Origin of the sequence: Rheinheimera sp. SA_1, from assembly GCF_001669775.1 — a bacterium.
Taxonomy (GTDB): Bacteria; Pseudomonadota; Gammaproteobacteria; order Enterobacterales; family Alteromonadaceae; genus Pararheinheimera.
Genome location: NZ_LXWK01000003.1, coordinates 1 through 54,464, shown reverse-complemented (window position 1 = coordinate 54,464; position 54,464 = coordinate 1). Strand labels below are relative to the sequence as shown.

General features: G+C 47.7%; 55 protein-coding genes and 5 tRNA genes. 5 read left to right on the top strand and 55 right to left on the bottom strand.

The window, feature by feature from the left end; translation table 11 throughout:
- The first annotated feature begins 1,217 nt into the window (after positions 1-1,217).
- Complete coding sequence (locus tag A5320_RS01180; RefSeq protein WP_068059874.1) at positions 1,218-4,196, top strand: TonB-dependent receptor; 2,979 nt, start codon at positions 1,218-1,220, stop codon at positions 4,194-4,196.
- A gap of 109 nt (positions 4,197-4,305) precedes the next feature.
- Complete coding sequence (locus A5320_RS01175; protein ID WP_068059873.1) at positions 4,306-5,850, top strand: tryptophan halogenase family protein; 1,545 nt, start codon at positions 4,306-4,308, stop codon at positions 5,848-5,850.
- Here A5320_RS01175 and A5320_RS01170 read toward each other — a convergent pair.
- Complete coding sequence (locus A5320_RS01170) at positions 5,827-6,726, bottom strand: helix-turn-helix domain-containing protein (protein ID WP_068059867.1); 900 nt, start codon at positions 6,724-6,726, stop codon at positions 5,827-5,829. The two genes, A5320_RS01175 and A5320_RS01170, sit on opposite strands and share 24 nt — an antisense overlap.
- Before the next feature lie 275 nt (positions 6,727-7,001).
- Here A5320_RS01170 and A5320_RS01165 point away from each other — a divergent pair, with 275 nt between their 5' ends.
- The 3 genes from A5320_RS01165 to A5320_RS01155 are packed head-to-tail and all read left to right on the top strand — an operon-like array spanning position 7,002 to position 12,062.
- Complete coding sequence (locus tag A5320_RS01165; RefSeq protein WP_068059866.1) at positions 7,002-8,285, top strand: MFS transporter; 1,284 nt, start codon at positions 7,002-7,004, stop codon at positions 8,283-8,285.
- Entirely contained in the window at positions 8,282-10,903 is a 2,622-nt protein-coding gene (locus A5320_RS01160; RefSeq protein WP_068059861.1) for a family 20 glycosylhydrolase, read from the top strand. The genes A5320_RS01165 and A5320_RS01160 overlap by 4 nt, the downstream gene beginning before the upstream one ends.
- Positions 10,904-10,940: 37 nt before the next feature.
- On the top strand, positions 10,941-12,062 hold the full coding sequence (locus tag A5320_RS01155) for a carbohydrate-binding protein (RefSeq protein WP_068059860.1): 1,122 nt from the start codon (positions 10,941-10,943) through the stop codon (positions 12,060-12,062).
- Between the two features lie 871 nt (positions 12,063-12,933).
- Here the strand turns inward: A5320_RS01155 and rplQ are convergent.
- The 54 genes from rplQ to A5320_RS00890 form a co-directional block, all read right to left on the bottom strand.
- Positions 12,934-13,332, bottom strand: coding sequence for a 50S ribosomal protein L17 (gene rplQ / locus A5320_RS01150; RefSeq protein WP_068059859.1), 399 nt, complete (start codon positions 13,330-13,332; stop codon positions 12,934-12,936).
- 39 nt (positions 13,333-13,371) lie between these two features.
- On the bottom strand, positions 13,372-14,361 hold the full coding sequence (locus tag A5320_RS01145; RefSeq protein ID WP_031568298.1) for a DNA-directed RNA polymerase subunit alpha: 990 nt from the start codon (positions 14,359-14,361) through the stop codon (positions 13,372-13,374).
- Between the two features lie 27 nt (positions 14,362-14,388).
- Entirely contained in the window at positions 14,389-15,009 is a 621-nt protein-coding gene (rpsD, locus tag A5320_RS01140; protein WP_068059858.1) for a 30S ribosomal protein S4, read from the bottom strand.
- A 31-nt stretch (positions 15,010-15,040) separates the two neighbouring features.
- On the bottom strand, positions 15,041-15,430 hold the full coding sequence (gene rpsK, locus A5320_RS01135) for a 30S ribosomal protein S11 (protein WP_008899098.1): 390 nt from the start codon (positions 15,428-15,430) through the stop codon (positions 15,041-15,043).
- Positions 15,431-15,441: 11 nt separating this feature from the next.
- The gene (gene rpsM / locus A5320_RS01130; protein WP_068059855.1) at positions 15,442-15,798 is read right to left on the bottom strand and encodes a 30S ribosomal protein S13; all 357 of its coding nucleotides are present in this window, start codon (positions 15,796-15,798) and stop codon (positions 15,442-15,444) included.
- Between the two features lie 135 nt (positions 15,799-15,933).
- Positions 15,934-16,047, bottom strand: a complete 114-nt coding sequence (gene rpmJ / locus A5320_RS21590) for a 50S ribosomal protein L36 (protein ID WP_082335860.1) — start codon at positions 16,045-16,047, stop codon at positions 15,934-15,936.
- A 22-nt stretch (positions 16,048-16,069) separates the two neighbouring features.
- Positions 16,070-17,398 carry a preprotein translocase subunit SecY gene (gene secY, locus A5320_RS01125; protein WP_068059852.1) on the bottom strand — a complete coding sequence of 443 codons (1,329 nt, stop codon included), beginning with the start codon at positions 17,396-17,398 and terminating at the stop codon, positions 16,070-16,072.
- A 15-nt stretch (positions 17,399-17,413) separates the two neighbouring features.
- Entirely contained in the window at positions 17,414-17,848 is a 435-nt protein-coding gene (gene rplO / locus A5320_RS01120; protein ID WP_068059850.1) for a 50S ribosomal protein L15, read from the bottom strand.
- 3 nt (positions 17,849-17,851) lie between these two features.
- Entirely contained in the window at positions 17,852-18,034 is a 183-nt protein-coding gene (gene rpmD, locus A5320_RS01115) for a 50S ribosomal protein L30 (RefSeq protein ID WP_068059849.1), read from the bottom strand.
- 6 nt (positions 18,035-18,040) lie between these two features.
- Entirely contained in the window at positions 18,041-18,547 is a 507-nt protein-coding gene (gene rpsE, locus A5320_RS01110; protein WP_442966039.1) for a 30S ribosomal protein S5, read from the bottom strand.
- Positions 18,548-18,553: 6 nt separating this feature from the next.
- Positions 18,554-18,904 carry a 50S ribosomal protein L18 gene (gene rplR, locus A5320_RS01105; protein WP_068059846.1) on the bottom strand — a complete coding sequence of 117 codons (351 nt, stop codon included), beginning with the start codon at positions 18,902-18,904 and terminating at the stop codon, positions 18,554-18,556.
- A 9-nt stretch (positions 18,905-18,913) separates the two neighbouring features.
- Positions 18,914-19,447, bottom strand: coding sequence for a 50S ribosomal protein L6 (gene rplF, locus A5320_RS01100; protein ID WP_068059843.1), 534 nt, complete (start codon positions 19,445-19,447; stop codon positions 18,914-18,916).
- A gap of 15 nt (positions 19,448-19,462) precedes the next feature.
- Entirely contained in the window at positions 19,463-19,855 is a 393-nt protein-coding gene (gene rpsH, locus A5320_RS01095; RefSeq protein ID WP_068059841.1) for a 30S ribosomal protein S8, read from the bottom strand.
- A gap of 20 nt (positions 19,856-19,875) precedes the next feature.
- Positions 19,876-20,181 (bottom strand): 30S ribosomal protein S14, encoded by a 306-nt coding sequence (gene rpsN, locus A5320_RS01090; protein WP_068059838.1) that lies wholly within the window; start codon positions 20,179-20,181, stop codon positions 19,876-19,878.
- 11 nt (positions 20,182-20,192) lie between these two features.
- Positions 20,193-20,732, bottom strand: coding sequence for a 50S ribosomal protein L5 (gene rplE / locus A5320_RS01085; protein ID WP_068059836.1), 540 nt, complete (start codon positions 20,730-20,732; stop codon positions 20,193-20,195).
- Positions 20,733-20,752: 20 nt separating this feature from the next.
- Positions 20,753-21,067, bottom strand: a complete 315-nt coding sequence (rplX, locus tag A5320_RS01080) for a 50S ribosomal protein L24 (protein ID WP_068059835.1) — start codon at positions 21,065-21,067, stop codon at positions 20,753-20,755.
- A 9-nt stretch (positions 21,068-21,076) separates the two neighbouring features.
- Positions 21,077-21,445, bottom strand: a complete 369-nt coding sequence (gene rplN, locus A5320_RS01075; protein ID WP_031568313.1) for a 50S ribosomal protein L14 — start codon at positions 21,443-21,445, stop codon at positions 21,077-21,079.
- Positions 21,446-21,618: 173 nt separating this feature from the next.
- Positions 21,619-21,873, bottom strand: coding sequence for a 30S ribosomal protein S17 (gene rpsQ / locus A5320_RS01070; protein WP_068059834.1), 255 nt, complete (start codon positions 21,871-21,873; stop codon positions 21,619-21,621).
- Positions 21,873-22,064: a 50S ribosomal protein L29 gene (rpmC, locus tag A5320_RS01065; RefSeq protein ID WP_068059832.1), complete on the bottom strand. Its 192-nt coding sequence runs from the start codon at positions 22,062-22,064 to the stop codon at positions 21,873-21,875. The genes rpsQ and rpmC overlap by 1 nt, the downstream gene beginning before the upstream one ends.
- Positions 22,064-22,477: a 50S ribosomal protein L16 gene (rplP, locus tag A5320_RS01060; protein WP_068059829.1), complete on the bottom strand. Its 414-nt coding sequence runs from the start codon at positions 22,475-22,477 to the stop codon at positions 22,064-22,066. The genes rpmC and rplP overlap by 1 nt, the downstream gene beginning before the upstream one ends.
- Before the next feature lie 12 nt (positions 22,478-22,489).
- Entirely contained in the window at positions 22,490-23,203 is a 714-nt protein-coding gene (rpsC, locus tag A5320_RS01055; RefSeq protein WP_068059826.1) for a 30S ribosomal protein S3, read from the bottom strand.
- A gap of 9 nt (positions 23,204-23,212) precedes the next feature.
- Complete coding sequence (gene rplV / locus A5320_RS01050; protein WP_068059823.1) at positions 23,213-23,545, bottom strand: 50S ribosomal protein L22; 333 nt, start codon at positions 23,543-23,545, stop codon at positions 23,213-23,215.
- An 11-nt stretch (positions 23,546-23,556) separates the two neighbouring features.
- Positions 23,557-23,835 carry a 30S ribosomal protein S19 gene (gene rpsS, locus A5320_RS01045; RefSeq protein WP_053426061.1) on the bottom strand — a complete coding sequence of 93 codons (279 nt, stop codon included), beginning with the start codon at positions 23,833-23,835 and terminating at the stop codon, positions 23,557-23,559.
- A gap of 19 nt (positions 23,836-23,854) precedes the next feature.
- On the bottom strand, positions 23,855-24,679 hold the full coding sequence (gene rplB, locus A5320_RS01040; RefSeq protein WP_068059820.1) for a 50S ribosomal protein L2: 825 nt from the start codon (positions 24,677-24,679) through the stop codon (positions 23,855-23,857).
- Positions 24,680-24,695: 16 nt separating this feature from the next.
- Complete coding sequence (gene rplW, locus A5320_RS01035) at positions 24,696-24,998, bottom strand: 50S ribosomal protein L23 (protein WP_068059819.1); 303 nt, start codon at positions 24,996-24,998, stop codon at positions 24,696-24,698.
- A complete protein-coding gene (gene rplD / locus A5320_RS01030; RefSeq protein WP_068059816.1) occupies positions 24,995-25,600 on the bottom strand; it encodes a 50S ribosomal protein L4 in 606 nt (201 codons plus the stop codon). The genes rplW and rplD overlap by 4 nt, the downstream gene beginning before the upstream one ends.
- 19 nt (positions 25,601-25,619) lie before the next feature.
- The gene (gene rplC / locus A5320_RS01025) at positions 25,620-26,258 is read right to left on the bottom strand and encodes a 50S ribosomal protein L3 (protein ID WP_068059813.1); all 639 of its coding nucleotides are present in this window, start codon (positions 26,256-26,258) and stop codon (positions 25,620-25,622) included.
- Between the two features lie 29 nt (positions 26,259-26,287).
- Positions 26,288-26,599, bottom strand: a complete 312-nt coding sequence (rpsJ, locus tag A5320_RS01020; RefSeq protein WP_008899121.1) for a 30S ribosomal protein S10 — start codon at positions 26,597-26,599, stop codon at positions 26,288-26,290.
- A 273-nt stretch (positions 26,600-26,872) separates the two neighbouring features.
- A complete protein-coding gene (locus A5320_RS01015) occupies positions 26,873-28,612 on the bottom strand; it encodes an acyl-CoA dehydrogenase family protein (protein ID WP_068059811.1) in 1,740 nt (579 codons plus the stop codon).
- Between the two features lie 218 nt (positions 28,613-28,830).
- Entirely contained in the window at positions 28,831-30,015 is a 1,185-nt protein-coding gene (gene tuf / locus A5320_RS01010) for an elongation factor Tu (RefSeq protein ID WP_068059781.1), read from the bottom strand.
- Between the two features lie 52 nt (positions 30,016-30,067).
- A complete protein-coding gene (gene fusA, locus A5320_RS01005) occupies positions 30,068-32,173 on the bottom strand; it encodes an elongation factor G (RefSeq protein ID WP_068059808.1) in 2,106 nt (701 codons plus the stop codon).
- A 27-nt stretch (positions 32,174-32,200) separates the two neighbouring features.
- Positions 32,201-32,671, bottom strand: a complete 471-nt coding sequence (gene rpsG, locus A5320_RS01000; protein WP_068059805.1) for a 30S ribosomal protein S7 — start codon at positions 32,669-32,671, stop codon at positions 32,201-32,203.
- Between the two features lie 82 nt (positions 32,672-32,753).
- The gene (gene rpsL / locus A5320_RS00995; RefSeq protein ID WP_031564163.1) at positions 32,754-33,131 is read right to left on the bottom strand and encodes a 30S ribosomal protein S12; all 378 of its coding nucleotides are present in this window, start codon (positions 33,129-33,131) and stop codon (positions 32,754-32,756) included.
- A 152-nt stretch (positions 33,132-33,283) separates the two neighbouring features.
- Positions 33,284-37,465 (bottom strand): DNA-directed RNA polymerase subunit beta', encoded by a 4,182-nt coding sequence (gene rpoC / locus A5320_RS00990; protein ID WP_068059802.1) that lies wholly within the window; start codon positions 37,463-37,465, stop codon positions 33,284-33,286.
- 95 nt (positions 37,466-37,560) lie between these two features.
- The gene (rpoB, locus tag A5320_RS00985) at positions 37,561-41,586 is read right to left on the bottom strand and encodes a DNA-directed RNA polymerase subunit beta (RefSeq protein ID WP_068059800.1); all 4,026 of its coding nucleotides are present in this window, start codon (positions 41,584-41,586) and stop codon (positions 37,561-37,563) included.
- Between the two features lie 179 nt (positions 41,587-41,765).
- Positions 41,766-42,131: a 50S ribosomal protein L7/L12 gene (rplL, locus tag A5320_RS00980; RefSeq protein ID WP_068059796.1), complete on the bottom strand. Its 366-nt coding sequence runs from the start codon at positions 42,129-42,131 to the stop codon at positions 41,766-41,768.
- A 68-nt stretch (positions 42,132-42,199) separates the two neighbouring features.
- Entirely contained in the window at positions 42,200-42,694 is a 495-nt protein-coding gene (gene rplJ / locus A5320_RS00975; RefSeq protein WP_068059794.1) for a 50S ribosomal protein L10, read from the bottom strand.
- 306 nt (positions 42,695-43,000) lie between these two features.
- On the bottom strand, positions 43,001-43,702 hold the full coding sequence (gene rplA, locus A5320_RS00970) for a 50S ribosomal protein L1 (protein ID WP_068059792.1): 702 nt from the start codon (positions 43,700-43,702) through the stop codon (positions 43,001-43,003).
- Between the two features lie 3 nt (positions 43,703-43,705).
- Positions 43,706-44,134: a 50S ribosomal protein L11 gene (gene rplK, locus A5320_RS00965; RefSeq protein ID WP_068059789.1), complete on the bottom strand. Its 429-nt coding sequence runs from the start codon at positions 44,132-44,134 to the stop codon at positions 43,706-43,708.
- Positions 44,135-44,272: 138 nt separating this feature from the next.
- Positions 44,273-44,812, bottom strand: a complete 540-nt coding sequence (gene nusG, locus A5320_RS00960) for a transcription termination/antitermination protein NusG (protein WP_068059786.1) — start codon at positions 44,810-44,812, stop codon at positions 44,273-44,275.
- Between the two features lie 3 nt (positions 44,813-44,815).
- Positions 44,816-45,190, bottom strand: coding sequence for a preprotein translocase subunit SecE (gene secE, locus A5320_RS00955; RefSeq protein ID WP_068059783.1), 375 nt, complete (start codon positions 45,188-45,190; stop codon positions 44,816-44,818).
- 85 nt (positions 45,191-45,275) lie between these two features.
- A tRNA-Trp gene (locus A5320_RS00950) sits at positions 45,276-45,352 on the bottom strand.
- Between the two features lie 284 nt (positions 45,353-45,636).
- Positions 45,637-46,821 carry an elongation factor Tu gene (gene tuf / locus A5320_RS00945; protein WP_068059781.1) on the bottom strand — a complete coding sequence of 395 codons (1,185 nt, stop codon included), beginning with the start codon at positions 46,819-46,821 and terminating at the stop codon, positions 45,637-45,639.
- Positions 46,822-46,902: 81 nt separating this feature from the next.
- Positions 46,903-46,978, bottom strand: a tRNA-Thr gene (locus A5320_RS00940).
- 15 nt (positions 46,979-46,993) lie between these two features.
- Positions 46,994-47,068 (bottom strand) — tRNA-Gly (locus tag A5320_RS00935).
- Between the two features lie 32 nt (positions 47,069-47,100).
- Positions 47,101-47,185, bottom strand: a tRNA-Tyr gene (locus A5320_RS00930).
- 5 nt (positions 47,186-47,190) lie between these two features.
- Positions 47,191-47,266, bottom strand: a tRNA-Thr gene (locus A5320_RS00925).
- A 113-nt stretch (positions 47,267-47,379) separates the two neighbouring features.
- Positions 47,380-48,072 carry a type III pantothenate kinase gene (locus A5320_RS00920; protein WP_231916635.1) on the bottom strand — a complete coding sequence of 231 codons (693 nt, stop codon included), beginning with the start codon at positions 48,070-48,072 and terminating at the stop codon, positions 47,380-47,382.
- Positions 48,065-49,066 carry a bifunctional biotin--[acetyl-CoA-carboxylase] ligase/biotin operon repressor BirA gene (gene birA, locus A5320_RS00915; RefSeq protein ID WP_068059779.1) on the bottom strand — a complete coding sequence of 334 codons (1,002 nt, stop codon included), beginning with the start codon at positions 49,064-49,066 and terminating at the stop codon, positions 48,065-48,067. The genes A5320_RS00920 and birA overlap by 8 nt, the downstream gene beginning before the upstream one ends.
- Positions 49,059-50,054 carry a UDP-N-acetylmuramate dehydrogenase gene (murB, locus tag A5320_RS00910; protein ID WP_068059776.1) on the bottom strand — a complete coding sequence of 332 codons (996 nt, stop codon included), beginning with the start codon at positions 50,052-50,054 and terminating at the stop codon, positions 49,059-49,061. Before murB ends, birA begins: the two co-directional genes overlap by 8 nt.
- Before the next feature lie 79 nt (positions 50,055-50,133).
- The gene (locus A5320_RS00905; protein WP_068059774.1) at positions 50,134-51,048 is read right to left on the bottom strand and encodes a histone deacetylase family protein; all 915 of its coding nucleotides are present in this window, start codon (positions 51,046-51,048) and stop codon (positions 50,134-50,136) included.
- On the bottom strand, positions 51,048-52,934 hold the full coding sequence (locus A5320_RS00900; protein ID WP_068059770.1) for a bifunctional acetyl-CoA hydrolase/transferase family protein/GNAT family N-acetyltransferase: 1,887 nt from the start codon (positions 52,932-52,934) through the stop codon (positions 51,048-51,050). The genes A5320_RS00905 and A5320_RS00900 overlap by 1 nt, the downstream gene beginning before the upstream one ends.
- A gap of 159 nt (positions 52,935-53,093) precedes the next feature.
- On the bottom strand, positions 53,094-53,888 hold the full coding sequence (locus A5320_RS00895) for a thioesterase family protein (protein WP_068059766.1): 795 nt from the start codon (positions 53,886-53,888) through the stop codon (positions 53,094-53,096).
- A gap of 258 nt (positions 53,889-54,146) precedes the next feature.
- Entirely contained in the window at positions 54,147-54,341 is a 195-nt protein-coding gene (locus A5320_RS00890) for a hypothetical protein (RefSeq protein WP_068059763.1), read from the bottom strand.
- Positions 54,342-54,464 lie beyond the last annotated feature (123 nt).

The window sequence follows — 54,464 nt, the reverse complement described above, 5'->3', positions numbered from 1 at the left end:
TGACATGCTCAGTATTACTGACTAAATATTTTACTATCTGGTCACTCATACTCAGTTAATTCGTTTTGCGAATCTTCTTTCACGAGTGCCCACACAGATGATTGATTGCTAATTGTTAAAGAGCGTGGCGTTTTACTTAACGCCGAAAGCCGTTGTTTATCAACCACTTTCAGAATCTTTGGCGTTTGACTTATTCGTTTTCGAATCCGTCGTCGCTGTCGATGAGGCGCATTATAGAGAGATCCAAACAGCTCGCAAGATCTTTTTTACAGAATGATGACTGACCGCCTATATTTTCAGCAGATCGCTGCTTTATGTTGTTTTTATGTGCAATAACTGGCTAAAAACTGGATCGTCAGCCGGATCCGGACGATCCGCCCCACACCAAACCGATCTGAGACTGTATTAAAAGAGTCAGCTGCTCCTGATTTGTGCTCATCAGCCAGGTATAAGCAAGCGATAGCACTTACGGCTTCGCTGCCACTTATATAGCTATAAAGTGTAGTGCTCAAGATGAAGGTAGATCGTCGCCAAACAACCAGCCACATGTCTTATTGCTTGAAGACCGATGCGCAGGTTTGGGGTTCTCTCATTTATATACTTAAAATTCGATACAGACTCATCAATAGCCGAGTGCAACCAGGATATTAGATCCAGAGCATTATTAATAATGAAGAACCCCCAATTGGCGGCGACGACCGAATTGCCGATGATGACATTAAAGCAAACAGAACTCAGGCTTTTCCGACACAGGCTGTGTATAACAGATGGGTCGTCATTTCAACGACAGTAAAGATGACAGCTACGGCCCTCAAGCAAGCCGCGATCCACCTCTGAGAACTTCTGTCGTTCCATCAGACCGCCAATAATCCCCACTCACTATGACTGAAAACAATCTTTGCTGAAAAACTGACAACGTTGACAATAAAAATTCATCTTTATCGATCATTTCAGCAGCCAACACGGGGAATACCTTCAAATATTAATACTTTTAATACAATTTTATTCGCTAATCCATCAATTATGGCCCTGTCATCTTTAGCTATTGACGACAACTGTGTAACGTCTGATTTGAAATGACAGCGATGTCATTTCCCAGTTTGAAGCACCACAGAGTTGCTGAGCGCTGGTCATATAACATGCATCCGGATTGGAAGTCCTGCCAAGCTGCAGCAGAGCAATCCCCAAGGTGCCAGATCACTTCAACAGGGATAATCATGAACCAGAAACATTTCGCCGTGTCACGCCTGGCGTCACAAATTACATTGCTGCTCGCTGCCAGCATCAGCTTGCCCGTTATTGCACAAACCACTGCTGCTGCCAGCCCAGCTAAACCACAGGAAGAAATTGAGGTTATCAGTGTGCGGGGTCTGCGCGCTTCACAGGCGAAAAACCTGAATAACAAACGTCTGGCGGAAAGCACTATTGATTCCATCACGGCAGAAGATATCGGTAAATTACCTGATACCACGATTGCCGACTCACTACAGCGCGTACCCGGTATCCAGATCCGCCGTTCAGCTGGCGAAGGTTCCACCGTCAACGTGCGCGGTATGCCACAGGTCACCACTTTACTGAATGGCGAACAATTTTTAAGCGCAGGTTCGATCAGTGACGTGCAACCGGATTTTACCGACATTCCTTCTGCTCTGATTGCGGGGATGGATGTATTAAAATCGCCGATGGCCACTACATTAGCAGGTGGGATTTCTGGTACTGTCGATTTAAAAACTGCCAGGCCATTCTCACTGGAAGAAGGCCTGACCCTTTCAGGTTCTGCAGAAGCTTCCACCGGCTCTTATTCTGATGAAAACGATGGTAAATACACTGCTTTTGTCGGTTATAACGCCGACAAAGTGGCTGGTATTTTTACCGCTTCTTATGACAAAAGTAATCTGGCCAACTACCGCTTTGGTGCACCACATGAAGGTTGGGCTTCCGCCTTTGGTGAAGGCAAAGATTGTTTTCCTTGCGCTGGCGGTAATGGCCGTGATTTAAACGGCGACGGCGATTTAAACGACAGTTATTTTGGTTTTATTGACTATGGCAATATGAACCGCTTTAACGAACGCGAGCGCACCGGTTTAAGTGCTTCGGTTCAAGCGGATCTCGGCCTGGGTTTTGAGCTCAGCGGTGATGCCTTTTACACCAAAATGGAAGACGCCGAACGCAGTCAGGGTCTGGTTGCTGACAACGCCTGGTCCGATTATGGCTGGGTTCGGCCGGAAAATCTGGAAGATCGGGGTAAAAACGAAGCCGGTGGTACTTTTTACACCTCCAAGAAAGTCACCCTGAACGCACCAAGGGTAAATGCATATTCCGAAAGTCAGACCAATGATCGGGATTCTCTAAACCTGAATCTGAAACTGGCATACAACAACGGTGACGCTTTGAGCGGCAGTGTGCGGGTACTGCATGGCCAGGCCGATCGCGCCCATACTGAAAACGTCGCCCAGGGCTACCTGACCAGCGGAGCCCAGCATGGTTTGATGCGCCGTGATACTAATGGCATTGAACCGGTGAATCCAAGAGGTTATGGCCCGGCACGACCACAAGTTGTGTTTGATACTTCAGGCAAACATCCACAACTAACCTTCCCGAATGTTGGGACTGAAGTGTTTGGCTCTGATATTAAACGTTACAACATCGTCTCGACGTATTCAGAAAACAACTTTGATGAAGAAGGCACGCTGGATGTCGTCAGAGCCGATGGTAATTACAAGTTCGATACCGAACATCTGCAATCTGTCGATTTTGGTTTGCGTCATGGCGCCCGTGATGTCACCCGCGATACCTGGATCATGACAGCCCCATTCACCTTAGGTGGGGTGACCAGAGACGTGATGTGGAAAGATTCAGGGGCGACTTTTGCCGACACCAATGGGGATGGCACTATTGATGTTGGTAAAGGCGATCTAACTCTGGGTAAACCCTGGTTCTTTACTGATTTACCCGCAGGCTGGGTGACACAAGTCAAAGACTTCGGACCTGTTTCCGGCAACAGCATTTATTTTGTTGACCCCAAAGTAATGGACGATCCATGGGCTTTCCAGAACGCTTTGTACCCAAATAACAAAAAAATTGCCAACCCGAATGATTCGTACAAAGTAGATGAACGCACTCAGTCGGCTTATTTTAAGGCCAATTTCAGCAGTTCGGCCGGTGCTATGAGTTACAACGCCAATATCGGTTTGCAATATGTCCGCACCGAACTGGATATCTATCAAAATGAGCTGGGTGATGACGCCTGTGTGTTATGTACAGCCCGTGTTGACAGTGGCGATATCAATACCCAACGTACTTTTAATGATCTGCTACCTTCTGCCAATCTAGCCGTCAATCTGTCAGAAAACCTGATTTTCCGCAGCGGTTACGGTAAAACGATGACGCGGCTGGATCTCGGCCGTTTAGGTCGTGGTTTATCTGTAGGGCGCACCCGCGCTGGTGAACGAGCTGCTGATTTGGGCGTTTCGCCAGACACGATGGTTGCAGTGGATGCGACTCAAAATGGTAACCCACAGTTAAACCCATGGTATTCCGACAACATTGATTTAGGTCTGGAATATTATTTTGGTAGTGCCGGTATGGTCAGCGCCTCGATATTTAATATGAATATCGACTCATTTATTGAAACCGGCAGCTCCACTATCAGAGTCAAAGATGGTGACGGTGTCGAGCGGCGGTCAGTGCCGGTCAAAGGTGACGTCAATGGCAAAGGCGGCACTATCAAAGGGGTTGAAGTTGCTTATCAGCAAAGTTTTGATTTCCTGCCAGATTTCTGGAGTGGTTTAGGTGCGGGTTTGAATATGACCTACGCACCAAGCGAAAGTGGTGCTGTTGATTTTTACAAAGCGACATTACCAATCGCTGACAACTCTGAACGTTCAGGTAACGCTGTGTTGTGGTACGAACGCAGTGGCGTGCAACTGCGGATAGCCGCCAACTACCGCAGTGAACGCTTGGCGAGTAATGGCACTGTATTTGGTGTTTCAAGCCGATTACCTATCTGGACAGAACCAACCACTTATATCGATTTATCAGGTAGTTACGATTTCACCGAAAATTTCACCGCTTATGCTTCGGTCAGCAACCTGACTGAAGAGTATGAAAACAACTACCTTCAGTGGGAAGGTAATGTCATTTCGCAAAATATCTACGAGCGTCGGATCACACTGGGTGTCCGTGCCCGCTTCTGATGTAGCTAAGCAGGCCGACTTTTTCGGTTACTGCTAGATCCTCACCGCCGCAACGCGATTGCGGCGGTGTTTTTGTTGCGTAAACCCACTGAATACGCCAGAGGCTCGGATGCAAAATTTTGCAACACACCACACAACCCCATTCAAACTGCTGATTGTAGGTGGCGGCACCGCTGGCTGGCTGACTGCTCTGATGCTGGCATGGCATTTCCGTCAACAACCTTGGGTACAAATTGAGCTGGTGGAAGCTCCGGATATTGCCACTATAGGTGTAGGTGAAGGCTCGACGCCGGCATTAACCCGGTTGTTCCGCCAGCTGGAGATCGCTGAAGCCGATTGGATGCCCGCCTGTCAGGCTACTTATAAAAATGGCATTCAGTTCAGCCACTGGTCCACAATCCCAGGCTACCAGCATTATTTCCATCCTTTCCCAAGTAGTGAAGACAATGCGGTATTACCTGAATTTTTTCGCCAGGTCCGCGCGGCACAGCAAGCTCAGCCCAGTGATGCCCATCCGGACAGCTTTTTTTTACAAAGCCAGCTGGCTAAAGCAGGCAAAGCGCCTTTTTGTGCTGACCATTATATTCAGCTGCAATATGGTTATCATTTTGACGCCGGTTTGCTTGGCCAATGCCTGAAAAAAATTGCTATCAAACGGGGTATTGCTTACCGGCCATTTAAGGTGACCGATGTGCAGTGTTTTTCCGATGGAGCCATAGCGCAACTGCATACCGCTGAAGGTGAAACACTAACGGCCGATTTTTACCTTGATTGTACCGGTTTTGCTAGTAAGTTGATGCGCCAGACACTCGGCAGCAAGTTCCATAGTTATCAGCAGATGTTGCCGAATAACGCCGCCGTGACAATCGCCACCCAAGCCAAATCGCAGCCACTTTCTCAAACAACCGCCACCGCATTGCGCCATGGCTGGAGCTGGCAAATTCCGCTGCAACATCGCACCGGCAACGGTTATGTGTTCAGTCAGGATTTTATTTCCGCCGATATCGCCGAAACTGAATTGCGCCAACATCTTGGTTTGTCAGAGCAGCAAGGCAGCAGCAGATTATTGAAATTTGAGTCAGGCCGGTTACAGCGACACTGGCAGCACAACTGTGTGGCGGTTGGCTTATCTCAGGGTTTTATTGAGCCGCTTGAAGCAACGGCACTTTACCTGGTACAACAGACGGTCAGTCATTTTTTATTATACTGGCAACAAAGCCAGTATCAGTGCCGCGGTGAACTGGCAGCCAGATCTGAATATAACCTTCTGATCAATAACTATTTTGATCGCATCGCCGATTATATAGTACTGCATTACAAAACCAATTCCCGCACAGATTCTGCTTACTGGCAGCACAACAGAAAGCTGGAGTTTATTTCGCCAGAGCTGCGTCAGTTATTACAATGCTGGCAATCAGGTGGCGATCTACCTGCGCTGTTGGCCAGAAAGCGACTGGAAAAATATTACCATGCCGTTTCCTGGTATTGTCTTTTAGCAGGCACCGGCTATTTACCTGAGCGCAGCCAGCAACAATGCCGCGTTGAACAGCAACAATTACGACTGCAACGCTGGCAACAACTGGTAACTTTGTGTCCGGACCAGCTGGAATATCTGCATCAGCTCGCCCCATCAGACCGTCTGGTTACCCCGTAAAGCCAATTGATGTAAATGCCGTAAATCAGATTGCCGGTACTGGCGTGGTGTCATTTTTTTCAGTTTTAAAAATTGACGGTTAAAATTCGCCATGCTGAAAAAACCACACTTACCGGCAATCATTTCCACCGACCAGCTGGTTTTCAGCAAGTGATCACAAGCCCTTTCGATCCGTAGTTGAATAACATACTGAGTAATGGTCATTTCTGTCTTTTGTCGGAAAAACCGATGCAGATGATTGGTACTCATATGGACAATGCCCGCCAGCTTGGCTGCGCTGAGATCATCCATCAAATTCTGATGGATGTAATTGATAATTTTATCAATTTTACGCTGGCTGCTGATTTTATCCGGTTCAATGTTGTCAGGAACGGTCAATAGCTGCACTTGTTCATCCTGACTGAGCAACACCAGGATTTGCAGCAAACGGATTTGTCGGATCATCACATCATCCTGCTCCAACTGCACGACCAGTGGTTTAACCTGCGCTGTCGTTTCAGCGCTGAAACAGGCACCGGCTTTGGCCAGCGTTAACAACTTCTGTAACCGTTGCAACGCGGGATTCAGCTGCAACCATTGCTCCAGCCAAAGCGCCGGCAACTGCAATACATAAGCATGGTGCGCTTCCGCCGCATCATCGCTTGCGGGCTTACTTTGCCAACCGTGGGGCAAATAAGGCCCCAGCAAAACCAAGTCATTATCCTGATAGGACTCAGTGCTGGTGCCAACAAACCGGTTACCCTGACTGTTGCAAGTCAAAACCAGCTCATACTCCGGATGACAATGCCAGTTCAGCTCAATTGCTGGCCAGCAATAATGATAAAAACGCCAGGATTGACCCGGTTCGGTGATAATTTTCTCAAATTGCAGTTTCATATTTTCATCCTGAAAACAGATTTCCTTGCCTCTGGTCATTGTTGCGACCTTGTAACTACAGCCGAAAGATTACACTCCGTACATCAACATCAAGATGGATTAAAACAATCACAAAAAAATTATACTTTTCATATAGATAATTAATTTAACCCTTCATAAATCAGACTGCACCACTATGCCAAACCGCGCAAGGAAAGTACAGATTTCAGGTAGAAATCTATTACAACCCACTAACAGAATGCTCCAGAATTGAAAAAAACAACCAAGGATCATTCATGCGTTCGCAACATCCGGTGTTGATTTTGCTGGTGCTGACCGGCTTTATCACAGTGTCATTTATCACCAATTTACTTGGGCCGATTTTCCCTGAACTGATCAGCGATTTTGGTATCGGTTTGATGCTGGCTGGCTTTTTCCCCTTTGCATTTTTTATCGCCTACGGCGTGATGTCGGTCCCGGCGGGGTTGTTGATTGAACGTTTTGGTGAGCGGAGCATGATGTTGTTTGCCTATGGCTTAAGCGCGCTGAGTTGTGGTCTCTTTGTGCTGTTTCCACACTTTGCTGTCGCAATGCTGTCGTTATTCTGCCTTGGCCTTGCCATGAGTGTGCTACAAGTGGTGATGAATCCGTTGCTGCGTTTTGCCGCAGGCAGCGAACATTATTCTTTTATGGCCGTACTCGGCCAGCTGTTATTTGGTCTGACGGCCGCCACCACCCCCGTTATTTATCAACAACTTACAGCACTTACAACTGACGCTTGGCTTTATCCTTTGTTGTTGTGGTTACCCGCCACTATGCCTTGGCTCAGTTTGTATCTGCTGTTTGCCGTGATTTGTCTGTTGATGTTGGTGTGGTTGTGGTTTTTACCTTTCCCGGCCTGCACGGTAACTGTGGCAGCGACCCCGTCGGATTCCGCCCACAAAATGCTGCAAAGCCAATGGTTGTTATTAAAAAACCGCACAGTACAGAAGTTTTTTATCGCCATATTTTGTTATGTCGCCCTGGAACAAGGAATTGCCAACAGTATGGCCGTTTATTTGCAGCAAATGCATCAGGTCGATGCCGCCAGCACAGGCGCCAGTGCAGTTGGCCAGTTTTGGTTGAATATGACCATCGGCTGCGTATTAGGGCTTTTGTTATTAAAGCTGTTTGATTGCCGTTTTATTCTGCTGATCTTTGGCGCCGCCAGCCTGCTGTTGTTGTTACTGGGCCTGTCCGGCGACAAACAGCTGACGCTTTGGTGTTTACCATTACTTGGCGGCAGTTTATCGGTGATGTGGTCCATTATTTTTGCCCTGGCACTAAACTCCATGCCCGGACAACATGGCGCAGTTGCCGGCATCTTGTGTAGCGGCATTATCGGCGGTGCTTTTGCCTCTCCCCTGCTTGGCCTGCTAGCCGAACGACTGGACAGTATCCAGCTGGCCATGTTGTTGCTATTCGTGCCGCTGGCTTACATTATTTCAGTGGCGTTCTGGGCCAGGCCTCTGGTGAATAACCAGAACTGGTGGGCCAATCGTCAACGCCAGTCACCCGCAGGATTGGAGGATTTGGCATGAACGCACTTTTTCTCCCCAAGCAAGCGCAGTTATGCAGCTTCCTGATGTTGCCACCGGCATTGTTGTTGGCTGCCGGGCTGCAAGCTGATCCAAGACCGACAACTGAATTGGCGGCAGCACTCAAAGTGCAATACCAGTTGTTGCAACCGGCGTATGCCGAATGTCCGGTCAATAAACTACGCAAAGAACCGGGATGTTATTTATCACGACTGAGCCTGACTTTGCCTTTCGCCCATCAGGCAACAGACTGGCGGATTTATTTTAGTCAACTGACGCCGGTGATCGCCAGCCTGCACCCACAACTGCAAATCCGTCATATCAATGGCGATTTACATGAGCTGAGTGCCAAAGCGGGCTTTAGCGGTTTTCAGGCCCAGCGGCAGATCGATATTGATTTCATCAGCGCCTCCGGCATTTTCAGCCAGTCGATGATACCGGGCAATTATCTGCTGAAAGATAAAAACGACGACGTTTACCTGATTGCCAGCACCACCGCCAACAATGATGTAAGCGGCACACCGGCATTTATCCAGCCATTTACCGCCAGCAACCCGGATTTTAAACAAAATCCGGCTGACAAACTGGGTGTTGCCAGTGGTGAAAGTCTTTATCTGCACTATCAACGTGCTCAGGCGGCGCCATTGCCAGCAGCATCCATTCGCAACAGGCTGATCCCAAAACCAGCTTTGCTCCAGGAACTGAGCAACACGGCAGTCAACACAGCCGCCGGTTTTGTGTTGCAACTGAAAGACCCACAGTTAAAACACCAGCTACAGGCTGCACTGCAACAGTTGCAACAACAGCAGCTGTTAAAGCCACAGAGTAAAATGCCGCTGCACATCAGTGTGAACACCGGATTTGCGTCCATCGAACATTACCGGTTACGTATCCATGCAACAGGCATTCAAATTGAAGCTGGCGGCACTCCGGGTGCTTTTTATGCGTTGCAATCTTTGCTCGGCTTGTATGATGTAGCAAACAAACAACTGCCGGCAGTGCTGATTGAAGACGGCCCAGCTTTCCCCTACCGGGGCCAGCATGTTGATATCGCAAGAAACTTCCTTGGCAAAGATTTTATATTGCAGCTGATCAGCCAAATGGCGCGTTACAAAATGAATCAGTTGCATCTGCACCTGGCCGACGACGAAGGCTGGCGTATTGCAATCGCAGCCTTGCCGGAACTAACAGAACTAGGCGCCAGACGATGTCTGGACCTCACAGAAAAAACCTGTTTATTGCCACAGTTGGGGGCTGGCCATCAGCCAGATGCGCTTCCCAATGGTTACCTTAGCCAGCAGGATTATCTCGACATTCTGGCACATGCCAAAGCACATCAGGTGCGGGTGATCCCAAGCCTGGATATGCCGGGTCACAGCAGAGCGGCGGTTAAAGCCATGGCACTGCGCTCAGAAAAGTTAAAACAACAACAATCACCAGACTGGGACCAGTATCTGCTGACTGAAGCGGCCGATCGCAGCGACTATTTGTCGATTCAGTATTACCACGACAATACTCTGAATGTGTGTCTCGACAGCAGTTACCGTTTTATCGACACTGTGCTGGATGAATTGGTTCGCTTGCATCTACAGGCTGGTATGCCACTGGCGCTGTATCATATTGGCGCGGATGAAACCGCTGGCGCCTGGCAACAATCGCCCGCTTGTCAAAAGCTGAAAGATGCCGGTGAAACCGATTTAATGCGGTATTTTTTAAAGCGCACCGCCAACCTACTACACGCCAAGGACGTACAACTGGCCGCATGGAGTGATGGCCTGAAACATCTGTACTCCGACGAGAATAGCCAAACGCTACCATCATCCGTCACTTCATATGTCTGGCAAAACAGCTACGACGGCGCAGCCCTCACTGCCCATCAACATGCCAACGCTGGCTGGGAAGTAGTGCTGGCGCTACCGGATGCCAGTTATTTTGACGTGCCTTATTTAAATACCCCTTATGCCCGCGGAAATCATTGGGCCAGTCGCATATTAAGCACCGAAAAAGTCTTTAGTTTCCAGCCACAAAATCTACCGTCATTGGCTGCAATTTGGCAGGACCTGAATGGTGAAAATTATCAGATCGACGACAAAGTTCCGCTGCAACAACCAAAGAAAATCATAGGTTTACAGGGCAATTTATGGACAGAAGTGATTCCGGACGCCAACAGTGCATGGCAGATGTTACTACCGCGGCTGTTGGCATTTGCCGAGCGCAGCTGGTATTTGGCCGACTGGCAGCCGTCGTATCAGCCAGGCCACTCTTATCAGCACAACTGTCCTTTGTTAGACCAAAAGGCCAGTCGGGATTATCAGGCTGACTGGCATAGTTTTCAGCAGCGCTTGTGGTTTAAAGAAGTGCCAGCGCTGCAGGCCGCCGGTTTGCCGGTGCAACTGCCCTGGGTTGGCGTCAAGCTGAGAGATAGCAAGCTGCACGCCCTGACCGAGCCCGGGCTGCTGATTGAATATCAACAAGGTAATCAGCCATGGCAGCTTTATCAACAACCGTTGCCAGCGGCAAACAACATTCGTTTTCGCAGCAAAATAGTCAACGCATCACCCCTGGCAGCAAAGGCGCTGTCACAACATGGATTAAGCAGTACCGCCGGTACTGCATGGTAACAGGGCACATCGCCCTGAATTAAAGGAGAGGAAAGTGATGAAAAAGACCCTTCTGGCAGCTTTATTCAGCTGCACAGTATTATCCGCTCAGGCCGCAGAGAAAGGCGTGATTTATCTGACCTTTGACGACGGTCCAATTAACGCGTCCAATCAGTTAGTGAATGAGCTGGACGCCGCCGGGATCCGCGCAACTTTTTTCATCAATGCTTTTCACATGTTTGGTGAAGGTGACGAAAACGAATCGTACGCCACAACTTCGCTGCAAAAAATGTTTAATTCTGGCCATATCATTGCCAACCACAGTGATGACCATATGCTACACAATTGCACTGATGGCATTGAATCTGGTGCTTTTTATTGCAACAGAGTTGGTTTATGGCCGGTGAAGTCTTATCGTGCCGTGGATATCGATTTAACTTATTTTGACAAAAACAGCCAAAGGGTGGAACAGGAAATCCCTGGCGCCTATTTGTATACCAATTATAAAATGGACAAACTGGCACGCCTGCCTTATACCAACGGTTGGCGTGTGACCAGTAAAATGAAAGGCGATGGACGTTGTGCTACCTCAGACACAGTGCCGCCATGGGATCCGGCATTCAGCTGTGACGCTGCAACTTCAACCCAAAGCAGCAAAACTGCGGCGCAAATTGCCGACCAATTGGCCAGCCGCGGTTACAAACTTTATGGCTGGGATTTAGACTGGGGCCCGGAAAACTGGGGGGTGGCTTTCCCGGCTGAAACGTTATTAGATGGTGATGCTTTGTTAGCGCGTGTCAATGCAGTGGTCAATACCTGTGCACCACGTACGATGAACCCGCTGAATAGCAGGACACCGGATCTGGATTGTTCCGATGGCATCGCCCGTAACAAAGTGGTGATCCTGGCGCACGATTTCCTGTTTGAAGATGGTAAACGCGGTCAGGGCGCTACAATTAACCTGCCAAAAATCAAACGTTTTGTGGAAGCAGCCAAGCGTGAAGGTTACCGTTTTGACACCCTGGATAACTACGCTCCACAGTGGCAGCCATATGTAGCGTATAAAGCAGGTGATTTTGTCAGTTATGAAGACAAAATTTACAGCATAATTCAGCCACACACTTCACAGATCAACTGGAATCCGACGGCAACGCCTGCACTTTGGCGTAATGAGATTTAACGGATAACGGCACTTTAACAGTACCGGTACACTTAAACTCCCATTCCGTTACCGGTACTTTTTTATTTCGCCAGCAGTTCACTGCTGGCTTTTCATTGCGCTATGAGCAAAAAAACTGCTGATGTGCCTGCCAGAATCGACGAAATTTCACCTAAACAGTGGGGCAAAGTGCAAGCTGGTTCAAAGAGCCTACGGCTAAACCACTCTCAATTATTTCACGAAAGTGACGCCGCCTGCATAACGACGGTACTGAAACTGTACTGGTGTTTATAGTCAATCATTCAAGAATCAACGGGTGCAGCTAATTGACCGAACTGGATACCTTCGGTTTGTCATTTGTGGCATTTTTCGAATGTGCTGCGGTGTTGGCTATATATTTCATGATCAGCCGAATGTTTAATTACTGATAATAGGCTGGCACGTATGCTGCAAAACACAGGAATACAAACACCGGCCTTGTTTCTACATATGGTCGTGGCCTGCTCGCTTTAGCACATGTACTCGCAGATTATCCCTGCAACATTTAAAAAATCGGTTTATTAAAAATAATCTCAGTGGCCGACAACAGCAAAAGATCCGGCCTTCGATCAATCTTGTTGTGTGGTAAACAACGATTGGATCCTAAGTGCGACTTAGATCGATTTTCGGCTTAAACCACCGTAGGCTAGCAGAACATCCGGTTATTAGACCGCGACAGCAACGTGTTATGAGTTCAGGGTTTGTTTGAATGACTCGTATCAACATACGGCCGGATGAGACTGTATTTTTGTATTGTACAACCCAATAGAAAACGAAAAGTGCCGCAGGCGCTATGAAACTTTAGAGTAAAAAAAAAGCCGGCTGATGCCGGCTTTTTCAAATATTGATTTAGTTACTCAGCAGCAGTTTCTTCAACTGGCAGAGCGCCCACTTCTGGACGGTCAACTAACTCAATATATGCCATTGGTGCGTTGTCACCGGCACGGAAGCCACACTTCAGAATACGAGTGTAACCACCTGGACGCACGTTATAACGCGGGCCCAGCACGTTGAACAATAAACCAACGACTTCTTTATCACGAGTACGGGCAAAAGCTAAACGGCGGTTTGCAACGCTATCAATCTTAGCCAGTGTAATCAGAGGTTCGATTACACGACGTAACTCTTTTGCTTTTGGCAAAGTCGTTTTGATGATTTCGTGCTTCACCAATGAGCTTGCCATATTGCGGAACATCGCCTGACGGTGGCTGCTGTTCCGGTTTAACTGACGACCACTCTTACGATGGCGCATGATCTATTCCTTCTCACTAAACCAGGAACTGGTGTCTGGTTAGTCTTTGTTTACCAAACTAGCTGGCGGCCAGTTTTCCAGGCGCATGCCTAAGGACAAACCGCGTGACGCCAACACGTCTTTAATTTCGGTAAGTGACTTTTTACCCAGGTTTGGCGTCTTAAGAAGCTCAACCTCGGTACGTTGCACCAGATCACCGATATACTGAATCTGCTCTGCTTTCAAACAGTTGGCAGAACGAACTGTTAATTCCAGGTCATCAACCGGACGCAACAGAATCGGATCAAACTCCGGCTTCTCTTCGCGTTTTTCTGGCTCACTCTTGTCACGCAGTTCAACAAAGAATTCCAGCTGTTCGGCTAAAATCGTTGCGGCGCGACGAATGGCTTCCTCGGGCTCAACAGTGCCGTTGGTTTCCATGTCAATAACCAGTTTGTCCAGGTCAGTACGTTGTTCTACCCGCGCGGCTTCAACTGAATAAGCAATACGCTCAACAGGACTGAAAGACGCATCAAGTAACAAACGACCAATTGGACGTTCGTCATCTTCAGAGGAGACACGGGCTGATGCAGGAACATAACCACGACCACGTTGCACTTTCAGACGCATACTGAATTCAGTTTCGCCAGTCAGGTTGCAAATTACGTGCTCAGGATTAACGATGACTACACCGTCGCCACGCTGGATATCACCAGCAGTTACAGGGCCAGCACCTTTTTTCGTTAAAGTCAGTGTGACTTCATCTTTGTCTTCCAAACGAACGGCTAAGCCTTTCAGGTTCAAAAGGATATCGATGATATCTTCTTGCACGCCTTCTTTGGCGCTGTACTCATGAAGCACGCCGTCGATTTCCACTTCCGTCACTGCACAACCTGGCATTGACGATAAAAGGATCCGACGTAACGCGTTGCCCAAGGTATGCCCGAAACCGCGCTCAAGTGGTTCCAAAGTAACTTTGGCACGAGTTGGGTTGATTTTTTCGATACCAACTAATCTCGGCTTAAGGAATTCGGTGACAGAACCCTGCATTGTATCCTCTCTTAAGAAAATGCCTTACTACTTAGAGTAAAGTTCGACGATTAACTGTTCGTTGATGTCAGCTGACAAATCTGAACGCTCTGGATGACGTTTGAAAACACCTTCCATTTTCTTCGTGTCAACTTCAATCCAAGTTGGCTTTTCGCGTTGTTCAGCGACTTCCAAAGCAGCAACGATACGCGCTTGCTTCTTAGCTTTCTCACGAACTGCGATAACTTGTTCTGGAGCAACAGCATAAGAAGGAATGTTCACAACTTTACCGTCAAGCAGAATAGCTTTGTGGCTTACTAACTGACGCGCTTCTGCACGTGTGCTAGCAAGACCCATGCGATAAACCACGTTATCTAAACGTGACTCCAGTAACTGGAGCAGGTTTTCGCCAGTGTTACCTTTTAAACGAGCAGCTTCTTTATATAAATTGCGGAACTGCTTTTCAAGCACGCCATAAATACGACGAACTTTTTGTTTTTCGCGTAATTGCAAACCGTAATCTGATAAACGACCGCGACGAGCGCCGTGCTGACCAGGAGCAGTTGCTAAATTACACTTTGAATCAATTGCTCGGACGCCGCTTTTCAGGAACAAATCTGTACCTTCGCGACGACTCAGTTTGAGCTTAGGACCCAAATATCTTGCCATCTTCTTTCTCCAATAATCTTAGAAGCGCTAATTACACGCGACGTTTTTTCGGTGGACGACAACCATTGTGTGGAATTGGCGTCACGTCGGTGATGTTTGTGATGCGGTAACCAGCAGCGTTCAGCGCACGAATGGCTGATTCACGGCCTGGACCAGGACCATTTACAAACACTTCAAGATTCTTCAGACCATATTCTAACGCGGCTGTACCAGCGCGCTCTGCAGCAACCTGTGCAGCGAACGGCGTAGACTTACGCGAACCACGGAAACCAGAACCACCGGCAGTTGCCCAACACAGGGCATTACCTTGACGGTCAGTGATCGTGACAATGGTATTGTTGAAAGACGCATGGATATGAGCCATACCGTCAGAAACTTGCTTTTTTACCCGTTTACGAGTACGAACTGGTGCTTTAGCCATGTTGAATCACCTTATTTCTTAATCGCTTTACGTGGGCCCTTGCGGGTACGCGCATTTGTTTTAGTGCGCTGACCACGAACCGGCAGACTACGACGATGGCGCAGGCCACGGTAGCAACCCAGGTCCATTAAACGCTTAATATTTAATGTAACTTCACGGCGCAAGTCACCTTCAACGGTGTACTTAGCAACTTCTTCACGAAGAGAATCCAACTCGGCGTCTGATAACGTAGAGATTTTACGGTTTTCTTCGATACCCACTGCAGAAAGGATAGCCTTTGAGCGGGTTTTACCGATACCAAAAACATAAGTCAAAGAAATGACTGCATGTTTATTATCGGGGATGTTAATGCCAGCGATACGGGCCACTAACGTTCTCCTATAAAAGATTAAAAGGGTGCCGATTTGAAAAGCCCGTAAGGATACTCAAATGGCGGCCATATTGCAACAATAAGTCGGGGCTAAACTAAATAGTCTAGCCCTTTCTTAATTTTTTCTGCTGTATTAGCCTTGGCGTTGTTTATGCTTTGGCTCGACGCAAATTACCCGCACAACGTTGTTGCGCTTGATAACTTTACAGTTACGGCAGATCTTCTTAACGGAAGCTCGTACTTTCATGACTTAACTCCGCAAAATTACCTTAACGACCGAAGCCCTTAAGATTTGCCTTTTTAAGCACAGAATCATATTGATGTGACATCAAGTGAGTCTGTACCTGTGCCATAAAGTCCATGATTACCACAACGATAATCAGCAATGATGTGCCACCGAAGTAGAATTGCACGTTAAGCGCAACCATCATGAACTCAGGAACCAAACAGATAAAGGTGATATACGCTGCGCCAGCTAAGGTTAAGCGCGTCATTACTTTATCAATGTATTTAGATGTCTGTTCACCCGGACGAATGCCTGGAATAAAAGCACCAGATTTTTTCAGGTTATCTGCTGTTTCACGTGGGTTGAACACCAACGCAGTGTAAAAGAAACAGAAGAAAATAATCGCTGAAGCATACAAAATGATGTACAGCGGTTGCCCCTGAGACAGATTTAACGCTAACTCCTGGAAGAAGTTGGCAATCACACCCTCACCTGAGCCGAACCAAGTTGCAATCGTCCCTGGAAACAGGATGATGCTTGAAGCGAAGATTGGTGGAATAACCCCAGCCATGTTCACCTTCAGCGGTAAATGACTGCTCTGCGCTGCGAAAACCTGACGGCCTTGCTGACGCTTCGCGTAATTTACCACAATTCGGCGCTGACCACGTTCGAAAAACACAACGAACCAAGTAACAACCACAACAATCGCAACAATAAACAGCAATAACAAAAAGTGCAGATCGCCTTGACGTGCCATCTCAATCGTCTGGCCTACGGCCGACGGGAAGCCAGCAACGATACCGACAAAGATCAGCAACGAGATACCATTACCAATACCACGCTCAGTAATCTGTTCACCTAACCACATCAAAAACATGGTACCAGTCACCAGACTTACAACTGCAGTAAAGTAGAAACCAAAACCTGGATTAATGACCAGTCCTGGCATCATGTTTGGCAGACCAGTGGCAATACTTGCCGCCTGGACCAATGCTAAAGCTAAGGTACCGTAACGTGTATACTGATTAATTTTGCGTTTGCCTGCCTCACCTTCTTTCTTTAGCTCTGCCATTTTCGGGTGCATGACCGTCAATAACTGAACAATAATTGAAGCCGAAATGTAGGGCATAATACCAAGCGCAAATACAGATGCACGCTCAAGAGCACCACCGCTGAACATGTTAAACATTTCAACGATGGTACCTTTTTGCTGTTCGAATAATTGAGCAAGCACGGTGGCGTCAATTCCAGGAATTGGCACAAATGAACCTAACCGAAAGACGATTATGGCCATCAGCACAAATAACAGACGGGATTTCAGCTCACTGAAGCCGCCTTTTGTACTTTTTGAGTCCTGACCTGGTCTAGCCATCGCGTACTATCCTTATTATTCTTCTACTTTGCCGCCAGCAGCTTCGATCGCAGCACGCGCACCTTTAGTTACGCGCAGGCCTTTTACTGTGATTGGACGAGCTAACTCGCCAGACAGTACAACCTTTGCAAACTTGATGTTGCGAGTAATTACGTTCGCTTCAGCCAGTGTAGTCAGATCTGCTACATCACCAACAACCAGCGCCAGTTCGTGCAAACGCACTTCAGCAGACACTAAGCCTTTTAATGATGTAAAACCAAACTTAGGCAGACGCTGTTTCAAAGGCATTTGACCGCCTTCGAAACCTGGACGTACTTTACCGCCAGAGCGTGACTTCAGACCTTTGTGACCACGGCCACCAGTCTTACCTAAGCCAGAACCGATACCACGACCTAAACGGCGCTTCTCTTTTTTCGAGCCTGGAGCCGGAGAAAGTGTATTTAATAACATCGCTTACTCCTCCACTTTAACCATGTAATACACAGTGTTAATCATACCGCGTACTGAAGGTGTATCTTCCAGCGTGACGGTGTGACCAATACGGCGTAAGCCTAAACCAACTAAAGTTGCGCGGTGTTTTGGTAAACGACCGATGCTGGACTTAGTTTGGGTTACTGTTACTGTTTTTTGAGCCATGGCAAATTACCCCAGAATGTCGTCAACGCGTAAGCCACGTTTAGCGGCTACCTGTGCTGGCGATTTGATCGCAGACAGAGCATTGATAGTGGCGCGAACCACGTTGATCGGGTTAGTTGAGCCGTAGCACTTAGACAATACGTTTTGTACGCCAGCTACTTCTAACACGGCGCGCATTGCACCACCGGCAATAATACCAGTACCTTCTGAAGCCGGTTGCATATACACGTTGGAACCAGCGTGTACACCTTTAACCGGGTGATGAAGGGTGTTACCGTTTAACTCAACTTGAGTCATGTTACGGCGCGCTTTTTCCATTGCTTTTTGAATAGCAGCTGGAACTTCGCGTGCTTTACCGTAACCGAAGCCAACACGGCCGGTACCGTCGCCTACAACTGTCAGAGCAGTGAAGGAGAAAATCCGACCACCCTTAACAACTTTAGACACACGATTCACAGCAACCAGCTTCTCTTGCAAGTCAGATTGTTGTTTTGCTTCTACGTTAGCCATGATCTACTCCTAGAATTGAAGACCGGCTTCACGCGCCGCGTCGGCTAACGCCTGCACACGACCATGATACTGGAAACCGCTGCGGTCAAAGGCAACATTCGTCACGCCTTTAGCCAGTGCACGTTCAGCAATCGCCTTACCAATAGCTTTAGCAGCGTCGACGTTACCAGTGTACTTCAACGATTCACGGATTGAAGCTTCAACGGTTGACGCAGCAGCAATCACTTCAGCATTTGGTGCGATAAGCTGGGCATAGATGTGACGTGGCGTACGGTGTACAACCAAGCGATTCGCACCTTGTTCGATAATATTTCTGCGAACGCGTTTAGCGCGGCGCAGACGAGCAAGTTTCTTATCCATCGTCCTACCCTACTTTTTCTTCGCTTCTTTACGACGCACGTTTTCATTAGCGTAACGAACACCTTTACCTTTATAAGGCTCTGGTTTGCGATACGCGCGGATGTTTGCAGCGACTTGACCAACTAATTGTTTGTCAGCACCTTTCACCAACACTTCTGTCTGAGAAGGGGTTTCGATCGTGATACCGTTAGGTACCTCGAACACTACCGGGTGAGAAAAGCCAAGGCTCAGGTTTAATACTTTACCTTCAGCTTTTGCACGGTAACCAACACCAACTAACTCAAGTTTACGGGTATAGCCTTCAGCTACACCAGTTACCAGGTTGTTGATCAACGCGCGAGCGGTACCCGCTTGTGCGTCTGCGTTATCAAAACCGTCACGTGGATTGGTACGAACAACATTACCATCAACAACGATTTCAACTGCAGGGTTAACGTTTAACGTTAACTCGCCGTTTTTACCCTTTACCACGACGTTCTGACCATTCAGTGTGATAGTCACACCTGCAGGGACGGCGATGGGGGCTTTAGCAACACGAGACATAGATTACTACCTCCGTTACGCTACGTAGCCGATGATTTCGCCACCGATACCAACCTTGCGCGCTGCGCGGTCAGTCATTAACCCTTTAGATGTAGAAATAATTGCTACACCTAAACCGCCCATTACTTTTGGTAATTCGCCGCGTTTCTTATAGATACGCAGACCAGGCCGGCTAACACGATCGATAGTCTCAATAACTGATTTGCCCTGGAAATACTTTAAAGTAACTTCCAGCTCTGCTTTTACGTCAGCAGACACAGCGAAATCTTCGATGTAACCTTCGTCTTTTAATACTTTCGCGATAGCAATCTTCATTTTTGAAGATGGCATCTTAACCGCAATCTTTTTGGCAGCTTGGCCGTTGCGGATGCGAGTAAACATATCCGCTACTGGATCTTGCATGCTCATAGCTGTTACTCCCGTGATTCTTACCAGCTAGCCTTACGAAGGCCAGGAATTTCACCGCGCATCGCTGCTTCACGTACCTTGATCCGGCTCATGCCGAACTTGCGAAGGTAACCGTGAGGACGACCTGTTACACGACAACGATTACGTTGACGAGCAGGGCTTGAATCACGCGGCAACGACTGTAACTTCAGAACTGCTGCCCAACGGTCTTCGTCAGAAGTTGCCGGGTTAGCAATAGCGTCCTTCAGTGCATGACGTTGCTCAGCGTATTTGGCTACCAGTACTGCACGCTTTGCTTCACGTGCTTTCATTGATTGTTTTGCCATGACCCTACACCTTATTTCTTGAATGGGAAGTTAAACGCGGCAAGTAATGCACGCCCTTCGTCATCAGTACGAGCTGTTGTCGTGATAGTGATATCTAAACCACGTACCGCATCAACTTTATCGTATTCGATTTCAGGGAAAATGATTTGCTCACGAACGCCCATGCTGTAGTTACCACGGCCGTCGAACGACTTAGGATTTACACCGCGGAAGTCGCGGATACGAGGAATAGCGATAGACACTAAACGCTCGAGGAAATCCCACATACGTTCGCCACGCAGGGTCACTTTAGCACCAATAGGGTAGCCTTCACGGATTTTGAAACCAGCAACTGACTTGCGAGCTTTAGTAACCAATGGCTTTTGACCAGAGATAGCAGTTAAATCTGCTACAGCGTTATCCAAAACTTTCTTATCAGCAACAGCTTCACCCACACCCATGTTGAGTGTGATTTTCACAATCCGAGGGACTTGCATGACGCTAGTGTAGCCGAACTGTTTAAACAGCTCAGGAACTACTGTGTCTTTATAAATTTCATGCAGTTTCGCCATCGTATTACTCCAATAGCTATTTAGATTTTTTCATTATTCGATTTGAAGAAGCGAACTTTCTTGCCATCTTCAAAACGGAAACCAACGCGATCAGCCTTACCAGTGGCAGGGTTGAAAATCGCTACATTTGATACATGAATCGAGGCTTCTTTCTCGACGATACCGCCTGGTGTATTCAGGGCCGGAACAGGCTTCTGATGTTTTTTAACCAGGTTCACGCCGGTAACATAAACACGATCTTCAGCAACTAAAACTTTAGAAACTGTACCGCGCTTACCTTTGTCCTTACCAGTAAGAACAACAACCTCGTCATCACGACGGATTTTACTAGCCATGGTGACTCCTTACAGTACTTCTGGGGCCAGAGAAACGATCTTCATGAATTTTTCACCACGAAGTTCGCGGGTAACAGGTCCAAAAATACGTGTGCCGATCGGTTCCAGCTTGTTGTTTAACAACACAGCTGCATTGCGATCAAAACGGATCAATGAACCGTCCTGACGGCGTACGCCTTTGCGTGTACGCACCACCACAGCATTCAGAACGTCACCTTTTTTGACCTTACCGCGAGGAATTGCTTCCTTAACGGTGATCTTGATAACGTCACCAATTGCTGCATAACGGCGATGCGAACCACCTAAGACCTTAATACACATTACGCTGCGCGCGCCGCTGTTGTCTGCGACTTCCAGCATAGATTGCATTTGGATCATCTTAGTGCTCCGCTATTCCACTACGAGTAACCCCGAAGGATTACGATGCTTTTTGCTTAAACTACCCCCATACAAAAGGGCGCGTGATTATAACAGCACTTTTTGAAAAGTGGTAGCTCAAAATAAAAGCGGCCCAAAAAAGGGCCGCTTTTTCTCATCTCAACTCCGAAGAATTAAGATGCAGTACCAACTACTGCTACTAAAGTCCAAGATTTGGTCTTAGACAGAGGACGGCATTCGCGAATAGTCACGATGTCGCCTTCGTTGCACTGGTTAGTTTCGTCATGTACATGCAGCTTAGTAGTGCGCGTAATGAATTTCCCATAGATTGGGTGCTTCACGTGACGCTCAATAGCAACAACGATAGACTTGTCCATCTTGTTACTTACTACTTTACCTTGCAGCGTACGGGTGTTTTTTTCGCTCATTATACACCTGCCTTCTCGGTTAAGATGGTCTTCACACGTGCGATATCGCGACGCACCGTTTTCAGCAAATGAGTCTGAGCCAGCTGGCCGGTCGCTGCTTGCATGCGCAGGTTGAACTGCTCACGTAACAGGCCCAGTAATTCAGCTTTTAACTCTTCTACGCTTTTTGCTTTCAGTTCGCTTGCTTTCATCACAATACCGTCCGCGTTACAAAGGTTGTCTTAAATGGAAGTTTGGCAGCTGCCAGCGTAAACGCATGACGTGCTAATTCTTCCGACACACCGTCCATCTCATACAGGACTTTGCCAGGTTTAATCTGGCAAACCCAGTATTCCACGCTACCTTTACCACTACCCATACGAACTTCGAGTGGCTTCTGCGTCATTGGTTTGTCTGGGAACACACGGATCCAGATTTTACCAACACGCTTAACGGCACGAGTCATGGCACGACGTGCTGATTCGATTTGACGTGAAGTCATTTGACCACGTTCTACTGATTTCAGTGCGTAAGTACCGAAGCTAACCTTGTCGCCAACATGGGCTAAACCACGGTTACGGCCTTTGTGCACTTTACGAAATTTAGTACGTTTTGGTTGCAACATCGCTCAATACTCCTACTTAGCCTTGCGAGGAGCCGGTTTTTTCGGCGCCTTAGGCTGTTTGTCGTTGTTGGCGTTATTGTTGTTGGCCAGTGGTAAACCACCCAGGATCTCGCCTTTGAAGATCCAAACCTTAACACCAATGATACCGTAAGTAGTCAAAGCTTCTGATGTTGAGTAGTCGATGTCAGCACGCAGAGTGTGCAGTGGCACACGGCCTTCACGATACCACTCATCACGAGCGATTTCTGCGCCGCCTAAACGGCCAGCGACCTGAACTTTGATACCTTTAGCGCCTAAACGCATAGCGTTCTGTACCGCACGCTTCATAGCGCGACGGAACATTACACGGCGTTCCAGCTGGCTGCTGATTGAGTCAGCAACTAATTTGGCATCTAATTCCGGCTTACGGATTTCAGAAATATTGATCTGTGCAGGCACGCCAGCGATAGTCGCTACAGCTTTGCGCAGTTTCTCAACGTCTTCACCTTTTTTACCGATGATGACGCCTGGACGAGCAGTGTGAATAGTCACACGGATGCTTTTCGCAGGACGTTCAATATCGATCCGGCTTACTGAAGCGGCTTTCAGTTCTTTTGTCAGATACTGACGAACTTTAAAGTCACCAACCAGGAAATCCGGGAAATCTTTTGTATTCGCGTACCAGGTTGAGCTCCAAGGCTTAGTGATACCTAGGCGAATACCATTAGGATGTACTTTCTGTCCCATTTCTCACTCCTAGTTATCAGCAACAATCACTGTAATGTGACTGGTACGCTTGACGATACGGTCAGCACGACCTTTAGCACGTGGCTTGATCCGCTTCATCGACGGACCTTCGTCAACAAACACAGTTTTCACTTTTAAAGCGTCGATATCGGCGCCTTCGTTGTGTTCTGCGTTCGCAATGGCTGATAAAAGAACCTTTTTAACCAGATCAGCCGCTTTTTTCGGGCTGTAGGTTAAAACATCCAACGCCTTTCCAACTGCCAATCCACGGATCTGGTCAGCGACCAGACGAGCTTTTTGTGCAGATGAACGGGCAAATTTATGTTTTGCTAATGCTTGCATTTATTTACCCCTTAGCGTTTCTTGGCCTTTTTGTCGGCTGCATGACCACGGTAAGTACGAGTAGGTGAAAACTCACCTAACTTGTGACCGACCATCTCTTCCGAGACAAGTACTGGTACATGTTGACGACCATTATGGACAGCGATGGTCAAACCGATCATTTGTGGAATGATCATTGAACGACGGCTCCAAGTCTTAATTGGCTTCTTGTCACCGCTTTCCAACGCTTTCTCTACCTTCTTCAGCAAGTGAAGGTCGATAAATGGACCTTTCTTGAGAGAACGTGGCATGGCAATTCCTCACATTAAATTATTTGTCACGACGACGGACAATGAACTTGTCTGTACGCTTGTTCGAACGGGTTTTATAACCCTTCGTTGGTACGCCCCATGGTGTAACCGGGTGACGGCCACCAGAAGTTTTACCTTCACCACCACCGTGTGGGTGGTCTACCGGGTTCATAACGACACCACGGACAGTAGGACGAACACCGCGCCAGCGCATTGCACCTGCTTTACCGTATTGACGGAGCATGTGTTCAGCATTGCCAACTTCACCGATAGTTGCACGGCAATCAGCTAAGACTTTGCGCATTTCACCGCTGCGTAAACGCAGAGTGACATAAGCACCGTCACGCGCCAGGATCTGGGCGAAAGCACCAGCTGAACGCATTAACTGGCCACCTTTAGCAGGCTTCAGTTCGATGTTGTGAACGATTTGACCCACAGGGATGTTGCGCAATGGCATGGTGTTACCCGATTTGATCGGAGAATCCATACCTGATTGCACTGTGTCACCTGCTTTTAAGCCTTTTGGAGCCAGGATATAACGACGCTCACCATCTGCATACAACACTAAAGCGATGTTTGCAGTACGGTTTGGATCGTATTCCAGGCGTTCAACTTTAGCTGGGATACCGTCTTTATTACGTTTGAAGTCAACTAAACGGTAGTGTTGTTTATGACCACCACCGATATGACGTGTCGTAATACGACCGTGGTTGTTACGACCACCGGTCTTAGTTTTCTTTTCTAACAAAGGTGCGTAAGGGCTGCCTTTGTGCAGGTCTGGGTTGACCACTTTTAAAACGTGGCGACGACCTGGTGACGTAGGTTTACACTTAACAAGTGCCATTTCCTAACTCCTCTTATTACTCAGCGCCGCCAACTAAATCGAGCTCGCTGCCTTCTTTAAGAGTAACGTAAGCTTTTTTCCAATCGCTACGTTGGCCAGTACGCACGCCAGTGCGCTTGGTCTTACCCTTAACGTTAACAGTGCGAACACCTACAACTTCCACTTCGAACAGTTTCTGAACGGCAGCTTTGATGTCTGCTTTAGTGGCTGTAGTTGCTACTTTGAACACGACTGTGTTGTTGGTCTCTGCCGCAATTGTGCTCTTTTCAGACACATGCGGAGCCAGAATAACCTTCAGTAAACGTTCTTCACGGATCATGCTAACATCTCCTCGATTTGTTTAACTGCAGCAGCAGTCATCAACACTTTGTCGAAGGCGATTAAGCTGACAGGGTCGATACCGTGAACATCACGCACGTCAACCTTGTACAGGTTGCGGGCTGATAAGAACAGGTTCTCGTCAACTTCGTCAGTAACGATCAGAACATCTTTCAGTTCCATCGCTTTTAACTTGGCAGTCAGTTCTTTCGTTTTCGGAGTTTCAACTGCAAAGCTTTCAACTACGATTAAACGTTCTTGACGAACCAGTTCAGAAAGAATGCTCATGATCGCGCCGCGATACATTTTTCTGTTAACTTTTTGGCTGTGATCTTGTGGCTTAGCCGCAAACGTCACACCACCGCCGCGCCAGATTGGGCTGCGAATTGTACCAGCACGAGCACGACCTGTGCCCTTCTGGCGCCATGGCTTCTTGCCGCCACCGCGTACTTCTGAACGTGTCAGTTGAGCACGTGTACCTTGACGGGCACCAGCTGCGTAAGCAACTACAACCTGATGTACCAATGCTTCGTTGAACTCACGTCCAAAGGTAGCTTCGGAAACTTCAAGAACGCCGTTAGCGTCTCTTAATGCTAATTCCATCACTCATCTCCTCTAGACGTTAGCCTTTGACCGCAGGTTTAACAATCACATCACCGCCGATAGCACCTGGGACTGCGCCCTTCACTAACAGGATGTTGCGTGCTGCGTCTACACGTACCACTTCCAAAGATTGGACTGTTACGCGCTCGGCACCCATGTGTCCGGCCATTTTTTTACCTTTGAATACTTTACCTGGTGATTGGTTTTGACCAATTGAACCTGGTGCACGGTGAGATAAAGAGTTACCGTGAGTCATATCCTGAGTACGGAAATTCCAGCGCTTTACAGTACCGGCAAAACCTTTACCTTTTGATGTACCGACGACATCAACTTTTTTCGTCTCTGCGAAAACTTCAACAGTAATCTCGCTACCAACAGCGATGTCAGCACCTTCGTTGTCTTGCAGGCGGAATTCCCACAGACCACGACCGGCTTCGACACCAGCTTTTGCAAACTGACCTGCATCTGGTTTGTTCAGGCGTGAAGCCTTCACTGTGCCAGCAGTCACTTGCAATGCGCTATAGCCATGAACGTCTTGCGTTTTGATGGCAGTAACGCGGTTTGGTGTTGCTTCGATTACGGTTACAGGGATTGATACGCCATCTTCAGTGAAGATGCGAGTCATGCCCACTTTACGACCGATTAGACCGATAGCCATATCCTAAACCTCTCTAAAAACCTGTCTGATTAGCCCAGGCTGATTTGAACGTCAACGCCAGCAGGCAGATCTAAACGCATCAGAGCATCAACAGTTTTTTCTGTTGGTTCAACGATGTCGATTAAACGCTTGTGGGTACGGATTTCGTACTGATCACGTGCATCTTTATTGACGTGAGGAGAAATCAATACAGTGAAACGTTCCTGGCGAGTAGGAAGTGGGATAGGACCACGAACCTGTGCGCCCGTACGCTTAGCTGTGTCAACGATTTCCATAGTTGACTGATCGATCAAACGGTGATCGAACGCTTTCAGACGGATGCGAATCCTTTGATTACTCATAAACCAAAGCCTCAAAGAGCAAAAAAGAGCAAAAATAAACAAGGGCTATCAACCAATTAAATGGAGAATGCCTCTGCACCATGTTACGTTTGCCCCCCAATCGGGGGCACTGTAGTTGCTTGGTCACTACCCAGCTATAAGCTGGCGTCTGACCAGAGCACCCGTCATTTAAAATGACCGGCCGCGCATTATACTCAACTGAACTGGAAACACAAGTCTTTGTCGATAATTTGAGCACGTTAAGTAAACGCGCATGGCCGGACATTATTCAACTCAGAACAACTCATCTCTCATTTCAACCAATGCACTGATCGGTTGACGGATGATGGCGATAAGTCCCCAAGCTTTTGGCATGACCCGTTCAAAATAGAACCGCGCTGTCAATTGCTTACTTTCGACGAAATCAGCGCTGTGTTTTGCCGGGTCGAGCACCGTTAATGTTTGATGCCACATATATCCGTATAACAAGTAGCCAGACAGATCAACGAAGTCGCAAGCGACAGCTGGTAATAGTTGGGTATTGCTTTTCCCCGCAACTAACAATTCACTGAGCACGTTTTTATATTCAGTCAAGAACGCGGATAAACCCGGATGCGGCTGATTCGCCAATTTCTCTGAGATTTCTGCCAACAATTCATGAAGTGCTTCACCATTGTCAGCTGCTACTTTACGTACGGCGAAATCCAAAGCCTGAATACCGTTCGTACCTTCGTAAATCTGTGCGATCCGGACATCCCGCACCAACTGCTCCATGCCCCATTCCTGAATGTAGCCATGTCCACCAAATACTTGTTGCGCGGTAATGCAGGCATCAAGACCACGGTCGGTCATAAACGCTTTGGTCACCGGGGTTAACAAGTTTGCTCGTGCCTCAGCCTTCTTGTCGCCAGAATATTTGGCTTGGTCGAGTTGCTGCGCTACGTACACCGAAAAACTGCGCCCAGCTTCGTTGATGGCTTTTACATTCAGGAGCATTCGACGCACATCTGCGTGACCTAAAATCGGATCTGCTTTATTGGTGTCCTTGCCAGTCGTTCTACCCTGCAATCGATCTTTGGCGTAACTCAAGGCATTTTGATAAGCACGCTCTGCAGCGCCTAGTCCTTGGCTACCCATTGCCAGCCGCTCGTAGTTCATCATGGTAAACATACAGGCAAGACCTTTGTTGGCTTCACCAATCAGATATCCAACCGCACCGTCAAAATTCATCACACAGCTGGCTGAAGCATGGATACCCATCTTGTGCTCTATTGAACCACAACTCAGCTTGTTTCGTTCACCAAGACTGCCATCGGTATTCACTAAAAATTTAGGAACTAAGAACAGCGAAATACCACGACTGCCGGCAGGTGCATCCGGTAACTTAGCCAAAACCAGGTGAATAATATTTGTAGTCAAATCATGTTCACCAGCGGTAATAAAAATTTTACTGCCACTGACACTGTAACTACCATCGGCGAGCGGCGTCGCTTGAGTGCGCATGATGCCCAAATCAGAACCGGCATGCGACTCGGTCAGACACATAGTTCCAGACCACTCGCCACTATAAAGTTTAGGCAGATAGATTGCTTTTGTTGCTGCGTCGGCATGCTGGTTCAAAGCGACACAAGCGCCAGCAGTCAGACCTGAATAGAGAGAAAACGCGATATCCGCACTGCACAACATTTCCTCGTACATGCTGGCGAGTGTTTTCGGCATCCCCATGCCACCATATTCTGGGTCGCCGGCGAGTCCAGTCCAACCACCCTCACAAAGTTGCTGATAACAAGTTTTATAATGGTCAGGAGTCGTCACGTCACCAGCATGCCACCGCACACCTTGCTGGTCAGCAAGTTTTGATTGTGGCGCAATTAGTTCGGCTGCCACCTTAGCCGCTTCCTCCAAAATGGCTGATGCGGTCTCCTGATCTAACAGCTCTTTGAGCGCAGGTGACTGATCCCAGTATTTTTGCGTTTGCCAAAGATCAAATAGATTAAAGTACATATCGGTTAAGGGGGCTTGGTAGTGGCTCACAATGCTTCTCCATCTGGTACGATGTGTTGTTCTAACATGCCAGCCAGAAAATTTCAAACGCTTGTTTAAATATCTTCTTAATACCGACTGGGGAATACTTTTTCAGTGTAGTCGTATTGAAGATAGAGAGAGGGCAAGTCGACACCGCACAGATATGGCGTCAAAAATTTTGGCAATAAAAAAGGGCCCCGAAGGACCCTTTCATCAAGTAGCGGTGATTACACCAGTACTTTAGATACTACACCAGCACCTACTGTGCGGCCACCTTCACGGATGGCGAAGCGTAAACCTTCGTCCATCGCGATTGGGTTGATCAGTTCAACAACAAACTTCAGGTTGTCGCCTGGCATTACCATCTCTACGCCTTCTGGCAGTTCTACTGAACCAGTTACGTCTGTGGTACGGAAGTAGAACTGTGGACGGTAACCTTTGAAGAATGGAGTATGACGACCACCTTCTTCTTTTGATAACACGTACACTTCGCCTTCAAACTTAGTGTGTGGTTTGATTGAACCTGGTTTTGCTAATACTTGACCACGTTCTACGTCTTCACGTTTAGTACCACGTAACAGCGCGCCGATGTTCTCGCCTGCACGACCTTCGTCTAACAGTTTACGGAACATTTCAACACCAGTACAAGTCGTCGTCACTGTGTCTTTCAGACCAACGATTTCTACTGACTCGCCTACTTTAACGATACCTTGCTCTACACGGCCTGTTACTACAGTACCACGACCAGCAATTGAGAATACGTCTTCGATTGGCATGATGAATGGCTTATCAATCGCACGTACTGGCTCTGGGATGTAAGAATCTAAAGCTGCTGCCAGCTCAAGGATTTTTGGTTCCCACGTTGCATCGCCTTCCAGACCTTTTAACGCTGAACCACGGATTACCGGCAGGTCATCACCTGGGAAATCGTAGTCTGAAAGAAGCTCACGAACTTCCATCTCTACCAGCTCTAACAGTTCTTCGTCGTCTACCATGTCACATTTGTTCATGAATACAACGATGAAAGGTACGCCTACCTGACGAGATAACAGGATGTGCTCACGCGTCTGTGGCATTGGGCCGTCAGTTGCAGCAACAACCAGGATTGCGCCGTCCATCTGAGCAGCACCAGTGATCATGTTTTTAACATAGTCAGCGTGGCCTGGGCAGTCTACGTGGGCGTAGTGACGAGCTGGTGTATCGTATTCAACGTGAGAAGTGTTGATCGTGATACCACGAGCTTTTTCTTCTGGTGCTTTATCGATTTGATCGAATGCGAAAGCCTGACCGCCGTAGTGTTTAGCCAATACGTTGGTGATAGCTGCTGTCAGAGTAGTTTTACCGTGGTCAACGTGGCCGATTGTGCCTACGTTTACGTGCGGTTTGTTACGTTCGAATTTAGCCTTAGCCATTTTAATTACCTTCTGTTAAGTAGGCTCAATTTTTATGAGCCGAATTAAATAATTAGTCGCCAGATTTACGAGATGCAATAATCGCTTCAGTCACATTGTTCGGTGCTTCCATATACTTCAATGGTTCCATTGAGTAAGAAGCACGTCCCTGAGTCAGTGAACGCATGCTTGTCGCATAACCGAACATTTCTGACAATGGAACCTGTGCGTCAACGATCTTGATACCGCCAGGAGCATCTTCCATACCATTGATAATACCGCGACGGCGATTTAAGTCGCCAACAATATCACCCATGAAGTCTTCAGGAGTAACCACTTCAACTTTCATCACTGGTTCAAGAATGACCGGCTTAGATTGCAGTGCACCTTTTTTGAAGCCCATAGAAGCAGCAATTTTGAATGCCATTTCGTTAGAGTCAACATCGTGGTATGAACCGTCGAATACCGAAACTTTAACGTCGATGACCGGGTAACCCGCAAGGATACCGTTTTTCATCTGTTCCTGAATACCTTTGTCGATAGCCGGAATGTATTCCTTCGGAATAACACCGCCAACAACGGCATTCACGAACGTGTAGCCTGCACCTTCTTCCTGAGGTTCGATTTTCAGCCAGCAATGACCAAATTGACCGCGACCACCGGATTGACGGACAAACTTACCTTCAACTTCTGTGCTACCACGAATAGTTTCGCGATAAGCAACCTGAGGTTTACCAACGTTTGCTTCAACTTTGAATTCACGTTTCATACGATCAACGATGATTTCCAAGTGCAGCTCGCCCATACCAGAGATGATGGTTTGACCCGTCTCTTCATCTGTATGTACGCGGAATGATGGATCTTCTGCAGCAAGTTTGCTCAGCGCGACCCCCATCCGTTCCTGGTCAGGTTTAGTTTTCGGTTCAACAGCAACCGAGATTACCGGCTCAGGGAATTCCATCCGTTCAAGCGTAATAATATGGTCCGGATCACATAAAGTGTCACCAGTAGTCACATCTTTAAAGCCGATTCCTGCGGCGATATCGCCAGCACGAACTTCTTTAATTTCCTGACGGTCATTCGCATGCATTTGCACGATCCGGCCGACCCGCTCTTTTTTGTGTTTCACCGGGTTATACACGGAGTCACCAGAGTTGATCACACCTGAATAACAACGGAAGAAGGTCAACGTTCCCACAAATGGGTCCGTGGCAATCTTGAACGCGAGAGCCGAAAACGGCGCATCGTCATCAGCGTGGCGTAAGCCTTCTGATTCGTCTTCGTTGATACCTTTGATCGCTTTAACTTCAGTCGGTGATGGCAAATATTCAATCACAGCATCAAGCATTGCCTGAACGCCTTTGTTTTTGAATGCTGAGCCACACAGCACAAGTACAACTTCATTTGCCAGTGTACGTTGACGCAAGGCTAAACGAATTTCGTCTTCAGTCAGCTCACCGCCATCCAAATAACGCTCCATCAGCACTTCATTAGCTTCAGCAGCAGCTTCCACCATGTTCGCGCGCCACTCTTCGCACTCTGCCAACATTTCAGCCGGAATTTCTTCGTAAGTGAAAGTCATACCCTGGTCTGCTTCATTCCAGTTAATGGCTTTCATTTTCAGCAGATCAACCACACCTTTAAAGTTTTCTTCAGAACCAATTGGCAATTGAATAGGAACAATGGTGTGATTAAGACGGTCGCGAGCTTGCTTTACAACCCGAAGGAAGTCAGCACCAGTCCGGTCCATCTTGTTGACGAAAATCAAACGAGGAACTTCGTACTTGTTAGCTTGACGCCACACTGTTTCAGTTTGAGGCTGAACACCTGACGAACCGCAAAGCACAACAACAGCACCGTCAAGAACACGCAGTGAACGTTCAACTTCAATCGTGAAGTCGACGTGACCGGGCGTATCAATGATATTTACACGATGCTCTGGGAACTGAGCCTGCATACCACGCCAAAACGTCGTGGTAGCAGCAGACGTGATAGTGATACCACGCTCCTGCTCCTGTTCCATCCAGTCCATCGTGGCAGCGCCGTCATGCACTTCACCGATCTTGTGAGACAAGCCGGTGTAGAACAAAACTCGTTCAGTTGTCGTGGTTTTACCCGCGTCAACGTGAGCACAGATACCAATATTCCGGTAACGCTCAATAGGAGTTGTACGTGCCACAATGAATTCCTCTTAAAAAGCTCTAACTTACCAGCGGAAATGGGCGAAGGCTTTGTTAGCTTCGGCCATACGGTGTACGTCTTCACGCTTTTTAACAGCAGAACCTTTGTTCTCAATAGCATCCAGCATTTCACCAGCTAAACGCTGAGCCATTGATTTTTCACCACGTTTACGGGCTGCTTCAGTCAACCAACGCATTGCTAACGCATTACGACGAACCTGACGAACTTCACATGGTACCTGATAGGTAGAACCACCTACACGGCGTGATTTAACTTCGACAGTTGGACGAATGTTATCCAGAGCCACTTCGAAAATATCTAAGTGAGCTTTTTTAGATTTCGTCGCAGCGATTTCTAATGCGCCGTATACAATTGATTCAGCGATTGATTTTTTTCCGTCGATCATTACGACGTTTACAAACTTGGCAAGTAATTCACTTCCGAATTTAGGATCTGGAAGGATTTTACGTTGACCTATGACGCGTCTTCTTGGCATTCGAAACTCCGATTGCTTCAGGTGATTCCAAAACTTTTAATGAAAAAAGTTGTTTAGTTTGGCCTTACTTAACGGAGTTAAGTTATTTATTCTTCGGCCGCTTGGCGCCGTATTTAGAACGGCCTTGCTTACGATCTTTAACGCCTGCACAGTCTAAAGTGCCGCGTACGGTGTGATAACGCACACCTGGAAGGTCTTTTACCCGGCCGCCACGGATCAGAACAACGCTGTGTTCCTGTAAGTTGTGGCCTTCACCGCCGATATAAGAAGAAACTTCAAAACCGTTTGTTAAACGGACACGGCATACTTTACGCAGTGCTGAGTTTGGCTTCTTAGGGGTCGTGGTGTATACGCGGGTACAAACACCACGCTTCTGTGGGCAAGCTTCAAGCGCCGGAACGGTGCTCTTAGAGACCACCTGGCTGCGCGGCTTACGCACTAGCTGGTTGATTGTTGCCATTAAATACTCCTGGTTATTAAATACCCAATAAACGTGTAAAAATACGCACCCAAAATTGGGGCTGCGGGATTTTACTGGTCAACCTTTAACCTGTCAAGACAGAAAAGGCCTGACACACCAGAAGTGCGTCAGGCCTTCGTCAGAATAACAACTTATTCGTCGTTACCAGACAGGTTCATATTGAGAGCATCAGTCAGCGCTTGTTCTGCTGATTCTGCACTCATCGCCGGTTCAGCGACTTCGCCATTGGCAACACGTTGACGTTGACGGGCACGGTTTTGATGATATGAAAAACCAGTACCAGCCGGGATCAAACGGCCAACAATAACGTTTTCTTTCAGACCACGCAGCTCGTCGGTTTTACCACCAACTGCAGCTTCAGTTAACACGCGGGTCGTTTCCTGGAATGACGCGGCAGAAATGAACGAGTCTGTCGACAGCGATGCTTTGGTAATACCCAGCAGGCTGCGTTCGTACTTCGCTGGCATTTTGCCGGCTTTTTCCAGTTCGACGTTCGCGAGATTTACCCGTGATACTTCAACCTGTTCGCCTTCAAGGAACTCACTATTGCCAGGGTGTAAAATCACACACTTACGCAGCATCTGACGGATAATCGTCTCAATGTGCTTATCGTTGATTTTAACGCCTTGCAGGCGGTAAACGTCCTGAACTTCGTTAACGATATAGCTGGCAACATGGTGGATACCACGTAAACGCAGGATATCGTGTGGCGACTCTGGACCTTCAGAAATAACTTCGCCTTTTTCGATCCGCTCGCCTTCAAACACGTTGACCTGACGCCATTTCGGAATCATTTCTTCATGAATATCACCCTGTTCTGGGGTGATCAGCAGACGGCGTTTGCCTTTAGTTTCTTTCCCGAAGCTGATAACACCAGAAATTTCCGCCAGGATGGCTGGATCTTTTGGCTTACGGGCTTCGAATAAGTCAGCAACGCGTGGCAGACCACCGGTGATGTCCCGTGTTTTCGAGCTTTCTTGTGGAATACGCGCCAGTACCGCACCCGCTTTCACATTCTGACCATCGGTAATTTCGATAGTAGTGAAGCTTGGCAGGCGAATTTCCTGCAGTGCACCGTCGTCCATTTCCAGAATTAACTTCGGCTCTTTCGCGTTGGCTTTGGACAAGTCCTTCACCACGGTACGCGTCAGACCGGTCAGGTCATCCTGTTGTACTTCGGTATTGGTATCATCTACATCGCTGTAAGATACCTTGGCGCCGCGCTCAACGATAATCGGGTGAGAATGCGGATCCCAGTTTGCAACGATTTGACCTGACACGATGGCAGCATTGTCATCCGTGGTCATGATCGAACCGTATGGCAGTTTATAACGTTCTTTTTCACGGCCCAGTTCGTCAAATACTGTGACTTCGGCTGAACGTGAAGTAATAACAATTTTGTTGTCGCTGTTACGAACAAACTTGGCGTTATGCAGTTTCAGGATACCGGCATTTTTCACCTGTACGCTGTTTTCTGCAGAAGCCCGCGATGCCGCACCACCGATGTGGAATGTCCGCATCGTCAGCTGTGTACCAGGTTCACCGATAGACTGCGCCGCGATAACACCAACCGCTTCACCAGCGTTGATGATATGGCCACGGGCTAAGTCACGGCCGTAACACTTGGCACAGACACCGAAGTTGGTTTGACAGGTAATTACTGAACGAACATAGACTTCGTCGATTGAATGTTTTTCAATCGCGTCACACAGTTTCTCGTCCAGCATGGTGCCATCTTCAACCAGCACTTCGCCAGTTGCAGGAACCACCACATCACCAATCACCACACGGCCTAATACGCGCTCACGCAGACCTTCTACAACGTCACCACCTTCAATCAGCGGTTTCATCATAATGCCTTTGTCTGAACCACAATCGGATTCAGTCACGACTAAGTCTTGCGCCACGTCTACCAGACGACGAGTCAGGTAACCAGAGTTTGCTGTTTTTAACGCTGTATCCGCCAAACCTTTACGAGCACCGTGAGTAGAGATGAAGTACTGAAGTACGCTCAGGCCTTCACGGAAGTTCGCTGTGATTGGCGTTTCGATGATTGAACCATCTGGTTTCGCCATCAGACCACGCATACCCGCCAACTGACGGATCTGGGCTGGAGAGCCCCGCGCGCCTGAGTCTGCCATCATATAAACAGAGTTAAACGATGGTTGCGTAACGGTATTACCGTCGCGGTCAACCACAGACTCTTTTGACAGATTGTCCATCATCGCTTTTGACAAAGTTTCGTTGGCTGTTGACCAGATATCGATAACTTTGTTGTATTTTTCACCGGCAGTGACCAGACCTTGTTGGAACTGGTCATTGATTTCTGAAACTTCGGCTTCAGCTGCAGCGATGATGTCCACTTTTGCATCAGGAATAACCATGTCGTTAATACCAACAGACACACCTGACAACATTGCGTAGTGGAAACCGGTATACATGATTTGGTCAGCCAGGATAACAGTGTTTTTCAGACCGATCCGACGGTAAGAACCGTTCAGTAAACGAGAGATCTGCTTTTTACCCATCGCCTGGTTCACTGAATCAAACGCCAAACCTTCTGGCAGAATTGAGTACAGGATCGCACGGCCCACAGTGGTATCACGCACTTTGGTTGATGTGGTTCTGTTGCCTTCTTCATCGGCTAACACTTCAACAATCCGGACTTTAACGCGAGCGTGTAAACTGGCCACGCCGGCACGGAAGGCTTTTTCAGCTTCCTTCGGATTTTTGAACATCATGCCTTCGCCTTTAGCGTTGATGGCATCACGTGTCATGTAGTACAGACCCAATACAACGTCCTGTGAAGGAACGATGATTGGCTCACCGTTGGCTGGTGACAGTACGTTGTTGGTCGACATCATCAGCGCACGGGCTTCTAACTGAGCTTCCAGCGTCAGCGGTACGTGGACCGCCATCTGGTCACCGTCGAAGTCGGCGTTGTATGCAGCACACACCAATGGGTGTAACTGAATTGCTTTACCTTCAATCAGTACTGGTTCAAATGCTTGAATACCCAGACGATGCAGTGTTGGTGCGCGGTTCAGTAATACCGGATGTTCGCGGATCACTTCATCTAACACGTCCCACACTTCACCCACTTCGCGCTCAACCATTTTCTTGGCGGCTTTGATAGTGGTGGCTAAACCACGGGCTTCCAGCTTGCCGTAAATAAACGGCTTGAACAGCTCAAGTGCCATTTTCTTCGGCAGACCACACTGGTGCAAACGCAGTGTAGGACCTACGGTAATCACAGAACGACCTGAATAGTCGACGCGCTTACCTAATAAGTTCTGACGGAAACGACCTTGTTTACCTTTAATCATGTCGGCTAAAGATTTCAGCGGACGCTTGTTCGAGCCAGTGATGGCGCGACCGCGACGACCGTTATCTAACAGCGCATCAACCGCTTCCTGCAACATCCGCTTTTCGTTACGAACGATGATATCAGGCGCTGACAGGTCCAGAAGACGCTTCAGACGGTTGTTACGGTTGATCACACGACGGTATAAATCGTTAAGATCTGAAGTTGCAAAACGGCCACCGTCCAGTGGTACCAACGGACGTAAATCCGGCGGCAGTACTGGCAGCACTGTCATGATCATCCACTCAGGCTTGTTGCCTGAAGTGAAGAATGCTTCCATCAGTTTTAAGCGTTTGCTGATCTTCTTACGTTTGGTTTCCGAGTTGATCGTCGGTAACTCTTCACGCATTTGTTTGATTTCTGTCGCAAGTTCGATACCACGTAAAATGTCCAGAATTGCTTCTGCACCCATTTTCGCTTCGAACTCGTCGCCGTGCTCTTCCAGCACGTCTAAGTATTCTTCTTCAGTCAGCATCTGACGACGCTCTAAAGAAGTCATACCTGGTTCGGTCACTACGTAGCTTTCGAAATACAGCACGCGCTCGATATCACGTAATGTCATATCCAGCAGCAAACCGATACGGCTCGGCAGTGACTTCAGGAACCAAATGTGGGCAACCGGGCTTGCCAGTTCAATGTGACCCATGCGCTCACGACGCACTTTGGTCAGTGTGACTTCAACACCACACTTTTCACAGATCACACCACGGTGCTTCAGACGTTTGTACTTACCGCACAGACATTCGTAATCTTTGACTGGGCCAAAGATCCGGGCACAGAACAGACCGTCACGCTCAGGCTTAAAAGTACGGTAGTTGATCGTCTCAGGCTTTTTCACTTCACCAAATGACCATGAACGAATCATGTCAGGTGAAGAAAGACCGATACGGATCACATCGAACTCTTCAGTTTTTGTTTGTTGTTTCAGAAACTTTAATAAGTCTTTCACTTTGCTCTCCTGTCAGAGGTTTAACCGGTAACGGGACGGCTTGCGCCCCAATTCAGCACTCAGATAACAGCCCCGGTTGCCCGGGGCGCTGAGGGTTATTCCTCTTCCAATTCGATGTTGATACCGAGCGAACGGATTTCTTTCATCAATACGTTGAAAGATTCTGGCATGCCTGGTTCCATGCGGTGGTCGCCATCCACGATGTTTTTGTACATCTTGGTCCGGCCATTCACGTCATCAGACTTCACAGTCAACATTTCCTGCAGGGTATAGGCTGCACCGTATGCTTCCAGTGCCCACACTTCCATCTCACCGAAGCGCTGACCACCGAACTGAGCTTTACCGCCCAGTGGCTGTTGGGTAACCAGACTGTACGAACCGGTAGAACGGGCGTGCATCTTGTCATCAACTAAGTGGTTCAGTTTCAGCATGTACATGTAGCCAACTGTAACTTTACGCTCAAAGGTATTACCGGTACGACCATCGTATAACGTGATCTGACCGCTGGTTGGCAGGTCGCCAAGTGCCAGCAATTCTTTGATTTCGCTTTCTTTCGCGCCATCAAACACCGGAGATGCCACTGGTAAGCCTTTACGCAGGTTCTGCGCCAGACGACGAACTTCGTCATCTGTGAAGCTGCCAACGTCAACATCCTGACGAGATTCACCCAGTTCATAGACCTTGACTAAGAAATCACGGATGTCCGAGATTTCACGCTGGTCTTTGATCATGCCGTCAATCTTGTCACCGATACCACGAGCCGCTAAGCCTAAGTGAGTTTCCAGGATCTGACCGATGTTCATCCGCGACGGAACACCTAACGGGTTTAGTACGATATCAACCGGCTGACCTTTTTCGTCATATGGCATGTCTTCAACTGGCACGATAGAAGAGATAACACCCTTGTTACCGTGACGGCCGGCCATCTTGTCACCAGGCTGGATCCGACGTTTAACCGCCAGATAAACCTTAACGATTTTCAGCACGCCTGGTGCCAAATCATCACCCTGGATGATTTTGCGGCGTTTCGCTTCGAACTTCTTATCGTATTCGATACGGATTTCTTCGTATTGAGCCGCTAATTGTTCTAAATCGTTTTGTTTATCTTCGTCCGCTAAACTTTGCGCTAACAGTACGTCAGCACGCATGTTGTTCAGCTTGGTGCGGTCAACACCAGTACCTTCGATCAGGTTACGGGCACGAGAGCAAATGCCTTCTTCCAGGATCCGGAATTCTTCATTCAGGTCTTTCTTAGCCTGTTTGACTTCCATTTCCTCGATTTCACGGGCACGTTTATCTTTTTCTACGCCATCACGGGTAAACACCTGAACGTCGATGACAGTACCTGTCACAGAGTTAGGAACGCGTAATGAAGTGTCTTTTACATCAGAAGCTTTTTCACCGAAGATTGCGCGTAACAGTTTTTCTTCTGGTGTTAACTGGCTTTCACCCTTAGGAGTGACTTTACCAACCAGAATGTCGCCGCCTTTCACTTCAGCACCGATGTACACGATACCGGCTTCGTCCAGCTTCGACAGCGCAGACTCACCAACGTTAGGGATATCTGCAGTAATTTCTTCTGCACCTAACTTGGTATCACGGGCAATACAGCTCAGTTCCTGAATGTGAATAGTGGTCAGGCGATCTTCCTGCACTAAACGCTCAGATAGTAAAATCGAGTCTTCGAAGTTGTAACCGTTCCACGGCATGAATGCCACGCGCAGGTTTTGACCCAGAGCCAGTTCACCTAAGTCCGTAGACGGACCGTCGGCCAGTACATCCCCACGTTCAATCGGCTCGCCATGATTCACACATGGGCGCTGATTGATACAGGTGTTCTGGTTCGAACGGGTGTATTTGGTCAGGTTATAAATGTCGATACCGGCTTCACCGGCCACCATTTCTTCTTCGTGTACTTTAATAACAATACGGCTGGCGTCGACATAATCAACAGTACCACCACGTTTTGCGACCACAGTTACACCAGAATCTTTGGCAACCACACGCTCAACACCAGTACCTACTAACGGCTTATCAGCACGTAAAGTTGGTACGGCTTGACGTTGCATGTTTGAACCCATCAATGCGCGGTTGGCGTCATCGTGTTCCAAGAACGGGATCAAGGCAGCGGCAACTGATACGATTTGTTGCGGGGCAACGTCCATGTACTGGACTTTGTCCGCAGGCATCAGCGTAAATTCATTTTTGTAACGGCAAGGAACCAGTTCTTCAACCAGACGGTTTTCTTTGTTCAACTCGGCGTTGGCCTGAGCGATCACGAAGTTACCTTCTTCAATGGCTGATAAGAAATCTACTTCGTCGGTCACAATACCATCTTCAATACGACGGTAAGGGGTTTCCAGGAAACCATACTCGTTCGTCTGTGCGAACATAGACAATGAGTTGATCAGACCGATGTTTGGACCTTCCGGCGTTTCGATTGGACAGACACGGCCGTAATGCGTTGGGTGAACGTCGCGGACTTCGAAGCCTGCGCGCTCACGGGTTAAACCACCTGGGCCTAACGCAGAGATGCGACGTTTGTGCGTCACTTCAGATAACGGGTTGTTTTGGTCCATGAACTGAGACAGCTGGCTTGAGCCGAAGAATTCTTTCACTGCTGCCGAAATTGGCTTGGCATTGATTAAATCCTGTGGCATCACTGCGTCTAAATCGCCCAGTGATAAACGCTCTTTCACCGCACGTTCAACGCGGACTAAGCCAACGCGGAACTGGTTTTCAGCCATTTCACCAACAGAACGAATACGACGGTTACCTAAGTGGTCGATATCGTCCACTTCGCCGTTACCGTTACGGATATCAATCAGTACTTTCATGACGGCTAAGATGTCGTCTTTTGACAGAACACCGGCGCCTTTACCTTCTTCAAAATTCACGCGGCGGTTGAATTTCATCCGGCCAACGGTTGACAGATCATAACGATCTTCTGAGAAGAACAGGTTTTGGAATAACGTTTCTGCAGCTTCGCGTGTTGGCGGTTCGCCAGGACGCATCATGCGGTAGATTTCGACCAGCGCTTCCATCCGGTTGTTGCTCGGATCGATGCGAATCGTGTCAGAGATATAAGCACCCTGATCCAAATCGTTGATATACAATGTTTTAAAGCTGTCATAGCCAGCTTTTGCTAATTTCGCCAACAACTCCAGTGTGAGTTCAGCGTTCGCCTCGGCAATAATCTCTCCGGTTGAACGGTCAGCATAATTTTGTGCAAGCACACGGCCGACGACGTACTCATGCGGTACTTCCATCAGGGTCAAGCCGGTTTTTTCCAACTGACGAACGTGTTTAGCGGTTATACGACGACCCGCTTCAACGATAATTTCGCCGTTGTTGTCTTTGATGTCGAATTGGGCAGTTTCACCACGTAAGCGGTTCGCCACAACGGCCATCATCAACTTACCATCTTTGATTTCAAATGTAGTATTTTCAAAGAAGGTGTTCAGGATGTCTTCAGTACTCAGCTCAAGCGCACGTAATAAAATCGTGGCCGGCAGTTTACGACGACGGTCAATACGCACGAATAACGCATCTTTAGCATCAAATTCAAAATCTAACCATGAACCACGGTAAGGAATGACGCGAGCGTTATACAGTACTTTGCCTGATGAGTGAGTTTTACCACGGTCGTGATCAAAGAACACGCCCGGACTACGGTGCAGCTGAGAAACTATTACCCGTTCAGTACCATTAATCACGAAGGTACCGTTTTCAGTCATGAGCGGAATTTCGCCCATATAAACTTCTTGCTCGCGGATGTCTTTGATTGTGCCTGGTGCTTCTTTATCAAATAACACCATCCGCAGTTTCACACGCAGCGGCGCTGAGTATGTAACACCACGGATCTGACACTCTTTCACATCAAACACAGGTTCGCCGATCCGGTAACTGACGTATTGCAGTTCTGCGCTACCTGAATAGCTTTTGATCGGGAATACAGAGCGGAAAGCGGCTTCTAAACCGTATCCACCTTCTGGATCTGGCTCAATAAATTTGCTGAACGATTCGATTTGAATCGACAACAGATATGGTACGTCCAACACTTGTGGGCGTTTACCGAAGTCCTTACGGATACGTTTCTTTTCAGAATAAGAGTAAGTCATGGGGTTCCTCAGCTTGCTGATTTTTTACCCTACCTACCCTTGCGGGGCGGTGGTTATGAACATCCACAATGGCGTCATAAGGGGCGGGGAAAATCAATGTCCCACAGCGCAAAAAGGCCGGTGGTTATTTCACCACCAGCCTAGCCTGAAATCAGGCGGCTAATCCAGAATAATCTGGATTATTTAACTTCAACAGTAGCACCAGCTTCTTCTAACTCTTTCTTCAGAGCTTCAGCTTCGGCTTTAGAAACGGCTTCTTTGATTGCTGCTGGAGCAGATTCAACCAGATCTTTCGCTTCTTTCAGGCCTAAACCAGTAGCGCCACGTACTGCTTTGATCACAGATACTTTGTTAGCGCCAACAGCGGCCAGGATTACGTTGAATTCTGTTTGTTCTTCAACAACAGCAGCTGGACCAGCAGCAACTGCAACAGCAGCTGAAGCAGAAACGCCGAATTTTTCTTCCATAGCGCTGATCAGTTCTACAACTTCCATTACAGACATTGCAGCGATTGCGTCTAAGATTTGATCTTTAGTAACTGACATTGCTCAGATTCCTAAACTAAGGGGAATATTTCCCGTATTAAACTTTACTTACCAAACAACACGTAAAATTACGCGGCTTGATCCTGTTTTTGGTCGCGAACCGCGGCAATTGTACGTACAAGTTTGCCGGCTGCTGCTTCTTTCATAGTGCTCATCAGGCGTGCAATAGCTTCGTCGCGCGTAGGCAGACTTGCTAATACATCGATACTGACTGTGGCGCCATTGAAGGCTGCGCCTTTCAGCTCAAACTTTTGGTTCTCTTTAGCGAAATCTTTGAAGATCCGCGCTGCAGCACCTGGGTGCTCTTTAGAGAACGCAATCAGCGTTGGGCCTACGAACGCGTCGCTTAAACACTCGAACTCAGTGCCTGATACTGCACGGCGTACCAGCGTGTTACGGACAACTTTCATCCATACGCCAGCTTCACGAGCCTGCTTACGCAGAGTTGTGATTTTGCCTACAGTGACACCACGAGCGTCTGCGACTACCGCAGATAAAGCACCTTTGGCAGCTTCCTGGACTTCAGCAACGATCGCTTTTTTGTCTTCAAGCTTAATAGCCATTGGCTCTTAACTCCTGGTTCATCCGGACGGGATTGTCCGGGTGCCTACACATCGCCTTTTTTCAATAAACTGAAAATAAGCGCGCGATTTACGGTGAGAGCCAGATTGATAGGAATCTTTCTGGGGCTAACACCGTCTGCGTAGGTTGATTTTTTAAGCTACGCGGCTAAGCCTTTGTAGCACCTACGGTCTTGGACGGAAGCCAGACACTTTGCAAGCAAAGCCCGGCTTCTACCCTAAAATTTGAGCGCGAGATTATAAAATAACCTCGCGACTCTGTAAAGCAGCTTATTTAAGCAACTTTAATTAGACTTTGGCATCCAAAGAAGCCTGGTCCAGGACGATACCAGCACCGTGTGTTGAAGAGATAGTTACTTTCTTGATGTAAGTACCTTTTGCAACAGATGGTTTTGCACGTTTCAGTGCAACTAACAGAGATTCAATGTTTTCTTTGATCTTGTCAGCTTCGAAAGTCAGCTTACCAACAGTAGAATGGATGATACCATTCTTGTCGTTACGGTAACGAACCTGACCAGCTTTAGCGTTTTTCACAGCTTCAGCTACGTTAGGAGTTACAGTGCCAGTTTTCGGATTTGGCATCAGACCACGTGGGCCTAAGATTTGACCTAACATACCAACTACACGCATTGCGTCTGGAGAAGCGATAACGACGTCAAAGTCCATTACGCCTTTCTTAACTTGTTCAGCTAAGTCTTCCATACCTACGATGTCAGCACCGGCTGCTTTAGCAGCTTCAGCGTTTGCACCCTGGGTGAACACAGCAACACGAACCGTACGGCCAGTACCGTGTGGCAGTACAGTAGCACCACGCACGTTCTGGTCAGATTTACGGGCGTCGATACCGAGGTTGATTGCAACATCGATACTTTCAACGAATTTGCCGGCAGTTAATTCTTTTAATAACGCAACTGCGTCATTGATCGCGTATTCACGAGTAGAATCTACTTTTGAACGGATTAATTTAGCACGCTTTGATAATTTAGCCATTGATTAACCCTCCACCACTAAGCCCATGGAACGAGCAGTACCAGCAATAGTGCTGACCGCTGCTTCGTCGCTACCCGCTGTTAAATCAGCACGTTTGACCTTTACGATCTCTTCGAGCTGAGCACGGGTTACTTTACCCACTTTCTGGGTGTTAGGACGGCCTGAACCACCTTTTAAACCAGCAGCTTTCAATAATAAGAAAGAAGCAGGTGGGGTGCGGGTTTCAAATGTAAATGAACGGTCGCTATAAACAGTGATCACAACTGGAATTGGCATGCCTTTTTCCAGTGATTCTGTACGGGCGTTGAAGCCTTTACAGAATTCCATGATGTTTACACCGTGTTGACCCAAAGCTGGACCAACTGGTGGCGACGGGTTTGCCATACCAGCTTTAACTTGTAATTTTACAAGTGCTGTGACTTTCTTTGCCATGTTTCACCTCGTTATTGGGTCATTGCCTCGTAAATGTGAGGACACTTACTCAAACGGCTTCCCAGATGTTAAAAAGGCCGCGATTATATTTTAATCAGCGGCCCAGTTCAAACGTTATTTGAGCTGGAATAAAAATTCCTAAGCTTTTTCGACCTGACCAAATTCCAGCTCGACCGGAGTGGAACGACCAAAAATCAATACTGACACTTTTACGCGGCTTTTTTCGTAGTCGACTTCTTCAACCACACCGTTAAAGTCAGCAAATGGGCCTTCAGTGACGCGAACCACTTCGCCTGCTTCAAACAGAGTTTTTGGCTTCGGCTTATCGGCGTTATCCTGCAGGCGATTCAGAATAGTATTAGCTTCTTTTTCAGTGATAGGTGCTGGACGATCAGAAGTGCCACCAATGAAACCAAGCACACGTGGTACGCTTTTCACTAAGTGCCAAGCTTCTTCGCACATTTCCATCTGAACTAATACATAACCTGGGAAAAATTTGCGTTCAGATTTACGTTTTTGCCCGGCACGCATTTCGATCACTTCTTCGGTCGGTACTAAAACTTCACCAAACTTCTCTTCCATTTGGTGGATCTTAATATGCTCACGCAATGAAGTTGCAACGCGTTGTTCAAAACCAGCAAAAGCCTGGACCACATACCAACGTTTTTTATCTGACATGGCTTAGATCCCCAATCCGGTTAAAAATGACACCAACTTTAACAAACCTAAGTCCAGTACATACAGAACTAAAGCCATGATGAGCGTCACAATCGCGACGATTAAAGTTGTTTGATTGGTTTCTTTCCTGGTTGGCCATACCACTTTGCGTACTTCTAACTTTGCTTCTTTGGCAAAAGTTAAAAAATCACGGCCTTTACCGGTTTGAGCTGCAACAAAGCCAGCCAGTGGGATCATCACGACCAAACCGATGGCGCGTTCCAGGGTAGAAAATTCGTAGATATAGTTGGCGACAACTAATAAGGTCAGGATCGCAAACACGACCAACCATTTGACTAAATCTAATCCGCTTTTTGGCGCTTCTGTTGCTGCGTTCATGCTTTAACTCACTTTCCGTGCTTGTCGAACAAGCCACTACTACAGCTGCACTGCAGGATACAGTGCTGCACTCAAGCCACTAAATTGGCAGGGGCGGAGGGATTCGAACCCCCAACCATCGGTTTTGGAGACCGCTGTTCTACCAATTGGAACTACGCCCCTAAATATTTTGCTACCATTTGATGAAGGTATCAAAAATAGCCGCTCATTATACTGCCTCAGACAGCTAAAACAAGCGCCTGCCTGAATTGATATCTAAATTTATATACAGAACAAGCTGATGCTCATATTTTCAGTGAGTTAGCAGCATTTTTTGTGCGCCAAATGATCTTTTCAGGCAATTAAACAATGTCGTTAAAATAGAGAAAATCCAAAATTTACAGTGCTTGGCCATGTTCAGAGATAAAAAAAGGGCCCCGAAGGACCCTTTCATCAAGTAGCGGTGATTACACCAGTACTTTAGATACTACACCAGCACCTACTGTGCGGCCACCTTCACGGATGGCGAAGCGTAAACCTTCGTCCATCGCGATTGGGTTGATCAGTTCAACAACAAACTTCAGGTTGTCGCCTGGCATTACCATCTCTACGCCTTCTGGCAGTTCTACTGAACCAGTTACGTCTGTGGTACGGAAGTAGAACTGTGGACGGTAACCTTTGAAGAATGGAGTATGACGACCACCTTCTTCTTTTGATAACACGTACACTTCGCCTTCAAACTTAGTGTGTGGTTTGATTGAACCTGGTTTTGCTAATACTTGACCACGTTCTACGTCTTCACGTTTAGTACCACGTAACAGCGCGCCGATGTTCTCGCCTGCACGACCTTCGTCTAACAGTTTACGGAACATTTCAACACCAGTACAAGTCGTCGTCACTGTGTCTTTCAGACCAACGATTTCTACTGACTCGCCTACTTTAACGATACCTTGCTCTACACGGCCTGTTACTACAGTACCACGACCAGCAATTGAGAATACGTCTTCGATTGGCATGATGAATGGCTTATCAATCGCACGTACTGGCTCTGGGATGTAAGAATCTAAAGCTGCTGCCAGCTCAAGGATTTTTGGTTCCCACGTTGCATCGCCTTCCAGACCTTTTAACGCTGAACCACGGATTACCGGCAGGTCATCACCTGGGAAATCGTAGTCAGAAAGAAGCTCACGAACTTCCATCTCTACCAGCTCTAACAGCTCTTCGTCGTCTACCATGTCACATTTGTTCATGAATACAACGATGAAAGGTACGCCTACCTGACGAGATAACAGGATGTGCTCACGCGTCTGTGGCATTGGGCCGTCAGTCGCAGCTACTACCAGGATTGCGCCGTCCATCTGAGCAGCACCAGTGATCATGTTTTTAACATAGTCAGCGTGGCCTGGGCAGTCTACGTGGGCGTAGTGACGAGCTGGTGTATCGTATTCAACGTGAGAAGTGTTGATCGTGATACCACGAGCTTTCTCTTCTGGTGCTTTATCGATTTGATCGAATGCGAAAGCCTGACCGCCGTAGTGTTTAGCCAATACGTTGGTGATAGCTGCTGTCAGAGTAGTTTTACCGTGGTCAACGTGGCCGATTGTGCCTACGTTTACGTGCGGTTTGTTACGTTCGAATTTAGCCTTAGCCATGGAGTAGACCCTTTTTAAACAAAACGGCGATTAGATAGAATTAGGTTTTGGATTTTAAAGCAGGAGAAGGCAATTAAGAAGTGGTGCTGATACCCAGAATCGAACTGGGGACCTCATCCTTACCAAGGATGCGCTCTACCGCCTGAGCTATATCAGCATCTATTTCAAATTTTGGAGCGGGCAGCGGGAATCGAACCCGCATCATCAGCTTGGAAGGCTGAGGTAATAGCCATTATACGATGCCCGCGGCCTACTCGTAGCTATTCTTCCTGACGAAGATGGTGGAGGGGGAAGGATTCGAACCTTCGAAGGCAGTGCCGGCAGATTTACAGTCTGATCCCTTTGGCCACTCGGGAACCCCTCCACTAATGGTGCCGCTTATCCGAGTCGAACGGATGACCTACTGATTACAAGTCAGTTGCTCTACCAACTGAGCTAAAGCGGCTACGTCAGTGGGTGCGAATTCTAGTGGAATGAATTGGGAGGTGCAACTCTAAATCCGAAAAAAACTTAGTTTTTCAGGTCAAATGCTCAATAGATCGCCAATAAGGCTCATTTTCAGATATAAAGACTTAAACCACGAAAGATTAACAACGGTTCAACTTCAGGATTCAGCTCAGTTAAATGCGGCATTAATAAATTTGCATCGCCACCAGTAAGCACCACTTTTGTCGTCGTTTGCAGCAAAAAGCCTTGCATGATGACTGCAACTGCAGCGCTCAGACAGCCATTTTGCAGACAACTGCTGGTATCTGTCCCTAAAGCTACTTGTGCATGTTGCATGCTATTATTAAAAACCTTCGCAGTCTGTCCAATTACAGCTTGTTGCTGCAGACGAAACCCCGGGATGATCCAGCCACCCAGATGTTGACCGCATTCATCAACCCAATCTAATGTCAGGGCAGTTCCCGCATCAACCACCAACAGTGACTGCGCTGGCCAAAGCTTTACTGCGCCAAGCATCGCGAGCCAGCGGTCGACACCTAATAAATGTGGTTCTGTGTATTGATTCCGCAGTCCGGATTTAGTGGCTTCACTGTGCACAGTTCGCCATGGTACCTGTTGCAAACCGGTTTCCTGACGAACTGCAGCTATGCGGTCATCACTCGCGACCGATGCACAAAAAACTGCAGTAATAGCATATTGCTGAATGGTGGCAGTGAAATGATCTGATAGCAAAATGAAGCTACCTTCTTGATGCATTACAGCTTTTGTCCGGCTATTACCGATATCTAACAATAGTTCAGCCACTCGCCTGCTCCCGTAAGCTCAATTCACCGCCATAAAAGCTCTGCGCGCCGCCGGCTTGCTCCAAAACCAGTCCGCCTTGACTATCAACACCCATACTCAGCCCACAAAATTGTTTATCGCCGCTACTTAAACAAACCATTTTGCCTAAAAACTGATCCCGTTGATTAAACGCAGCACTAAAAGATTGAAATCCTGACTCTTCGAAACTGTGCAAATGCAGCACAATTCTTTGCTGTAATAGAGCAATCAGTTGGTTTCTGTCGATCGGGGCTACCAAATGTTGCTGTAAATCAGTCCATGCCTGGCTGATTTGTTGATCTGCTTGCTGCGGCATATGTAGGTTTAGACCCAGACCAATCACCAGATCACATTGAGCATGACTTTGACCAGCAAGTTCAATCAGGATGCCTGCAAGTTTCTTATCTGCTAAATAGATGTCGTTCGGCCATTTTAATCGTACCGGCAGCTGATACTGCTGTTCCAGGACTTCCGCGACCGCAACACCAATCACCAAGCTTAGTCCCATCGCCCCCTGAATACCTTGCTCCAGTTGCCAGTACATTGAGAAATATAGATTAGCGCCAAAAGGCGAAAACCAACTGTTACCACGCCGGCCGCGGCCAGTCGTTTGCGCCTCTGCGACTAACACCGAACCTTTGATGAGCTGTTGGCCATCCTGCAACCTACGCATCAGCTGACTGTTGGTTGAGTCAGTAACGTGTTGCAATAAAACTTCAGCCATTCCAGTCGTTTGAAAGTGCCGGATCTTCGCAGCATCAAGCAATTGCAACGGCGCGCTTAACTTGTAGCCTTTACCTTTAATCGAATAGATATCAACGCCATAACTTTGTAGCTGTGAAATGTGACGGGCTATCGCAGCACGACTGATCCCGGCTTGCTCGGCCAACAGTTCGCCAGAGTAAATTCTACCGTCACTGAGTTGTTGGATTAATTGCCGTTGCAAGGCGAGGCTTTGTGGCAAAACTCTAGTCATATTGAGCCAACAACCGTACTTCCGGTTCCAATAAAATATCGAACATTTGCTGTACCGATCTTTGGATAAGCTGGATCAGCTCGCTTAATTGCGCTGAGGTGCCCGCACCATAATTCACCAGCACCAAAGGTTGTAACTGGTAACACGCGACATCACCAATACGGTGACCTTTTAAGCCAGCCCGTTCAATCAGCCAGGCTGCGGCAACTTTGACTTGAGAGTCTGGCTGCGGGTAATACGGTAGCGTTGGATGTTTTTCAATAAGTGCCTGAAACTGGTTTGCGCTCAGCAGTGGGTTTTTAAAAAAACTGCCGCAATTGGCCAATTTTGCCGGATCTGGCAATTTACTTTGACGCACTGCGATCACTGCATGCATCACTTCAAGCGGGCGACTGTCCGATGGCAAATGATCCAGACCTTTATAGCTAAGATGTGGTGTCCCGTGCCGATTGAGCTGAAAACCAACTGCAACGATGACGCCTTCACCTGCCAATGACCTTTTGAAAATGCTGTCTCTGTAGCCGAAAACACATTCTTCGCGACTTAGTCGTTGAACCGATTTAGTTTTCCAATGGAAGAAATCAACGTATGTACAACAATCTGCCATTTCAACGCCATAAGCACCAATATTCTGCACCGGAGCCGCGCCGACAGAGCCAGGGATCAGTGCCAGATTTTCCAGTCCCCACCACCCTTCGGCAACGGTACTTTGTACCAAATGGTGCCAGTTACAACCTGCTTCAACATGCAAGAACAGCTTCTCATCCTGTTGATTTCGAATGACACTATCAGCCACAAACCGCACGATATCGGTTTGCCAATCGGAGAGGAAAATACAGTTACTACCTTCACCCAGAACTAACGGTGGTTGTAGCGGCTGATAACGCTGCAACTCTGCCAGCGAAGACATTTCAATGACCTGAGAAAGGGTTGCCGCCAACCGAAATGTTGAATAGCGCCGGGCATCCTGCGCCAAAAGTTGTTGCATAGCGAGACCAACGACCAAAGGAAAACGTTATTGTAATAAATTGCGCTGCATTGCAGAAGCTTTAATCCGTGACAGTGTTTTAAATCCAGGCTTTGAGCATGGCGACAACACTGCGGCCTAATGCATTTAAAGCATAGCCGCCTTCGAGGCAGGCTACGATTCTGCCGCCACAGCATTCATTTGCGATCAGTTTAAGCTGGTGTGCGATCCAATGATAATCGGCATCAGTCCATTTGAGGTGCGCCAGCTCATCTTCAATATGGGCATCAAAGCCCGCTGAAATCATCAGCAGCTGCGGTTTAAAAGCGCGAATTTGATCAAACCACTGTGCACTTGCCCTGCGCCGGAACTCCTGACCATCACTGTTGTCGGGAAGCGGGATCTTCAGCAACAAATTGTGGCTGGCAGGATCAGTAAACGGATAATATGGATGTTCAAACGACGAGCAAAACAACACCCGCGGGTCGTTACGGAATATTTGCTCGGTGCCATTACCATGGTGCACATCAAAATCGACAATCGCAATACGTTGCAAGCCATACTTCTGCATCGCATAAGCCGCGCCGACTGCAATATTATTAAACAGACAAAAACCCATGGCTTGAGCAGACTCCGCATGATGTCCGGGTGGGCGAATAGCACAAAAGGCTTGTTGATCAGGTTGCTGCATCACCAGATCGACGGCATTAACCACCGCACCGGCAGCATGCCTCGCTGCATGCAACGATTTATTCATGATTGCAGTATCGTCATCCAGCCATGCGCAACCTTGTTCAGGCAGTTTGGCAATTACTTGTTCGATGTAAGCCCGGTCATGAACCAGCGCCAACTGCTCGTCAGTGGCTGGAGTCGCATCCCGTTGCTGCAGCACATACTCTAAGCCAGAGCTTAACAGTTGATCGGCAATGGCATGCAACCGCGCCGGTTGCTCCGGGTGATCCAAGCCGACATTATGCTGCAAACAGCCAGGGTGGCTGAAAATTGTGACGCTCATTATTGCTGTTCCATAAAATCTGCTGCCGAGGGTGCTGTTGAATGCGTGGTCCAGAATGGTTGCAACAGCAATTGTAAATTCACTTCGTCTGGTTCTTCCGATCGCAGGCGCTGAAACCCGGCTTTTTCAAATACGCTCAACATCGCTTTATTTTCGGCCCGAACAAAAGCGGTCATCGCATGAATTTTGCGTTGTGCAGCGATCGAAATCATTTCCTGCAGTAGTATTTTTGCCATACCTTTGCCCTGATGCCGTTCACGGGTGACAAATGCAACTTCACAACTATTGGTGCTTTCAATCAGGTAATAACGCCCAACGGCCTGAATTTCCAGCACTGAACCTTGTTGCTTCACAATGCAAAGCGCTAAATCTTTTGACTGGTCAACGCTCACCAGCACACTGGATTTCTCGCGGCTCATTTGTTTGGGGTGATGGTTATAACGCAGCAGTAACGTTTCTTTGGTGTGTGAGTAAAAGAACTCCTGTAAACGTCGCTCATCTGCGGGATTTAATGGCCGCAAATCGAAAGTCTCGCCACTGATCTTCAGAATTTTCAAACCTACACTACCAAGCTCCGGCACTTCCATCGGCGTCAACACCTGGTAGTTCGGTACCCAATAATGTTTACGAACTTCAGCCAGCAGGGCGGCCCGAAATTTAGGATGCGCAACTCTGATAAGCTCCAGCGCTCGTTCGCGGATACTTTTACCGCGTAACGATGCCACACCGTACTCGGTAACCACATAATGGACATGGCCACGCGAAGTTACGACACCACTCCCTTCTGCAATATGAGCAACAATCCGTGAAACAGTGCCGTTTTTTGCCGTTGCCGGCATTGCGATAATCGGTTTGCCACCTTTACTCATCGAAGCGCCACGGCTGAAATCGACTTGCCCGCCAATTCCGCTATAAAACTGGTAGCCGATTGAATCAGAAACAACCTGCCCGGTTAAATCAACCTCGATAGCACTGTTAATCACCACCATATTGTCATTACGGGCAATATTGGTTGGTGAATTCACATATTCACTTGGGTAGAACTCAATGTGTGGATTTCTATCAACAAAATCATATAGATACTTTGTACCCAGGCAAAAGCTGGTGACTGTTTTTCCTGGATGAAATGTCTTAAGGCTATTGTTAATCACCCCTTTGACCATCAAATCGATTATCCCGTCGGAGATCATTTCACTGTGGACGCCGAGGTTTTTGTGGTTCCCAAGGTAACGTAAAACTGCTTCCGGAATCTTACCAATACCAATCTGCAACGTAGAACCGTCATCGATCAACATAGATACGTATTGCCCAATCCGCTCTATCCGTTGTTCAAACTCCGGCGCCGGAACTTCAGGCAACGACTGCGATACTTCAATAAATGCATCAATTTTGCTTTTATGAATATATGCATGGCCACTGGTTCTTGGCATCAGCGGATTAAACTGCGCTATCACTTTTTTGGCATAACGTACGGCAGATGACACCACGTCGACCGATACACCTAATGAACAATAGCCATATTCATCAGGCGGACTGACCATCACCAATGCAGCGTCAAGTGGAAGGATATTTGTACTGAATAACGTTGGAATTTCTGATAAAAAACAAGGCGTGTAATCGGCGCGACCTTCTGCAACTGCTTGTCGCACCTTGTCACCACCAATGAATAAGCTATTCACTTTAAACAGATCTTTATACGTTTCTTCAACCCATTTGTTGTCAGAAATGGTTTGGATATGCACCACTTCAATGTCATGCAGCTGCCGGGCATTGTTAATCAAATCATCAATCAGCGCGTTTGGTACCGCAGCGTTGGAGCCAATAAAGATCCGATTGCCGGACTGCAATAACTGGCTCCAATTGAGTGACTTCGGTGTTTTCGCCATGATGCCGCTCCCTGATCTTATCTGCCGAATCACGCTCTATCACTGCGCTGCCATGATGTTAGGTGGACATATTCTGTGTTCATAAGGCTTCAGTCTAATTCGGGAGTCAACGAATTGATATTCGACTAACAGCTATTTTGGCCCGATGTTGTAAGTACCTTAAGCAAATACAGTAACGGTCTGACGGCTGATTGCCGCAAGCTTGCCGTCAGGACGCCATAATTTCGCTTCAATATGGTGATAACCATCCGCAGCAAACTCGATATTTGCCAAATAACTCCACCACTCTTCAGTACCAAAAAGGCTCGCATCTTCGATAAATTCGACTGTCCAGGTCAAGGAGCTAGCGGCGGCAGGTGCAGACAACAATGCAAGACTAACCGGGGGCCAGGCATCAATAAGCGCTAATAGCAGTGGGTAAGTTATTTTTGCGTGAAAATTCTCAGCAAAACGAATTTTCCCGCCCAGATTACGATGTTGGCCGTTACTAAAAGGCAACTGACCACATTGAATATGATAATCAAAATGCGTAGTAAATTCAGGCGCCGGTCCATGTTTAGGGAGTACCTGCACAAAATCATCCGGCCATATTGGAACTTTTACGCCTTCCAACTGATAGTTGCTGTTACGAGCGCTACCAAAACTTGCCAGCATCACCAACATGCTTTGATCTTGTTGCAGGATTTCGATATGCATCTGGATCACTGAACTGCCTCGACGTAATACCCGACGCCTTACAATCGCTGAACCTGCATTAAGTGGTGCAACAAATGATACCGAAACAGAGCGCAACAGCATCTCATCCGGAACAATATTCAGTGCGTGCTGTATGGCCAAAGCTGCCGCCATCCCACCAAAAACTGCGCGCCCTTGGCCCCAATGTTCTGGAACTATGATGGGTAATTCGTCTGGCTGTCCGCTGGAAAATTGGGCAATAACTTGATCAAATCTCATTGTAATACCTCCGTCTTAGGAAGTTTAACTGAATTATGTACTCGTATTAACGCAAAATTGTGTTCAATAGCGCAGTTATTCTAAAATCTGGAACTTTATCATCATGCAAGTATTAACTTATGGCTTAATACTATTAAGCAGCGTATCGCGCTAGTATCGGAATATTGCAGCAGTTGAGCGCAATCAAATTTGGCGACTCATACATCAGGGATTGGACGGATGTCATACAATAAATAGTGAGTTGAATGTGCAGCAGAATTAAAAATCCCTAAAATGCAAAAAGCCCGCTGATTGAGCGGGCTTGTTGACTTTATTGGGAGCCTTCATGCCGTTCGCAGAGCTCAGGGCGTTCAGCCGGAGAGAAGCCAAATTGTTGGCTTTTTGAAAGCCCAGCTTCACTGTACTACCTCGCATGGGAATGCCCTGCTCGGGCAATCCACCGCCAAATTCCATAAAGCAAAAAGGCCCAGTCGTTAGACTGGGCCTTTCTGGCTTTATTGGGAGCCTTCATGCCCTTCGCAGAGCTCGGGATTGTTCCGCCGGAAGAACGCAACATTGGTTGCGTTCTTAAATCCC

Coding starts and splice junctions, on each gene's coding strand:
- rpmC (WP_068059832.1), bottom strand. CDS start 22,064: ATGAAAGCAAGCGAACTGAAAGCAAAAAGCGTAGAAGAGTTAAAAGCT.
- A5320_RS01170 (WP_068059867.1), bottom strand. CDS start 6,726: ATGAAACTGCAATTTGAGAAAATTATCACCGAACCGGGTCAATCCTGG.
- rplV (WP_068059823.1), bottom strand. CDS start 23,545: ATGCAAGCATTAGCAAAACATAAATTTGCCCGTTCATCTGCACAAAAA.
- rpsQ (WP_068059834.1), bottom strand. CDS start 21,873: ATGAGCGAAAAAAACACCCGTACGCTGCAAGGTAAAGTAGTAAGTAAC.
- rplO (WP_068059850.1), bottom strand. CDS start 17,848: ATGTTATTAAATACACTTTCTCCGGCTCCAGGCTCGAAAAAAGAGAAG.
- rpmJ (WP_082335860.1), bottom strand. CDS start 16,047: ATGAAAGTACGAGCTTCCGTTAAGAAGATCTGCCGTAACTGTAAAGTT.
- rplQ (WP_068059859.1), bottom strand. CDS start 13,332: ATGCGCCATCGTAAGAGTGGTCGTCAGTTAAACCGGAACAGCAGCCAC.
- rpsL (WP_031564163.1), bottom strand. CDS start 33,131: ATGGCAACAATCAACCAGCTAGTGCGTAAGCCGCGCAGCCAGGTGGTC.
- rplL (WP_068059796.1), bottom strand. CDS start 42,131: ATGTCAGTTACTAAAGATCAAATCTTAGACGCAATCGCTGCAATGTCT.
- tuf (WP_068059781.1), bottom strand. CDS start 46,821: ATGGCTAAGGCTAAATTCGAACGTAACAAACCGCACGTAAACGTAGGC.
- A5320_RS00905 (WP_068059774.1), bottom strand. CDS start 51,048: ATGAGCGTCACAATTTTCAGCCACCCTGGCTGTTTGCAGCATAATGTC.
- rplW (WP_068059819.1), bottom strand. CDS start 24,998: ATGATCCGTGAAGAACGTTTACTGAAGGTTATTCTGGCTCCGCATGTG.
- rplA (WP_068059792.1), bottom strand. CDS start 43,702: ATGGCTAAATTATCAAAGCGTGCTAAATTAATCCGTTCAAAAGTAGAT.
- rplB (WP_068059820.1), bottom strand. CDS start 24,679: ATGGCACTTGTTAAGTGTAAACCTACGTCACCAGGTCGTCGCCACGTT.
- rpsH (WP_068059841.1), bottom strand. CDS start 19,855: ATGAGCATGCAAGATCCAGTAGCGGATATGTTTACTCGCATCCGCAAC.
- nusG (WP_068059786.1), bottom strand. CDS start 44,812: ATGTCAGATAAAAAACGTTGGTATGTGGTCCAGGCTTTTGCTGGTTTT.
- rplK (WP_068059789.1), bottom strand. CDS start 44,134: ATGGCAAAGAAAGTCACAGCACTTGTAAAATTACAAGTTAAAGCTGGT.
- rplR (WP_068059846.1), bottom strand. CDS start 18,904: ATGGATAAGAAACTTGCTCGTCTGCGCCGCGCTAAACGCGTTCGCAGA.
- rpmD (WP_068059849.1), bottom strand. CDS start 18,034: ATGGCTCAAAAAACAGTAACAGTAACCCAAACTAAGTCCAGCATCGGT.
- rpsG (WP_068059805.1), bottom strand. CDS start 32,671: ATGCCAAGAAGACGCGTCATAGGTCAACGTAAAATCCTTCCAGATCCT.
- rplX (WP_068059835.1), bottom strand. CDS start 21,067: ATGGCTAGTAAAATCCGTCGTGATGACGAGGTTGTTGTTCTTACTGGT.
- rpsN (WP_068059838.1), bottom strand. CDS start 20,181: ATGGCAAAACAATCAATGAAAGCACGTGAAGCAAAGCGTGCAGTACTG.
- rplF (WP_068059843.1), bottom strand. CDS start 19,447: ATGTCTCGTGTTGCTAAAGCCCCCATCGCCGTCCCTGCAGGTGTGACT.
- A5320_RS01180 (WP_068059874.1), top strand. CDS start 1,218: ATGAACCAGAAACATTTCGCCGTGTCACGCCTGGCGTCACAAATTACA.
- tuf (WP_068059781.1), bottom strand. CDS start 30,015: ATGGCTAAGGCTAAATTCGAACGTAACAAACCGCACGTAAACGTAGGC.
- A5320_RS00895 (WP_068059766.1), bottom strand. CDS start 53,888: ATGAGATTTGATCAAGTTATTGCCCAATTTTCCAGCGGACAGCCAGAC.
- rpsD (WP_068059858.1), bottom strand. CDS start 15,009: ATGGCAAGATATTTGGGTCCTAAGCTCAAACTGAGTCGTCGCGAAGGT.
- rplC (WP_068059813.1), bottom strand. CDS start 26,258: ATGGCTATCGGTCTAATCGGTCGTAAAGTGGGCATGACTCGCATCTTC.
- A5320_RS01175 (WP_068059873.1), top strand. CDS start 4,306: ATGCAAAATTTTGCAACACACCACACAACCCCATTCAAACTGCTGATT.
- A5320_RS01160 (WP_068059861.1), top strand. CDS start 8,282: ATGAACGCACTTTTTCTCCCCAAGCAAGCGCAGTTATGCAGCTTCCTG.
- secY (WP_068059852.1), bottom strand. CDS start 17,398: ATGGCTAGACCAGGTCAGGACTCAAAAAGTACAAAAGGCGGCTTCAGT.
- rpsC (WP_068059826.1), bottom strand. CDS start 23,203: ATGGGACAGAAAGTACATCCTAATGGTATTCGCCTAGGTATCACTAAG.
- rplJ (WP_068059794.1), bottom strand. CDS start 42,694: ATGGCTATTAAGCTTGAAGACAAAAAAGCGATCGTTGCTGAAGTCCAG.
- secE (WP_068059783.1), bottom strand. CDS start 45,190: ATGAACGCAGCAACAGAAGCGCCAAAAAGCGGATTAGATTTAGTCAAA.
- rplP (WP_068059829.1), bottom strand. CDS start 22,477: ATGTTGCAACCAAAACGTACTAAATTTCGTAAAGTGCACAAAGGCCGT.
- rplN (WP_031568313.1), bottom strand. CDS start 21,445: ATGATCCAAATGCAATCTATGCTGGAAGTCGCAGACAACAGCGGCGCG.
- rplD (WP_068059816.1), bottom strand. CDS start 25,600: ATGGAATTAGCATTAAGAGACGCTAACGGCGTTCTTGAAGTTTCCGAA.
- birA (WP_068059779.1), bottom strand. CDS start 49,066: ATGACTAGAGTTTTGCCACAAAGCCTCGCCTTGCAACGGCAATTAATC.
- A5320_RS01145 (WP_031568298.1), bottom strand. CDS start 14,361: ATGCAGGGTTCTGTCACCGAATTCCTTAAGCCGAGATTAGTTGGTATC.
- rpsS (WP_053426061.1), bottom strand. CDS start 23,835: ATGCCACGTTCTCTCAAGAAAGGTCCATTTATCGACCTTCACTTGCTG.
- murB (WP_068059776.1), bottom strand. CDS start 50,054: ATGCAACAACTTTTGGCGCAGGATGCCCGGCGCTATTCAACATTTCGG.
- rplE (WP_068059836.1), bottom strand. CDS start 20,732: ATGGCGAAACTGCATGAAATTTATAAAGACACAGTAGTTCCTGAGCTG.
- A5320_RS00900 (WP_068059770.1), bottom strand. CDS start 52,934: ATGGCGAAAACACCGAAGTCACTCAATTGGAGCCAGTTATTGCAGTCC.
- rpoB (WP_068059800.1), bottom strand. CDS start 41,586: ATGACTTACTCTTATTCTGAAAAGAAACGTATCCGTAAGGACTTCGGT.
- rpsK (WP_008899098.1), bottom strand. CDS start 15,430: ATGGCTAAAGCACCAGTTCGTACTCGTAAACGGGTAAAAAAGCAAGTT.
- A5320_RS00890 (WP_068059763.1), bottom strand. CDS start 54,341: ATGGAATTTGGCGGTGGATTGCCCGAGCAGGGCATTCCCATGCGAGGT.
- A5320_RS01155 (WP_068059860.1), top strand. CDS start 10,941: ATGAAAAAGACCCTTCTGGCAGCTTTATTCAGCTGCACAGTATTATCC.
- A5320_RS01165 (WP_068059866.1), top strand. CDS start 7,002: ATGCGTTCGCAACATCCGGTGTTGATTTTGCTGGTGCTGACCGGCTTT.
- rpsJ (WP_008899121.1), bottom strand. CDS start 26,599: ATGAGTAATCAAAGGATTCGCATCCGTCTGAAAGCGTTCGATCACCGT.